This window comes from Lactococcus formosensis, from assembly GCF_037892375.1.
GTDB classification, from domain to species: Bacteria; Bacillota; Bacilli; order Lactobacillales; family Streptococcaceae; genus Lactococcus; species Lactococcus formosensis.
Map to the genome: position 1 here is coordinate 115,344 of NZ_CP141721.1, position 57,671 is coordinate 173,014.

Sequence of the window (57,671 nt, forward strand, 5' to 3'; positions counted from 1 at the left end):
TGGGGACCGTGTAAAATTTTTGTGATAAGAGAACTATCTTAGTTTGACTTACTGCTTCTTTATTTTTTAAGATGTACTCTACTAGGTCTTCTTCTAACTCTGTCAACTTATTTTCTTTATTTTTTACGCGTTCCTGAAAATTCAGCATTTTACCCTCTTCTGTCTCTTTTTAAGGCTTTATCTTATCTTTTATTCTACCATAGTTTCTTTTTAAAATAAAAGCGCTTTAATAAATTAAGTTTATCAGAATAATTTTTCACAAAAAAAAGCCTATTTGATAGACTCTTTTCTTTCATTATCTTATTTGCTATTTTTTTCATTGATCCATTCAGTGGAAAGGGTCATCGCGGCACGTGTCGCATGAGTATCATTCATTGAATTCACCATAACAAAGTCATGGATAATGGCTTGGAAACGCACTTGAGTGACTTCCACTTCAGCTTCACGTAGCTTTCGTGCGTAGGCTTCTCCTTCATCTCGCAGAACATCCGCTTCGCCAGTAATTATCAGAGCAGCAGGCAAGTCTTCCAAATCTTCTTTTGTTGAACGAAGCGGCGAAGCTGTGATTTGTTTACGGTCTTCTTTACTGGTCGTATATTGATCCCAAAACCAAATCATTCCTTCTTTAGTTAAAAAGTAATTTTCTGAAAATTCATTATAAGAACTCGTATCAAACCTAGCATCTGTTACAGGATAATACAAAACTTGTTGTCCAATCTTTTGACCACCCCTTTGTTTAGTCATGATCGTCATCACAGTGGCCATATTTCCACCAACAGAATCCCCAGCTACAGTAAGATGATTTACATCAAATTTCTTATCGTTAGAAAAATCTTTTAGTTGCTGTAGGACAGCATAGTTTTGTTCAATTGCTGTTGGGTATTTGGCTTCGGGTGACAGAGAGTATTCAGGAAAAACCACAACGGAGTTGGTCCGTACAGCGAGCTCACGAATTAGTTTATCATGTGTATGTGCATTACCAAAAACCCATCCGGCACCGTGGATATAAAATATAACTGGTAATTTTTTATCTTGTTTAAGAGGACGGATGAATCGTACATTAATTTTTCCCCATTCTCCTGTATCAACAACAACATCCTCAATATCAACGTCTTCCTTTGCGACTGGAGAATCCTGAACTTCATTTAATAAACTTCTTCCGTCTTCTACCGGAAGTTCATAAATACGAGGATGGGGTGCATTTGCTTCACTAAATTCTAGTGCAGCTGATTCTAAGGAAATTCTTTTTACCATTTTATACCTCCAAAAGTACTTTTTATTATCATTTATTAAAAAATTGCTTTTTTATTGTAAGGTTGAACGTACAGTAACCATGAGACTCCGTATTGATCTGTGAAATGTCCGGACATCCCACCCCAGAATTGTTTTTCAAAAGGTGAATGAACGATTACTTTATTTGAAGCTACAAGTTTATTCCAAAATTCTTTCGCGCGCTCTATCTCCCGACCATCTTCAGCAGGAAGATCGAGTAGAATAGGCAAATCAGTACAAGACGTATTCTTTTTTCGAAAATTATCAGCTGCCATAATCGTCTTACCTAAAATATTAAACTGCGAATGTACTGTCTTCTCTGAAAGTGTTGCTTCATCTATACCAAATGATTCCGCTAAATCACTGTGAAGTGGTACTCGCATAATGTTACAAGCACCGAAAACTTCTTCATAGTATTGGAGCGCTTCTTTCGTATTATCGAATGCTAAATAAGGGTTCAATCCCTCAAGTGATTTTCTTAATTTGTTATACAAAAGTCGGTTCTTTATCACTGTTAAAATCCCCATCATCATTAACTCCTTTCTGAATTTATTATCAAAGGATATAATTCTAGGACTACGTTAATTTTCTGAATATTATTTTAATAACATTTTATAATTTTAAGCTGGGCAAAACAAGAAATTGGTATCGGAAAATATTTTCATGCTTATTTGAGAAGTTTATGTTAGGGAAATAAAAAAGGAGGATGATCCCCCCCTTTTTTTATTTAACAGTAGTCTCACCAGTTACTTTAACTTGTTCTTCGCTAGGGAGTTTGTTATATGCATCCATCAATTCTTGATTTTTAAAGATAAGATTTCCATCAATCATTGCCTCTCCATCAACACCTTTTCCGGTTTGACCGTGGAAGCCTTCAGCATTCACTTCAACATCTCCTTTAACTGTACCATTTGAAATATAGAATTGTGGAGAATTAACTTCAAGTTTTTGTACAGTGAGGGTATAGCGATCGGTAACCTTGCGGTCTGCATCTTGTGTATAAAGTGCTAATTTACGTGCTTCTTCCCCTTCTTTATTTTTAAAGTCCCCTTCAACATTCAAGGTTTTATCCGATGCGTCTAAGTCCTTACTAATTGCAGCAATCCAAGCACCATCCTTAGAAAGTCCCTTAGAAAGGGTATCAAAGTTATCTGTACCTGCAGTTGCCCCAGCAAACACTTCAGCAGACTGTTCTGTTTTTGTTTCTTCTGATTTTTTTTTACCAGATCCACAAGCTGTCAAAACACCTAATGATAGGGTTGATACTGCTAACAATGAAAGAAGTTTCTTATTCATAATATACCTCGCTTTTCTTTTTCTTCATTGTAACATAGACAGGTATACCTTTCAAGAAAACGCTTCCTTTTTTCGATGAAAATATCACTGTATCCAATTAAGAATTTTTCTAGGACTTTTTTCAAAAGAAGAAAAATAAAAACTTCCCCTCTGGAACATCAGCCATAATCGTCCTTGCTTACTCTATCACTCTATTTAGTAAAAAAAAAATAGTTGACTAACATATTTTAGAATACTAAAAAAGCCCCCGATACAAAGTGAAGACTACTTTATATATTAGAAAGAGATGGGAGCTTGCTGACCTTGATCCCCTGTGATGAGGCCTAACTTCATTATAACACTTACTATCTTTATTTATTAGCAAAGCATGTATTTGTTTAAAATGTTAAAAATAACTGTTGTAAAAGCACTCTATCTTTATCAACATAATGATTCTATCTTTGATTCTTTAGGATATATACCTATCAAACCGATTTTTAAACCATGCTCAATCTACGATAGGACTGAGGAATAAACTTTCTTATCTCTTCTGGATTAAAACCTGTCATTAATTTATGATCATCAATGATGATAGGGGTTTTCAGAACTTCGGTATGCCCTAAAATAAAATTAATACTGTCATTGAATTTCATATTTTTAATTTCTTTCATCAGCTTTTCAGATTCAAAGCCAATTTTTCCATTTGATTTTAAAATATCTGCAAATCCATTGTTAGACAAAGCTAGCGCTAAGAGCAAATCGTCTCTTGATATATAGCGAATTCTTTTTGGCGAGCAACTGATTTGCTTGTTCTCGAACCATTCCAGTGCTTTTTTACTTGAAGAATTGCTATTCTCATAATAAAATCTTATCATTTTTAATATGTCACTTCTTAATACTAAATATTATATTATTTCCTGCAACACTATCTTTAATAATAAAAACCTTCAACCCTGATCTGGAGATAGAAAAGTTAAGGCATCACTATAACAACCATCAAACAAAATTATTATTTTCTGATACTGTTTTTTAGGACAGATATTAGTATAGCATGATAATGAATAATCAATATCAAAAAAATAAGCAGTTTTAAAATTCTAAACAAATTTTTAAATGATTTATATAGCACATTCCTAAAATTCTCCATAAAAATAAGGGCTGCTAAGCCCTTAAAATACGTTTGGATGTCTTCATTACCAATATATGTTCTATTTTAAAACAAATGGTATAGTCATGTATTTAAAATAAAATATATTCAGACAATAAAACTACTTAAACTGAACGGGGTAAGACGAGTGCCAAAATTAAACCTAGAAACCAAAAACCAAATAGAGTGGCCAAAAAAACACCGAATATTTGCCCACCAGATAATCCACGTGAACTGGCAATTTTGACAGGCAAAAAGAAGATGAGAATTGCAATGAGCAAAATAATTAAAGACAACCAAAAATTTTCTGGTGCACTGTTCCAAATTTCTTGTAGACGTGAGCTAATATTTTCCAAACTAATTTTTTCTCCAAAGTTTCTTAATTCTTTTATAGGTCATATTTATTACGAACCCAAAGAAATAAAGTATATGACCCCTTGTAGGAGTATCATAACATCCATTTTCATTATTTTCAAGCTTCTTTTACCACTGTTTAGAAAGTTAAAGATTAATGTAAAACTGTATAAAGTGCTGTTAAGGCTTGCACAGCAAGTATTACTACTATTGGCGACATAATAACTAGGACGACAAGTCCTGGGCCTGATAACCATTCTTTATCTTTATTTTTTCGCATACGCATCTCCTTTGTTATTCCTGCAGATAGTTTGATTCTTAATATCCTTAAATAGCTTCGTCTGCTTGCTTCTCATAAATATTAAGGCTTAATACCAATAGAGGCAATGCATATTATAGCATAAAATTCATTTTTTTTACTATTTTTAAAAAAGAAAAACCGCTCAACAGAGCGGTTAGACAAGTCAAAATTATTTACGACGTTCTGGGATACGAGCTGCTTTACCTTGCAATGCACGCAAGTAGTAAAGTTTAGCACGACGCACACGACCGTGACGGATAACTTCGATTTTTTCAACACGTGGAGTGTGAAGTGGGAAGATACGTTCTACACCAACACCGTTTGAGATTTTACGAACAGTGTAAGTTTCTGAGATACCAGAACCTTTACGTGCAATAACAACACCTTCGAACATTTGGATACGTTCGCGAGTTCCTTCGACAACTTTAGCGTGAACACGTACAGTGTCTCCAGCGCGGAATTCAGGGATATCTGAACGAAGTTGACCTGCATTGATAGAATCGATCAATGAAATAGACATTTTTTTCTCCTTTTGCTCATCAATAAAGCCATTGGCCCAGCGGATAAACAGTTTTATTTATGCCAAAGTGGCACTTATAACATTCTACCAAATTTATTCTGTCTTTTCAAGAGCTTTCTTTGGAGTTTTAGCAAAAGTCATTGTAAAAATAGTTTGCTGTTCATCACTTGTAACAGACACTTGCCCCTGATGTTGTTCAACTATCGTTTGGACAATCGCTAAACCAATTCCATGAACACCTCCAGCTCCTTTATAGAAACGCTCGAAGATATGTGGCAAAGTCTCTGGATCAATTCCACTCCCATCATTAGCAACCGAAATCACCACTGCACCATCTTTTTTTGTACAGGTAAGTACGATTTCTGTTTCCACGTACCGCATAGCATTGGAAACTAGATTACTTATTGCTCGTCGTAAAGCTTTATAATCACAAGTAAGCATCACTGCTTTTTTATCAAAAACTGTTGTAATTTTAATACCTTTTTGTTCAGCAAATATCTCTTGCTCCTTGGCAATATCTTTCATAATTAAACGAACATCTTGATAAACAAGTTCTTGATGCACACTTAGACTATCTAACCTTGAGAGAGTCAGTAAATCTTCCACTAGCTCACTCATCCGGTCTGTTTCATAAAGGATTGTCTCACTTGCCTTTTTAGGATCCATCACCTCGTAAGAAATCCCTTCTGCATAGCTTTTTATTGCCATTAAAGGTGTCCGAAGTTCATGCGATGCATTTTGAAAGAAAAGTTTTTGGTTTTTATCGTTATTATCCAGCTGTCTTGCAGCGACATTCATATTATGTGCTAGGGTAGCCAACTCACGGTCCTGAAATGTTCCTTGATATTCAGTAAAATCCCCTTGACCAATACGTGTCGCAAATTTCGCTAAAATGGATAATGGCTTAATCAAACGCTGAGTTACAAAAGTTACAGCTAAACTAAGAATAACAATGACAGCTAAAGCAACAGAAACTAGGAACAAATTAACTGAATTTGTAAAATTAATAATCCCAGTAATATCTACATATAGAACCTGATATAATCCAGAACTTTGGCGTATGGTTTCAATATAAAAAGTACTTCCTGAAGTATCCAGACGATAATTTTTTACCTTACTTAGTGAAACTTTTTGATTTTTTAAGGCTTGAGCGATATTATTCGCTGTATCTCTTTCAAAATTACCAACCTTTTCCAAATCCTGTACTTCATAATTATCATTGATATTAAAAGCAACAGGGTGTGTATTAAAGCTGCCACGGGGTGCATCTTCTAAGTCCGCAGAGGAACTTCCTGAGGGCGGAGTAACTTGTGCTTGATAAATCCTGACTTGGGATAACTGCCTAGAAGCTGAATTGCTAATATAGCTATTTATCAAGATATTAAAAATGAGGATAATCCACAGAAAAGCAAAGAAGACAAAACCAATATTTGTCAGAAGCAAGCGCGTCTTGATGCTGAGAGGTTTTCTCCTAATCATCATTGCTCCTTACTCTGCTTCTTCATTTTTTTGTTTTTCAAACTCGATCCGACGGAAAATAGCTTTAACTCGCATCACCAATTCCATTGGGCTGAACGGTTTAGTAAAGTAGTCATCACTGCCCAAATCCAATCCTGTCGCATAGTCTAAGTCACTGTCTCGAGCTGTCAACATAATAATGGGTACGATACTTTGTGCACGTAGGGCTTTCAAGATTGTAAATCCGTTAGAGCCAGGCATCATCACATCTAAAATAACAAAATCACTTGGCTCTTCATTAAAACGCTCTAAGAGCTCATCACCAGTAGGAAAATCCTCTACTTTAAAATCTTCTTTTTCCAAAAAAGCTTTGATGGCTAAACGAATATTATCATCATCATCCGCAATATATATTGTTTTACTCATTATATTTCCTCCTCATTAATCATATCTACAAGTTCATGAATCAAATACATCCGATTATCTAATGCGTGAATCTGCTCAGCACATACTTGCAATTCATTACTTAAGTGATCTGGCATTTCACCGCCGTATTTGTAGCGGACCTTATGTTCCAGTGTCGCCCAAAAGTCCATTGCAGAAGTGCGCAATTGTATCTCGACACGACGAGCTTCATTATTAAAAAGCGGGCCAAGATTAACTTCTAGTATCATATGATAAGAACGATAACCACTCGGCTTCGGATGATTAAGATAATCTTTTTCACTGATCACATTGAAAGCTTCTTGATTTTTAATGATTTCTACGATTTCATAAATATTTTTAGCATAAGCACATATAATTCTTACACCGGCTATATCTGAAAGATTTTTTTCAGCTGCTTCTGCCGTTACAGGTAAGGCTTTTTTCTTCAACTTGCCTGCAATACTTTCTGGCGATTTAATTCTTTGCTTGATATGTTCTATCGGGTTAACAGGTTCATAAGCATTATAATAAGCATTAAGATTAGAAAGCTCTGTCATGATGACTGCCAAAGCACATTCATATTTCACCAAATTTCGCTTGAGTTTCTCAAACTCTTCAACTTCAAAGCGGGTCGTTTTTATTTCTTTATTCATATTCATTTCCATTCTTGAAAGAGTTTTCACATATGTCTATTATACCAAAGGCTGCAAATTTTATCAGCTTTAGAAACTACTTCATTTTCTCCGCCCACTCGTAGTTACAAATAAATCAAAAGGAGGCCAACTCCTTTTTTAAAATAATTAAAATTATACAATTACAATCTTAAAATGTACTCAACTTAAATTGCGAACAAAAAAAGAGGAAATTCTTCCTCTTTTTATATATTAAAATAAATGACTAAAGCTAAGATAGACAAAAGTGCTGTGACACACCAAAAGACAATATCAATCTTCCACTCACTCCAACCTTTTCCTTTACCAGAGAATCCCCCAAGTTCAAAATGATGGTAAATCGGCGTCATACGGAAAATACGTTTACCATGTGTTACTTTAAAGTACGAAACCTGCATCATAACAGAAACGGTTTCTAAGATATAGATAAAGCCAATCAAAAGGAGCGTCCATTCGACATGTAAAAGAATCGAAACGATGGCGATAAAACCTCCTAAGCCAAGGCTTCCCACATCCCCCATAAAGATTTTTGCTGGTTTGTGATTGAAGAAAAAGAAAGCAATCAAACCACCAATGACAGATAGGATGATCAGTAGGACATCATATCGTCCTTGAGCAGCTGCAATTACAGCATATGCGCTGAGAGAGATAGCCACTGTGATACTGGCTAAGCCATCAATACCATCTGTAAGATTCACGGCATTTGACCAACCTACAAGCCAGAAGATAATGAAAACTGCAAAGAACCAGCCTAAATCAATTTTCCAACCCAAGATATTAAGTACATTTGTACTATCCACCTGCATCAGGATAAGATAAGAAACAATACCTGTGGCTATTTGGGCTAAGAGTTTATGACTGGCTTTAAGCCCGCCATGATTTTTTTGGCTAAAGATTTTCATGAAGTCATCTAAGAAACCAATCAGAGAGTACATCGCTAATACCCACCATGCTGTGATGAACATAGGAGTAAATTGTGCAAAAATCAGAGCAAATACCGCTGAAACTAGGAGGGCAGCAACTACAAATACGAGACCTCCCATGGTTGGTGTGCCTGACTTACTTGCATGTTGTTTTACTTCTTCAAGAGTGGGTTGTCCCCCAAGTTTTTTCTTATGAAAAAACATAATAAAGCGTGGTATTCCAATTGCGGTCAAAACCAACGCGACTAGAGCTGCTAAAAATGCAGTGATTAACATAGTGCCTCCGACTGTTACTTAGAAACTTTGTTTCCTTTATTTATAGAGCTTACTCAGCTCAAAATTGAAAGAGGCGAAAATTTTCGCCTAATTCATTGTGACTGTGATTGTTTGATTGTCTTTAAGCTTGGTTCCCATTCCCACACTTTGTGTGTTCACATGGTCGCCAGAACCTTGATATTCAATTTTCAGATTGTACCATTTTGCGAGTTGTTCAACTTGTTCTTTAGACCATTTAAACATATCTGGCATGATATGATCGCCATCAGTAAGAAGCATGACAGGGGTGTTTGCCCCCACTTCTTGCCCCTTTGGCACAGATTGTTTGGTTACCTTTGTACCTTGACCAATCACAATCGGTGCTAAAAGATTACGACGTAAACTATCTGAAACATTACCTGGAGCCTTACCTTCGTAATTTTCGAGAGTAACTTTTCCAGCTTTCAATCCTGACGTATCTTGCGGTGATGCTTCTTGGTTCTTGATTTGCTCTGCGCGTGTAATTAAAGGGTTAGCAACGTCTGAGATATAAGTCAGTGACCAAGTGCTTGCTGGAATTTTGATGTTCATATAGAAAATAAAATCTGGATTTTCTGGTGGATACATGGCTACTGCAGAATAAATATTATCCTGCATCCCCTTCATGTAGCCACCTGTATCTGCCGCAATCTGTGCTGTACCTGTTTTGACTGCCATTGTCTTTCCGTTAACCATGAAGAGCGGGCCTGGTTCATGCCCTTGCGATTCCACTGTCAGATAAGATGTTCCCCATGTTGGATCAGTATTAACACCTACCATCAGTTCCTTCGTTTTATTTATTGCATCTTCGGAAACTGGACGGCCAACAACTTCCGCCTGACTTTCAAGATAAGTATTTTTATCTTTATCTACAATCTTACTCACAACGTGAGGTTCAAGCATTTCACCCTTATTCGCAAAGCTTGTCCAACCACGTAGAAGTTGAATTTGTGTCGTACTGATACCTTGTCCAAATGAAGACTGGATTTGAGATACTGGGTTATCGTCAGGAAGAGCACCAAACTGTTCTCCCCCCATCCCAATACGGGTTGGAACACCGAACTTAAAGCGGCGTAAGTAGCTGTCCCAGAGATCACTCCCCATATTTTGAACAATCCGTGTCATTCCAGCATTACTGGACATCATGAATCCTTGAGCAAAAGTAACTGTTGATGGAAGTTTAAAAGTCCCATCTTCGCTTTCATTAGCATCCCAGTCATTAATGACGACATCATAGAGATTGACACGGCGGTAGTAAGAGGCATTCAAGTCTACTTTATTGCTATCCAAAGCTGAAGCCATCAGGAAAGTTTTCATAACAGATCCAGGCTCAAATTGTGACTGGTAAAGCATGCTGTTCTCTGTGAAATGTGGCTGTTCGCGTGCTGCTTTATCATTAAAGTTATCAGCAGTAATTGTTGGACGCTGCGTGGTAGCCAAGATGTTACCTGTGTGTGCATCCATCAGTGTGGCAGAAAGTTGCTGACCACCAGACTTTTCTACAGCTGTATTCATGAGTGATTCAAGATTCCCTTGTAAACGGGCATCTAAAGTTGTATAAAGATCTTGACCATTTTTTACTTGTTTACTTACAGTTGTTGTACCAGGTAACGGACGACCATAACGGTCTTTCTCATAAGTTTCCTCACCATTTGTACCGCTAAGTATATCATTAAATGATGCTTCTAGCCCATTGATTCCAACTAAACCTGAGGCAGAATCACCTGGTGTTTTCAAAGAGGCTATACCTACAAATTGTGAAGCATAATTTGGTTCTGGATAAGAACGTGTTAAGTTAGGTGTGAAGCCAATTCCTACTAAGCCAGCATTCTCTGCATCTTTTTTTATCTTTTCCATCTTAGCGAGAGGAATCTTAGTTCCTGCTGAGCCAAATTGGACTTGAGCTTTTCCAGAATTGAGTTGTTGCTCAATCAAATCCTTGTCAATTTTTAACTCTTTATTAAGAAATTCTGTGACCTTTGGAAAGTCAGCCTTATCAACATAAAGTTTATTGTTGTTATTATCAACTTGTGTCTTATCGAGTACAGCATAAATTGTGTAATCACTTGCATCAACTGCAAGTGGCACACCATTCCGGTCGAAAATTGTGCCTCGTTTAGCATACACAGTTGTTGTGTTTAAATAGTTTGTCTTAGCCATTTCGGAGATGTTCACACCACCGATTTGATTCACTGTAATAATCCAGACAAAGCGAAATATAAAAATCGCAAACAGAGCAATAGCTACTACAAATAGACTTTTACCTACACGTTTACGATTTTGTTCAGGTCTTTGATGACTTTTTTTCGCTTTTTTCGAAATACGTCTGAAAGGGAGAGTAATTATTCGAAAAATATTTTTCATTTTGTCGCTTTCAATACATTATCAGAATTATAAGAGATACCATACTTATCCGTAACTTTTTGTAATTTGTCTTGGGATGTTAACTCCTGAATTTTCTGGTCATACTCAGAATTTTTTTGCTCTTTAACAGTAATTTCACTGTTATGGTGCAATGTACTACTTTCAATTTCCTGTGTTTTAGTTTGAATGAAGAGTTGGGTAACCGCAAGCATCAACGCTACAACGACCATCGAAAGATAGAATACTTTTTCAACCCCAGAAAACTTTTTGAACTTTTTAGCCAAAACTTCTGGTGCTAATGAGTCTTTTGAAATTGCATAGCTATCTTTTTTGGCTGCTGTTTCAATATCAAAATATTCTTTAGGTTGTGCTGCCATATTTTTCTCCCTTCTCTCCTTTTTCATCAGTTTTAATCTTTTTGTTTTTCGGCCACACGAAGTTTGGCACTGTGCGCTCTGTTGTTAAAAGCAAGTTCTTCTTCACTCGCAAGAACAGGTTTACGATTGACTAACTTGAGCTTTGCTTCCATATCTTTTGGAATCATAGGAAGTCCTTTCGGCACATCAACTGTGCTGTATTCTTTAAAAATTGTTTTGGTTAAACGATCTTCTAAAGAGTGGAAAGTAATCACACTGATTCGTCCAGAAACATTTAGCAAATCAATTGCTTCTTCTATTGATTCTTCAGCTGCTCCAAGTTCGTCATTTACTTCGATTCGGATAGCTTGAAAAATACGCTTCGCAGGATGGCCTTTTTTCTTAAGCTCTTTTTGCGGAAGTGCTGACTTAATGATGTCTGCCAGCTCTGTTGTCTTTTCAATTGGTCCAAGCTTACGTGCTTGCTCAATTTTTCTAGCAATTTGCTTTGAAAATTTTTCTTCGCCATAGCGGTAAAAGATACGGACCAAATCCTCATAAGGATAGTCATTTACAACTTCATATGCAGAAAGTGCTTGAGATTGATCCATTCTCATGTCTAAACGTGCTTCTTTCTTATAGGAGAAACCACGTTGGCTGTCATCAAACTGTGGGCTCGACACACCTAAGTCATAAAGAATACCATCAATTTTTGTAACCCCTAAGTCTGCAAGACTTGAACGTAAGTAGCGGAAGTTACTCTTTATCAATGTCACCTTGTCTTCTGCCAAAGGTGCTTTAAGGCGAACCTTTGCATTCTCGTGGGCAGTATCATCTTGATCAAATGAGTAGAGATGACCTGTTGTCAACTTACTCAAGAGATATTCACTGTGTCCTGCACCACCAAGGGTTGCATCCACATAGATGCCATCAGGTTTTACCTCAAGCATATCAACAGTTTCGTGTAGCATTACAGTATCATGCTTGAATTCCATGTTTACAAGTTTACAGGCGAAAAACGCCATCCTTCCCTAATAGCTAATATTCATTATAACATTTTTCTCAAAAATGTATAGTGGTTTACAATATATTGTAAACTTTTTTTCTCTTGTTCTTAATGTTTAGTTTTTCGACGCATATACATGGCATTAGCCATTTTATAGAGAAGTTTACTTACAGCGAGATCAAATTCGCCTACATATTCTTCAATCCGTGGATTAAAGTGCTTTTTAAACTTCAATAATCCATCGTTCTCTGAAAGGGAATTTTCAAGCCCACCCATATTCAAGGTCTTTGCTCCATTTTCAAAAGCATGTTGAATCGTTTCAAGCCATACTAAATAAGAGGGATAGTATTTTTGGAATGCTGTATCTGTCCCAGCATAAAGGGTTTCAGCAGCGCCAAAAGCATTGATAGATAAAGTTCCTGCTACCGGAATAATCTCTCCTTTTTCTGCGATAAACTGCGTAATATCCGCAACGTTTTTCTCAGCAATAGCAAGTTCTTCAGTTAAAGTTTTTAAGCGTTTTTCATTTTTGGCTTTTGCTTGATTATCTTTAATCTTTTCAACATTAGCTTCCATATCTTTTTTTACTTTAGCCATATTAAATTTTACTAAGGTAATAAAAGCATCTGAGCCATAAGTGTCCAAAAGTTTTGTATAATAATCAGCATTACGAAGACTTACATTTTTACGTGCTTCTGTCTTCTTCATCAATTCAGCAAAAACAGGAACTAACTCCTTTCCACCAAAAGTTACTTCTGGGTAAGAATTACGTGCTTTACGAATAAATTGACGTGTTTTTTTATCTAGATTTTCTTCTGCAAAATCTTCTTTATAAATGACAGCATTGTAACGAGGCTGAATCGTATCATGCATTTCTGTAGTACGTCCAGTATACTCAACACCAGCACTTGTTAAATTTGTCAGAAGATCATATGCATCGTCAAATTTATAAGCAGGATCAAACTTGATAAAAAGTGCTTTTTGACTTTTACCAAATTTTTTCAATTCTAACAGAACAAACTTTAATAAAGCTTTATCTGTATAATCCATCAAAATTCCACGTGGAATATAAAGCATTGTGAATCCCAAGGGAAGTGGACGAATCAAGACCAAGCAACTTGCAACGAGCTTATCGTCTTGATAAAATCCGATGATTTCTGATTTCCAACTGCTTTTGATTGTCCCCCATTTTGAGGTTTGTAAAAGGTTTGGCATGCCAGAGGCAGCAACAAACTTGTCATGTAGATGAGGATCGAGTCCAATTTTTACTGTGTACATATCTCTATTCTATCAAAAATTATTAAAAAAAACAGGCTCAGTTTGAACCTGTTTGACCAACTGGGGTAGCTGGATTCGAACCAACGCATGAGGGAGTCAAAGTCCCTTGCCTTACCGCTTGGCTATACCCCACTGTCTATCTTTCGACAACAGTAAATATTTTATCAAAATCATGAAAAGATTTCAAGGATTAACTCTATCCTCCAAGATAAAATATAAAATTAAGCACCTAAGTTATAGGCTTTGATTGCTTCTTCCATAGCATCCGCAAAATTACGAGTAACAGCAAGTTCTTTACCAGAAGCAACCACAACAAAACTACCATTTTCTTCATTAATATCAGCGATGATTTTTTTGCCTGATTTGACTTGAACACCTGTTTTTGTGTCAATAACTTCAATTTCTGTATCTTTTTTCTTAGACATCATCAGTCTCCTTTATCCTTCATATCTAGAGATTTTCATCTCAACTTTTCAATGATACCATTTTGCCGAGTTTTTGTCACGCTGTTTTTCCTTGTATGTATATCCCTTTTCAAATGCAATGCATCTTATTGTCAAACTTCTCAAATAATTTGAAACAAAAAAAAGAAATACCCATACAGGCATTCTTTTTTTATTTCTTATGAAAGTTCCGCAACGATTGCCTTCAGTTGTGCTTTTGTTTGAACACCGACAACTTGTTTCACCATTTGACCATCTTTAAAGAAAATTAAAGTTGGAATACTCATAACACCAAACGCTTGTGGTGTTGCAGGATTTTCATCAACGTCTAACTTACAAATTTTGAGTTCAGACTCATCAAGCTCTTCTCCCAATTGTTCAAGAATTGGTGCTTGCATACGACAAGGGCCACACCAAGTTGCCCAAAAATCTACAAGTACAAGTCCCTCTTTAATTTCTTCTTTAAATGTAGCATCAGTAATGTTATATTCCATTTTTCGTTCCTCGTTCTTTATTATGAGTACATTCTAGCGAATTTTTAGCTACTTTACAAATATTATGATTGTTTTTATATTTTGAGTCATTTCAAGGTTGCAATTGTTGCACCACTGCCACCAGCATTCATAGGAGCATACTCATAACTCTTAATATGACGATGTTTCTGTAGCTTCTTTTGGACCATTTCACGAATCACGCCCGTTCCTATACCATGAACAATTGTGATTTGCAGTAAATTGGCAAGCAGAGCCTGATCAATATAGTTGTCCAGCTCTAACTCTGCTTCTTCGTATCTCATACCACGTAAATCAAGCTGTGCTTTAACTTTATTGCTGACTTTCCGAGTTACTGATTTAGTTTTTGCAGGTTGGTTTCTAGCAATTTCTTCCTCTGTTAACTCAAATTCATCTTCTTGCAGTTTGGTCATTATTGATCCCATCTGCACTTGCCAACGTCCATCTTTTTCCAGACGAATAAGTTTTCCGCGTTGCCCATATGCTGTTACCAAAACTTCAGCCCCCTGTTTCAATCCGCGCTGTGCCTTGGCTTTCTTTAAAACTTTGTTTTTACTGTAATCAACAGATGGAACTAGATTTTCAAGCTCACTACGGGCTGCAATGATTTCGTGAGGTTTAAGCTGTGCTTTATCATTCAATGTTTTGAGAATTTCTTGAGCTTCTTGACTTGCCTTTTTCACGACTACTTGGGCTTCTTGTTTTGCTTTTTCTAGTTCAATCTCGCGCTCTCGATTAATTTGATTATAAACCTTGGTTAAGTCTTTATGAAGATTTATATTTTCTCGCTCTAACTTCTTAATATTTGCAGCTGCTTCTGTTACTTCACGCGTTTTTTCTTCTAAGCTCGCAATCATATGATTGACATCATGTTCTTCATCAGAAACCATATTACTAGCCTCTTGAATGATTTGGTCTGACAAACCTAAGCGCCGTGAAATTTCTAAAGCATTTGAACGACCTGGTACACCCAGCTGCAGACGGAAAACAGGCTGCATTTTGTCAATATCAAACTCCATGCTCGCATTAAGGACTTCAGGTGTTTCGACACCATATGCTTTAAGTTCTGGATAGTGTGTGCTCGCCATAGTTTTCACGTTTTTACCACGCAAATATTCTAAAATAGCAATAGCTAATGCGGCCCCTTCCTTAGGGTCCGTACCTGCGCCAAGCTCGTCAAAGAGTACCAATGAATTTTGATCCGCCTTGTCTAGAATAGAAACAATATTTGTCATATGGCTGGAGAAAGTCGAGAGACTTTGCTCAATGGATTGTTCATCCCCAATATCCGCAAAAATCTCATGAAAAACATGTGCACGACTGCCTGCACTTGTGAGAATAGGCAAGCCAGATTGAGCCATAATAGTGAGTAAGCCTACAGTTTTTAAGGTAATTGTTTTACCTCCAGTATTTGGCCCCGTAATTACAATCGTGTTTAAACTATTATCAAATTTGATATCATTGGCCACAACTACTTTTGGATCAATCAAGGGATGGCGTGCATCATAAAAACAAATATCTTTGTTTTGGGTCAACTCAGGAATACTGGCCTTATGCTTCAATAAGTAGTTATACTTGGCTCTAATCAAGTCGAGGTGACCTTGTAACCACGCATTCTGCCGGATATCTAAACTATAGGGTTTAAGTTCTTCACTGACAGCCCGAAAAATTCGAATCATTTCATTTTTTTCTTCGATTTTCTTTTGATTTAAATGATTGTTAAGCGAAACAGCAGCATTGGGTTCAATATAGAGCGTTTGCCCTGAGGCAGACATATCGTGTACTACACCAGCTATTTTATTTTTACTGTCTGCACGCACAGGCAAGACTTGGCGATCATTACGCACCGTGATTAAATTTTCAGTGAGAGAAGCAGCATTTTTAGACAAAAGTTCCTGCATCACCTTTTTAATATCTGACTGATAGCGCTTAATGGCTGAACGAATGTGCATAAGTTCAGCAGATGCATTGTCATAAAGTGAACCAGAGTTATCAAAAATTTCAAGTGTTTTATGTACAGGAGAAAGGTCTGAGAATTTTTGGATGAGTTCCTCAAGTGTTGGTATTTCAACATTCTCTGCTTCATCAAAATAACGCAGAATATTAAGCCCCTGTTGGACAACTTTTTTTATTTCAACAAACTCTCGCCCACTCAATTGAGCATCTAACTCTAAGCGACGTAAAATTTCACTGATATCTGCTGTTTTCGTAAGATGAATTTGTCCATTTTCTTGGGCTAATTTTTCAAACTCTGCTAATTCATCAAATAAGTTTTGAATTTTGCCGGTATCTGAGAGCGGCTCTAGTTCTTCCAACTCTTTTTTACCTTGGGCGGTTGTTAAAAAGGCCAAGAATTGCTCTTTGACCTTGTCAAATTCTAAAATTTGGATAATTTTTTTATTCATAAATTCTAAATATTACCTATTATATTCTCAATAAATATATTTTTCAGCATTCCTGAAGAAATCGGAGTATGGCTAACCATTAAGCGCACCACGGCTGAAGCGTTTAAATGGTTTTGAACAGTGGGCATTGGTACAAGCGCAAGTAGCGTAACGGCCATTTGTATACCAAAATAAGTTGCTCCGACCGCAAGAATACCTGCAATAATCTTTCCAGTATTTCCGAAGGGGTGCAAACGTGTGATGTGGATAAAAAGTCCAATTAAACGTATCACCACATAAGAAACCATGAAAATAATCATAAAAGCAAGACCAGCGTAGAAAGCATCATCAATTTGGAAAAGCAAGTTATTATCAAAAAAAAGTAAACGTGAGTCTGCTGTAGCGCTAGAGAAAGGTACCCACATTGTTAATTTTGAAGCAAGCTCTTTATAATTTAAAAAAGCAATAACTGCAGATATAATTATTCCCAAGCTATATAGAGCCTGTAAGACTAATCCTCTTGAGTAGCCAACCAGAAAGGCCCATATAAGTAATATTAAGATAAGTAAGTTAATAAGCATAATGTTTTCCTAAATTTCTGTAAATCGTTCGTTTACTACCCATTATACCTTATTTTCTCCTCATTTACCAAACAGGCTTGAAGAATGTCCTTTTTGTAAGCTATGGCTAAATTCAAGCTTCTGTGTCATATCGTTGATTGCTAGTACAGCTTCTCCAAAACCTACTGACATCAAGGGAGCTTTGCCTTCGTAATCACTAGCATCACCTGCTACATAGAGTCCTGCAATGTTTGTCTCTTGTTGTCGATTTGCTGTTATTCTTCCTCTACGGCTCAGTTCGAGTTCTTCATTTAAGTCAACATGATTTGTCATCATTCCGTAGTTTACTAATATTTTATCTACTTCTAAATGGCGTAGCTCATCTGATTTTACCCGTTGCAGCTTAAGTCCTTCTGTTGATAACTCCTGAGGAAGATAAGGTGTATGTATTTCAACTGTTGATTGTTCCAGCTCTGCTACTGTTAAAGCATGGGCTCGGAAAGAAGGACGACGATGAATGAGATGAACTTTGCTGGCAACTTTTTCCAACATAAGAGCCCAATCCAAGGCACTGTCTCCCCCCCCAAGAACCGCAACTTCTTTTTCACGATATTCCTCTAAATTTTGAATAAAGTAATTTAATCTTCCTAATGCGTGAAGTTCTTCTTCTTGCTCGAGATTAAGCTTACGCGGACTGAGCAAGCCAGAGCCTGTTGTTAACAATACTGCTTTCGAATGATGTGTACTTTTACTTGTTTGCAGTACAAAATGCTTATTTTCCTCTTCTTGGCTAATATTTTCAACTTTTTCATCTAAATACAGTTCATGTGGTACACGTGCAAGTTGTGCTAAAAGATTAGCCGTTAGATCTGCTCCTGAAATCTCCGGTAAACCTGCTATATCATATATCATTTTATCTGGATAAAGCGTTTGAGGTTGACCACCAGCTTCTTCAAGAGCTTCGATTATCTTGACAGTCATTCCACGCATCCCAGCGTAAAACCCGGCGTACAACCCAACAGGGCCAGCACCGATAATTGTTAAATCGTATAAAGTTTCCATGCCTTCATTATAGCAAAATTGTCAAAAGTTTTTTACATTTTAAATTCCATCCATCTTTAACACAAAAAACCGACGAAACGATTTCGTCAGCTTTTTAAGTTAAACACGCCCTAATATTTTTTTCATACCTTGAATAAGTTTGTATTTTACAGGCTGTGGATAATAAGAGAATTCCCCTACTTTTTGTGTGATGTAACCACCGAAATTTTGCTTAAATTTTAACACGCCATCACTGCCATCAAAGTTTCCTGAGATACCATAAAAATTATAGGTTTTCATCTGACGTTCAATTGCATGGAGCATGGCTGTATGCTGCATAAGGAAAGGGCCACCTAACTTTCCATAAGCGCCGTCAGATCCACCATAAAGGTAAAGAAATTCTTGGTTGACTTCAATAAAGACACCAGCTGCAATTGCCACTCCATCTTTATAAGTAATCAAAAATTCGATTTTATTGCCAAAAGCCTTATAAAGCTCTTGATAATAGGCCAAATCTTTGGTTGCAAAATGACGCTTTTCACCTGTGTTACCAATCAAACGTTCCACTTCAAAGAGTTCTTCATAAGTCGCTACCTTAACTGTAACCTCATTTTTTATCGCTTTTTTAACGTTACGTTTTGCGTTAGAGTTGTAACTCTTGAGAAGTTCTTCTTCACTGTGTATTTCAGAAAGAGCTTTGATGTATTGCCATTCGGCAACGGCATCCTGCTCTTCATAACCCACATGTCGACCATTGTAAGTTAAGCCAAGCTTTTTCATTTCTGAAATGAAAGACTCATTAGCTTCTTGAAGTTCTTGACCTTTGCTGTCATAAACCATATAGTCAACAGCTGGACGTATCTTCACTTCTAGAGCTTGCTGATTTTTCGCATATTTTTTCAATTCTTGAATAAAGCAGTTAAAGACCATCTGATCGAAGTTACCAATGGGTCCAAAGTTAATTTCTAACTTTGCTCCACCTGAAACAGAAACAGAAGTCATAAGTGCTGCCATTTTAATCTGGTCATTGACTTTTACAGCTAGGAAAATCGGTTTATAACCACGTTTTTCTAACATTTCTGCCATTTGTGGGGTTTGTAAAAATGACTCGGTTTTTTCAGCTGCAAAAGCTGCAAATTGTTCTTGTGAGATTTCTAAGAATTCCATTATTTTCTACCTAATAGTGTTTTTACCATGCTCAAAACTTTATGTTTAAATGGTTTGGGATAATAATTGAAATAACCAACTTTACGTACAACATAACCTGCAAAATTCTGTTTGAAGTGCAGAACGCCATCTGTACCGTCAAAAGTTCCAGCCACTCCAAAGAAGTTATAGCTTTTCACACCTTTATCTAAGGTTTTTTTCATCACGTAATGCTGAATAGCAAAAGGTGCATATAATTTCTTAAAGGCTTCGTACGAACCACTAAACAGATAGATGGTTTCACTTGCACCGTAGATAAAGAGCGATCCCGCTAAGATAATATCTTCTCGGCCATGTTGAGCAATAAATTCACGCGCTTCTGCTAAACGAACTTTTTGAGTTTCTAGCTGGCTTTCTAACTCTTTGCGTTTACCTTCTTTTTTCGTTTTTTCAATCTGTCCAGAAAGTTTATCCATTTGAGCTAAAATTGCCGCTTCATAGTCTGCGAAGTTAATCTCAGCCACTAAAAACTCTGCTTTATCACCAAAAGTTTTATAAAGACTTTGATAATAAGGCAAATCATGATCATCGTACCCACGGCGTTCCGACGTTTCCGAAGTAATCTTTTTGAACTTATCCAGTTCCTCATAAGCTAAAGGACGCACTCGAATTCCAAACTGCTGTGTTTTTTTGACAGAATATTGCCCATCTTTCGTATAAGATTTTAAAAGTTTTTTATCATCTGCTATATCAGAAAGATCTTTCACATAGTGCCATGTAGACTCGCCACGTTTGTTGTAACCAACTTCTAAGCCCGTATGTTTGTAGTTTAACTCCTGCATTGATTGAATAAACTGCTTGTTTTCATCTGTCAGTGTATTGCCTGTACTGTCAAACTCCTGGTAGTTTGTATTGGGAATGACTAAAAGTTCCAAGCCACCATGGTCTTTAACAAACTGACGTAATTCTTTGTAGAAAAACTTTTCTACATCTTCTTGGTACTCTTGGTAAATTGGGCCATACTGGATTTCGTAATGTTTTCCTCCAGTCATATTTTTTGCGCCTAAAAGAGCGGCCATTTCGATTTTATCTGATTGGACAGCCAATAAAGTTACTTCCCAGCCATTTGCCATCATTAGCTCTGCCATTTCAGGAGTTTGTAAAAAACTACCTTGGCTTACATTTTCATTGAATTGAGCGAATTCTTCAGCTGAAATTTCTCTTAATTTATAATTCAAAACATATCCTTATTTCTTTAGTGATTTTATTTATTATAGCAAAAAAGACTGAATATTTCAGCCTTTCCTTCTAAATAGAAGTGTTTTTTCCTCTTGTAAAAGTTGGTCTTTGTCTTGAACCAAAACAAAGAGGAGGATAATAGCGAAGACAAAATCAGCAAGGAAGAGAAGATAGTTGAACAATGTAAAATCATGAATCCCAAAGCTCGCAGCATCTACAGCATGGCTTATATTGCTCAATAAGAACAAGGACAAAGATACAAAAAAGATTAATCCAATCCCATAATTGCTTAAACCAGCATCACGTAAGCGACGAGTAAATAATGCAAGTGTGGGCAGTAGGAAGCCAACTCCAACAAGAAAGAGAAAGGCCAGCATCATCCATGTCGCAATAAATGCACCACCGAAGAGGACATTTTCAAAGAAATGAATCCCGACAAACATCACTCCTAACACTGCAAATACTAGAGCAAATATGAGCTGAACAAACCAAAAACTCAGACGGCTTGTTCTTCCTCTGAAAGAAAGATAGCCGAGAAAATAGTTTTTGATCGCTTGCAAAAAGTTCTCCTGACCGTTTTCTTCTATCCGTGCTTGACCATAAGTTGGCTCTAAAAACTCTGGTAAGTCAGCTGCTACTTGAGCAGCAGGAAGAGCATTCAAAATAAGAATAGCGAAGAAACCACCAAAAGGCGCTAAAAGTACAAAAATCAATTCCCAAGGAAGTCCAACATCCCGTAAACGGCGTACCGCCATGGCCAAGAAAGGACAAAATGCTATTAACCCGTAACATACCCATAAAGCAATGAAAAAATATGAAAATACAGACCACAAATCTGGTAAAACGTCACTTGATAAAAAATGGAACAAAGTGGCAAAGGCAAGTAGGATAACTGACACTAAAATATGACCTAACATTGCGAGCCAATAGTCTTTTCGACTGGTTCTTTCTTTAAAAGAAATATAGCCTAACCAAAATTTTTGATAGGATTGTTTGAACTCTTTCAAATTAAACATAATTTCCTCATTTCGTTAATAATCGTTTTGCTTGTGCCAGTGCTTCTACCGTTATGTCATCTCCGGCTAACATTTTGGCAACTTCTTCGACACGTTCTTCCAATTTCAATTTTCTTACTGTTGAAGTTGTAACATCATCTGTGGACGCCTTTTCAATATAAAATTGTGTATCAGCAATAGCTACAACCTGTGGTAGATGTGAGATAGCTAAAACTTGGCCTGCCTGGGCGATTTTATATATTTTTTGAGCAATGGCTTGGGCCACGCGTCCAGATACACCTGTGTCCACCTCATCGAACACTATTGATGTTTTATTTTCACGTCTTGAGAAGCTGGATTTAATAGCAAGCATCAAGCGGGAAAGTTCGCCTCCTGAAGCAGTTTTAGCCAAGGGTTTGAAGCCCTCACCTGGATTAGTTTGAATATAAAACTCTACTTGTTCATTACCCTTGCTTGAGAATTTTCCACTCTCAAACTGTACAGAAAAATCAGCTTTCTCCATATAAAGATCGGCAAGTTCCTTTTTAATATCTGTTTCTAATTCTTTCGCTATTGCATGACGTGCTGTGTTAAGATGTTCACTTGCAATTAATAATTCTGCTTGTGCCTCTTTTAGTGCTTCTTCAAGACTTTCGCTGTTTTCAGTTCCTCCCATCAAATCTGAGAGTTCAAGTTGGATTTTTTCCAAAGTTTTCAATACATCAGAAAGTTCTGGACCATACTTTTTACGTAAAGTATTCAAGGTGAGAATTCTCTCTTCGATTTGCAAAAGCTCTGTGGGATTGAACTCAATGCTCTCAATTGCTGTTGATAACTTAGTTGAAACCTCCTCTAGTAAGTAATAGGCATCCATCGTTTTATCAGACAAATCTTGATAATCTTGGTCGAACTCTGCAACATTTTCGAGTTCTGCCATGGCTGTACGTATCCCGCTCAAACTTGAAAAGTCGCCTTCTTCATCATCTAAAGCCAAATAAGCTGTATTTAAAGCATCTGCTATATTTTTAGCGTTATTCAGCTTATCACGGCGGTGCTGCAATTGCTCATCTTCTTTTAGGTCAATCTCGGCTGCTTCAATTTCTTCAACTTGAAACTGCAAGATTTCAATACGTTGGGCAAACTCTTGTTCGTTTTTTTGACGTGTTTCAAGTGCTTGACGCATCTTTTTATAATGCTCAAACTTAACTTGGTATTCTGCTTTAATTTGTTCAAAATTTTCATCACCAAACTCATCAAGAAGACGAAGATGGTGTTTAGCATTCATTAATTCTTGATTATCATGTTGCCCATGAATATCCACCAAAAGCTCGCCGATTTCCCGTAAGGTTGTCAGATTCACCATCTGCCCATTCACCCGACAAACAGAGCGACCATTAGCAAAAATATCACGGCGTAAAATGAGCTCCGTACTTCTTTCAAGACCCAAGCTTTCTAACTTTTGATCCAACTCCGCATTTTCTCCTGCAAAAAATAGACCTTCAATTTCGGCCTTATCTTTACCTGTACGGACAAAATCACTAGAGCTACGCCCTCCGAGCAAAAGACCCATAGCATCAATAATGATTGATTTACCAGCACCGGTTTCCCCAGTTAAAATAGTCATCCCACTTTCAAAAGAAAGGTGAATCTCTTCAATAATCGCAAAGTTCTTGATAGAAATTTCTTGTAGCATACTTTATCCTTTTATAAACTTAATTCGTCATAAACGGTATTTGCTTGCCGTCTTGTTTCACAAATGATTAAAATGCTGTCATCATCCGTCATAATAGAAAAAATCTTCTTGTCATAGCGATTGATGAGGCTTTTTTTAATCACACTGGTAGTCCCTGGTTTAGCAATGATTGAAATCATATTATCGTGAATTTTTAATTCTAATATGGCCTCATTGGCTAACTCATTATGCAGAAGATCTTTCTGTTCTTCATCATGTTGCTGAGGTAATGCATAGCGATAACCTCCACGACTTCCAGGAATTTTAATCAGAGCAAGTGACTTAATATCACGGGAAACTGTGGCTTGTGTCACATCAATATCATTAGCCAAAAGCTCTTGGACAAGCTCATCTTGTGTTTGTACTTCTTTAGTTGTGATGAGGCTTGAAATAAAATCAAGGCGTTCTTCTCTTCTCATACTAATGTTTCCTTTTCTGTTTGGAGTACAGCTTCAATATCAACAAGAGGCGCCACTGTAGCTGTTTCTTCTTTTTTTAAGTGTACTAGAAATTCAACATTTCCTGCACCACCTTTAATTGGTGAAAAGGTAAGATTTTTGACTGAAAATCCAGTACTCAAAGCTTTTTGAATCACTTTGTCAATCGTTTGTTTATGAACCTTTGGATCTTTAATGATACCATTTTTCCCCACTTGCTCACGACCAGCTTCAAACTGAGGCTTGATCAAAGCGGCCACATCTCCCTCTTTAGCTAAAATATCAAACAAGGGAGGTAAAATCAAGTCAAGCGAGATAAAGCTCACATCAATCGAAGTAAACTCAGGTTGCCCTTGCGTAAAGTCATCTAAGACAGCCTTTCGGAAATTAAACTGCTCCATAACCACCACTCGCTCGTCTTTGCGAAGTTTCCATGCCAGTTGGTTTGTTCCGACATCGAGAGCATAGACACGTTTGGCGCCATTTTGTAGCATAACATCTGTAAATCCCCCTGTTGAAGCCCCAATATCCAAGCAGGTTTTATCTTCTACAGAAAGTCCGAACTCTAAGAGTGCTTTTTCTAACTTAAGTCCCCCACGACTCACATATTTTAGTTTTTCACCTTTGAGTCGAAGTTCAGTTGTTTCTTCTATCTTTTGTCCTGGTTTGTCAAAACGTTCTCCTGACTTAGCATCTACCACCAAACCAGCCATAACTCCTCGTTTCGCTTGTTCTCTTGTATCAAACAGGCCTTGATTTGCTGCTAAAACATCTACTCTTTCTTTCATTTTATTTCTAAACTTTCTATAATTTCGACAATTTCAGCACTTGAAGTTATCTGTGCCAAATCACTTTTCACGGCCGCCAATAATTCTTCTAAAGCTTCTTGAGCTCCTTTTAGTCCGAGCAAGGCCACATAGGTTGACTTTTCTTCTGCTTGGTCTTTTCCAGGTGTTTTTCCTATTTCTTCAAATGTTCCGGTAACATCAATAATATCGTCACGTATTTGGAAAGCCAAGCCAAGATTTTGACCAATTTCTCTTAGTTTTGCGATTACTGCTTCAGATTGCTCAGCGATAATTCCAGCAGCAACGAAAGGAAAGGTTAACATTCTTCCCGTTTTCAAATGATGAATTTCCTTTACTTGCTCTAGGGATAAGGTTTTTCCTTCACCATCCATATCTAAAATTTGCCCAGCAACCATGCCTAAAGCACCACTTGCAAAAGAAAGTTCTTTAACCAAGGAAACAACTATTGTCGCTGGTAAAGACGCATTGGCTAAAAGATAGTAGGGATCTAAAAAGAGCGCATCTCCCGCCAATATCGCTGTTGCTTCATCAAACTTTTTATGATTGGTGAGTTGCCCGCGGCGGTAATCATCATTATCCATCGCAGGTAAGTCATCATGAATCAAGCTCCCCGCATGAATCATCTCAACAGTTGATGCTACTTGATAATGTGCCGTTTCCAGTGTTACTCCTAGTGATTCTAACATCTTAAGGAACAAAAGCGGACGAATTCTTTTACCACCTGCTGCAAGTGAATAAATCACGGCATCTGCAAGATGTTGAGGAATATCAGCTTTTTTATAAAATTTTATCAGCTCTTGATTGAGCCTATTCATATCGGTAATCATTAGTTATATTATCCCATTTCACAGAAATAAAGTCCAATAGAAAATAGAGACTCTCTCTCATAAAGAAATTCTAAATATAAAAAAACGTTCTTTCAAATAAAGAACGTTTCTGTGCACTTCAGGATTACAAACCAAGCTGTCCTTTTAAGCCATCCACAAGCCCTTGAGCCTGTTCTTTCATATTTTCTGGAGCATATTTATCCACTTGCTCATCAATGACTTCTTCTGCTTTTTGTTTCATATCATCTGGCACATTTGAAGCCAGATCTTTTGCTTTATCTACAAGGTTATTTAGATCCATAATTTCTCCTTTTTTATAGTGTTATTATAACACAAGTGAAGTCAGGGTATTCAATGATTAGCTCCCCCTAATTTTACAAAAGACAGCTCGAAATTACGGTTCTTCAAACCTTATTCACAACCTCACTGTCCATAACACCACAGTTTAAGAACATTTTGAGCTAAAAGTTTAATATTTTTTAGAGCCACTTCTTTTTTCATTGCTTCTTCTAAAGGAAGCACTTTTCTCTGAATACTATAGCTTGCGAGCAGAACCCGATTCATCTCACCTAAATTCTCTGATAGACTACCACAGAAAGCGATTGTGGGGACATCATATTTCTCACCCAGCTTTGCTATCCCAAACGGAACTTTGCCTTTGGCTGTTTGAAAATCCATCTGTCCTTCGCCTGTAATAATCAGATCAGCCGTTTTGATCGTTTCCTCAATCTTTAAAAGCTCAGCTATTTTACCAAAGCCTGACTCAAGTTCCCCTCCTAGCAAGATAAGAGCACCACCTAAGCCCCCAGCTGCGCCTGTCCCTGGAATTTTTTGTAAATCAATCTTCCTCTCTTTTTTTATCTTTTCAACAAAAGCTTGTGCTGTCCTGTCCTGTTGTTCCAGAATTTCAGCGGTGCCACCTTTTTGCTTTCCAAAAACTTTGGCATATCCTTCGGCGCCAGCATAAACATTAGTAACATCTGCTAAACCTGTAATTTTTATCGACGAAAAATCTTCAGTTTCTACAGCTTCCAAAAGTCCCAGTCCACCATCAGAGGTTCCGCTCCCTCCCATGCTTAAAATAATCTCAGTCGCTCCTCTTTTTTTAGCATCAAGAAATAAAGCGCCAAGTCCGAAAGTAGTGGCTTCTTGGATTGTCTTTTCGTTTGGTTTAATTTTATTGATGCCAACAACTTCAGCTGCCTCAATCACAGCCAGACGCTCGTCGATGAGCAAATAGGAAGCACGCATGGGACGTTGCATTAAATCAACTGTTTTAACATTAATAAGATTCCCACCTAAACCAGATTGAAGAGCAGACACACTTCCTTCGCCCCCATCAGCAATTTCAAACGTCTCAATATTGATTTTGGGAAATGCAGCTAAAATTCCAGTTTTTACTGCCTGATTCAACTCAGCACTCGTGGCTGATCCCTTGAAAGAATCTATTGCTACTACAACTTTCATATTTTTCCTCACTTTTACTTACTAGTGTTATTATAGCACCAAACCATTGCGTAAAAAATAAATTCAGAAAGCCGTAACAAAAAAGATTGCTTAGGCAATCTTTTTATTCTCCTAAAAATTCACTCTCAGATCCGTCTTTTCCGACGATTTTTACCAGTGTTTTTTCGGCTTCATTTAATGTTGTTTTGAGTTTTTCAGAAAGGAGCATTCCTTTTTGAAATTCAGAGATGGCATCTTCTAGAGCCACATCTCCGCTTTCTAGTTTTTTTACAATTGTTTCGAGTTCTGCTAAATTTTCTTCAAATTTTGCTTCTTTTTTTGTTGCCATATGTATCCTTTACTTTATTTCTGCACGAACAGTGCCATCACTCAAATCGATATTTACTGTATCGCCAGCTTGAACATCCTTGACACTCTTTATAATTTTACCATCATTCGCAGTGACCACTGAAAAACCACGCGCCTTGATCTTACTAATATCCATCAACAGAAGGGCCTGTACCAAGTTATCGACTTGATTTTTCTTTTGCTCATAGCTTTTTGCAAAAGTGGGCACTAGTTTTCCTGATATTAGTTCGTAGCGGTGTTTCTCACGGCTCAGCTTGGTTTCAGTTAGATTTTGTAAACGACTCGTGAGGTGATCGATTTTCTGAATATGTCCATCGTAGAGACGTTCCGGCTGACGAAAAACAACCGAATTGGATAACTTTTCCACCCGTTCTCTTTGGACCTTGATGAGATGTGTTACACGATTTCTCATACGAAGTTCTTGGTCATTTGACCACGCCAGCAAATCTAGTTTGGTATTAGGAGTTGCAAGTTCGGCAGCAGCTGTTGGTGTAGCTGCTCTGCGGTCTGCAACAAAATCCGCCAAGGTCGTGTCAGTCTCGTGACCAACCGAAGAAATAACGGGAATACGTGACTCAAAGATAGCCCGAACGACAATCTCTTCGTTAAAACACCATAGGTCTTCGATAGATCCTCCACCACGTCCAACGATAAGGATATCGATATCGGATCGACCATTCACTGCTTCAATATTCGCGGCGATTTCTTCTGCAGCACCAACACCTTGAACTTTTGTCGGATAGAGTAAGATCTGACTCATCGGAAAGCGGCGATTTACGGTAGTAATAATGTCTCGAATAACAGCTCCAGAAGGACTGGTAATTACTGCAATTTTTTTGGAAAAAAGCGGCAACTCTTGCTTCCATTGTGGACTAAATAATCCCTCCGCTGTGAGCTTTTTCTTCAACTGTTCAAACTTAACTGCCAAAGCGCCGATACCATCAGGTACAATATTTTCAATGTTAATAGAATAAGAACCTGAAGGTGCATAGAGACTGATACGTCCTGTTACAAGTACTTTCATTCCATCTTCAAGTTTGAAGTCAAGCTTTTTAAATTGACCAGCCCACATCGTTGCTTGTATGACAGACTTTTCGTCTTTAATTGCAAAATATTGATGATTAGGTCGTTGGCGAAAGTTAGAAATTTCTCCGGTCAAATAAACGCGTTCCAAATATGGATCGCGGTCAAACTTTGCTTTTAAGTATTTTGTTAGAGTTGATACGGTTAAATACTCTGTCATGCCTTTAATCTTTCTAAATCCACTGTTTATCTCCATGTACTGACTTGTAAATAAATCTGGACGAAATTTTCTTTTTTATTTTACAGAAGCTTCTGCAGCACGTACAGTCTGTTCCATCAACATGGTGATTGTCATTGGCCCCACTCCTCCAGGAACTGGCGTGATTAGTCTAGCAATTTCTTTCACCTGTTCAAAGTCAACATCTCCATGAAGTTTGCCATTCTCATCACGGTTCATACCGACATCAATAACTGTTGCCCCTTCTTTTACATCTTCTGCTTTGATAAAGCGGTCTTGGCCAATGGCTACGACTAAAATATCTGCAGAACGTGTAAGCTCAGAAAGATTTTCTGTACGTGAATGTGCAATGGTAACAGTGGCATTAGCCATCATCATCAGTTGAGCCATCGGTTTTCCAACGATATTAGAACGCCCCACAACAACAGCTTTTTTTCCTGCAAGTTCAACATTATAGGCACGGAACATTTCCATGATTCCTGCTGGTGTTGAAGGAACCATTAATGGCGCTCCGCTCCACAATTTACCCATATTTATTGGATGGAAGCCGTCCACATCTTTTTCAGGAGAAATCGCAAGCAAGACTTTTTCTTCTGATATATGTGAAGGCAGTGGCAACTGCACAAGAATTCCGTGCCAAGAAGAATCCTCGTTAAAGCTTTCAATAAGCTCTAACAGCTCTGCTTCAGACGTTGTTTCAGGAAGACGAATCACTTCTGACTTAAAACCTAGCTTTGCAGCTACACGTTCTTTATTTCGAACATAAACTTGACTGGCGGGATTTTCTCCAATCAAAATGACAGCGAGTCCTGGCTGAATGCCTTGTTCTTTCAGTTTGATAACTCGATTTTTGAGTTCTTCTTGCATCTTTTCAGCAAGGGCTTTTCCATCAATAATTTTCATACTATTTATTATATCAGACTCCACAAATATGTGCCAACAGGTGTTTCTTGATTCGAAAAAATTTTTCTGTAATGTTCGTTTTCAGCTGATAGACCAAAGTAGGCTCTGTATTTTACCTCAATATGCTCAACAACTTCTCTAATATCCCACTGGATACATCGTCAATAAGTGTAACAAGCAAGACAATGACCGTATAGCTGAGTTAAATCAGAAAAGCTTCATTTTATTTTTCCATTACTTCAGTTTTTCGAAATAATAATCAAATTGTCAGCCAAACTCATAATTTAGTGATAGAATAAAGGTATAAATCAACCCGGAGTCCGAAGTAACTTACCTTGGACTCCTTTTTTATTTAAATTTATCTGTTTTTCTTCTATCCCTTTTTGTATTTCAATTAAGCTCTCATCTCAATCTTCTCTTAATATCTCGTAACTCTAGAACTTGACCTCAGAGGCTAAATGTGAAATAATGATAATATAATAAAGAAGGACTAAAGTATCACTCGCCGGAGCGATATTTATCAGAGTCATGCCAACTAACCTTAGGCCTTGTGGTTAGTTGACATGACTCTTTTTGTTTATCACTTGCTAGCCCTTTTCTGGTCCTTTCAAGCTAGCTCAATAATCTTTTTGAAAGAGGTGTAATATGTCGTGGATCTTTTTATTTCTCGCTGGAATCTTTGAAGTTGTTTGGGCTTCAACAATGAAATTAAGTCAAGGTTTTTCTATCATCAAGTATGATATTTTAACGATTATCGGAATGCTTGTCAGTTTTGGATTTTTGACTTTAGCTATGAAGAAGCTTCCCTTAGGAATTGCTTATCCCATATGGACAGGAATTGGTGCGGTTGGGGCTATCTTAGTTGGTGCCCTTATCTTCAAAGATAAAGTTCCTTCACTGACTTGGGTCTTTGTTCTTATGCTTGTTGTTGGACTAATCGGGATAAAAGTTACAAGTGGTCATTGATTTGTCTCGCTTTTCTAGAGGAAAACAAAAAACCTAGCTTTAAACTAGGCTTTTTTGTTTGCTCTTTTCCATACTGAAAAATATTTCCCATATAGGGCTGTAGCCAAGTAGAAGATGATGGTGAGAAGCATTGGTAATGCACTGGCAGAGTAGCCTTGTGCAAATGCTGTAGCCCATAATACAATGGTCACGATATTAGAAAGTAACCATAAAGAATAACTGTCGCCATATCCTTTGAAAACCAGTAATGAAGCTGTTGCACCAATGATAAGTGTGATAGAATCCCATAAAGGGTTCGTATCTCCCAGATGTGCGTAAATTTGCATCATTGGCCACCAAGCAATTAGCATTAAAGCTATTGCAATAAACCAACCTTTGACCGTCATAAACTTCACGCCGTTTTCAATACGATGTCCCCAGGTTTTCCAAGTCAGGATTAAAGGAATATCAATAAAGGCGATAAAGACGATTTGATCTAAAACAGAAGCATAGTGTCCTGCAGTCCAATTTATATAAATAAAGCCAAAAGCACTAATCAATCCAAGTAAACCATTAATCGGCCGTCCAATCATCATATAGACCGTACAAGCCGAGCCTACAAGAGTCGCAAAAAGTGTAATCACAGACAATAAAGTTATTGGCGCCGTAAGAAAAAAAGCAAGCTGTACGCCTATGATAAAAGCCAGCATTACGCTGCCAGCTGTATTGATAGATTTGAGTTCATGTTTCAACCAAATAATATAGTTTTTCATTGTTCCCTCTTTTTAATTTGATTATTAAATTATAACACGGACGGGAATGAAAAAAGAATTTTTTTTTTACGAAATATACAAAAAAATGAAACAATTTCTGTTCCATTTTTCTCTATGCTTGTTCTTCTAGTGCTCGTTCTATGTCTAACTGACGAATATTATGGGACGCCTCAAGCATTTCGACACGACGTACTGAACGTGGTAAAAACTTCCTAATGTCATCTTCATTGTAGCCCACTTGTAATCTTTTATCATCAAGGATCAAAGGTCGACGCAATAATGTACGATTTTCCTCGATTATCTTAACCAGCTCATGAAGGGAAAGGCGCTCAAAATCCAAAGATAAACGTTTGTAAGCACGACTTCTTGTGGAAATAATTTCCTCTGTTCCATTTTCAGTTAAAGAGAAAATCTTAAGAAAGTCTTCGGGATCTATTTTGTCAGTTATCAAGTTGATTTCTTCGAATTCTAGTTCGTGATTCGTTAGCCATTCTTTGGCTTTTTTGCAAGAACTGCAAGCCATGACAGTATATACTTTAATCATATCCCTTCCCTCACTTTTCTTAATTTTATCTCATATGTATTTAATATAATTATATCATTTTTAAAGTCATTGTCAAATTACTCAACTTAGGACTTCTTTTTAAATGAAAATGTAATGAAAAAAAAGCCGCACAAAAGCAGCTTTTATTCTTCATAGACACGGTAAATTCTATCTGATAAAAGACAGATAACTTCATAGCCAATCGTATGACGCCAGTTTGCGATATCTTGAACAGTAATCTCTTTATCGCCATTTTTACCAATCAGTGTGACCTGTGTACCCATCTCATAGTTTTTCGGCAAACGTATCGTCATCTGGTCCATCGAAATCCGACCAATAATTTCACAGTATTGCCCATCCACAATGACCTTAAAGCCTTGCATATCTCGTGTCCAACCATCGGCATAGCCAATAGACACAGTCCCTACATAAGTATCTTCTTCTGCACGGAAAGTTGCCCCATAACCCACAGTGTCTCCCTTGTGGATCTTTTTAACATGCGTCAACTCAGAATGTAAGCTTAAAGCAGGTTCCAACTCATAAGGGAGAGCAAGTTCATCACCACTTGGGTTTAAACCATACATCGCGAGACCAATACGTTCAATATCTTGCACTTCTTGATTTTGCCACAAGCCAGCCGCTGAATTTGTCGAATGCACATATTTTGGACGACGACTCAATTGACTGACTAAAGCATCAAATTTTGCCTTTTGTTCTTTAAACTGTGTTGTATCTTCTTCATCAGCAGTAGCATAATGTGTAAAGATTCCTCGCACGCTAATATTATATTGATCCGCTAGGTCAATAATTTGGTTGGCCTCCTCAGCTGTTGTCACACCAATCCGTCCCATACCTGTATCGACAGCGATATGGATACGCAAACGTGAAAAGTGTTTATTTTTATTTGAATCAATGACTTGTTGGAGCCACTTTAAACTTGGTGCTGTTAAGGTAATATGCTGACTGGCTGCAATTTCTGCATGGTCAGGTACAATACCAGACAGTACAAGTATTGGTTTAATAATCAACTGTTGACGCAACTCGATGGCTTCATCAAAGTTGGACACACAAAAACCATCCACAAGACCATCAATATGCTGTGCAACAGCAACTGCTCCGTGACCGTAAGCATTAGCTTTTACAACAGCCCAAAGTTCTGGCTTGTCACCGATATGTTCGCGCATTTTCTTGACATTATTTTCAATTGCGGATAATTTAATAATCGCTGGTGTGTGGCGATGTGGTGCTGCTTTCATAATATTTACCTTCTTTTTATACTCAATCTTTACTCTCAAGCACAACCATAGCAACTGCTTCTAGATTACTATGTGAAATACTCAAATGTGCTTGGCCAGAAAAGGGATGTTCTAGAAAATATGGTTTTCCTTTTTCATTTTTAGAAATTTCTATATGATGAAAGGAAAGCTGGCTGTCAAAACCTGTTCCTAAGGCTTTTGAAAAGGCTTCTTTTGCCGCCCAACGTCCCGCTAAAAATTCAGCTTGACGTTTTTTTGAAGTAAAACTTGAAAAATGAGCAAACTCATTTATTGTCAAAACGCGCTGTGCAAATTTATCATTGCGTTCCAATGCCTGGACAATGCGCGATATCTCGACATTATCTGTTCCTATACCGTAGATCATTTTTCTATTATACCAAATTTTCAGATACTTTATTTAAAATCATTCTTCGGATCCTAAGATTAAAAAGCTTAAAAATAGGCTGGGCTTACACCCAACCTATTTTTTTTATTCTGCAATGATAACTTGCTCGCCAGGAGCTACTTCTTCAGGAGCTTCAACATAGATATGTTTAAATTCATCAGAATTCGTAATAACAACTAAAGTTACTGGTGACAAGTGAGCGTTCTCAATCATCTTCAAGTCTGCTTCTAAGAGCAAATCGCCCTTAGTAACCTTGCTGCCATCTGTTACTTTAGCAGTGAAGGGTTTACCCTCTAAAGACACAGTATCTAAGCCCACATGAATCAGTACTTCTACGCCAGAGTCACTAAGCAAACCAATCGCATGTTTGGTAGGGAAAACCGTCGTCACTGTACCATCAAATGGTGCAAAAACTTTTCCATCACGAGGTTGGATACCAAAACCTTGCCCAAGCATACCTTTAGAAAAAACTTCATCTTCTACTTTCGCTAAAGGAATAATTTTCCCTGACATTGGTAAAGCAACTGTTTTTTCAAGATTTACAACAGCAGGTTGCGGTACTGTTGCTGCGTCTACATAGTTATCTGCTTTATCTTTTTCAGATTGAGGAATACCAAAGAAGTATGTTGCGATAAAGCCACCAACGTAACCACCAATTAAGCCAAAGACGTAAATCAACCAACGGTTATCCGCAATCAATGGTATTAAAGCAATCCCACTTGGGCCAATAGCAATAGCACCAACATGTCCTAGAGATCCGATAATGGCACCACCAATACCTCCACCAATACAAGCTGTAATAAATGGACGTCCCATCGGAAGAGTCACACCATAAATAAGAGGTTCACCAATGCCTAAGAAACCTACAGGTAAAGCACCTTTGACAATTTCGGCGAACTCTTTATTTTTGCGTAAACGTACCCAGAGTGCTAAAGCTGCACCGACTTGACCAGCACCAGCCATGGCAAGGATTGGTAGCAAAGTTGTTGACCCAGTCTTATCAATCATTTCAATATGAATCGGTGTAAGAATTTGATGCAAGCCAAACATAACCATTGGGAGGAAGAGGGCCCCTAAGAGGAAGCCAGCAAATCCACCACCAACATTAAGTACAGCGTTAATCCCGCCTACTAAAGATGTCGAAATTGTTCCCGCAACAGGCATGATGAAGAAAATCGTTAAAAGTCCGATAGCAAGGAGAGAAAGTGTGGGCGTCACGATAATGTCAATCGAATCTGGAATAACTTTACGTAAATTCTTTTCGACAAGAGACAAAAGCCATACAGCAAAGATAACGCCAATGATTCCCCCTTGTTGTGCGGTTAATGGCTGCCCCGTAAAGATATTGTTAATTGGTGCTTCTGGAGTAATCCCAGTCAACATAGTCACAGCACCAATAACACCACCAAGTGAAGGCGTAGCCCCAAATTCAGTTGCTGCATTAATCCCTACATAGATTACCAAGTAGGCGAAAATACCTTTTTGAATCACACCTAGGACAGCAACAATCTGTGCAAAAGTCGCACCATCAATCGTACCTGCAGTTATCAGATTTGCAAGGATAGAGGCAATACCACCAATAAGTCCAGCACCTACAAAGGCAGGAATCAATGGTGTAAAAATACGAGAAATCGAGTTCAGTATTTCTTTTATTTTTGAAGGCTTATTATATTTTTCTTTGGCTTCCTTTTTTGTTTGAGCTGCACGTTCTTCAAGGCTAAGACCTGCTGTATTAGGAAACTGTTCGCCTAGTTTAACTCCTACTGTATCAACCATTTTTTGGGCTACCTTGTTTACTGTACCCGGACCAACGATAACTTGGAGTGTTTCACCCTCAACAACCCCCATAACACCATCAATAGCTTTGAGGTCTTCAAGGTCTACTTTTGTTTCGTCAATCATTGAAAGTCGAACGCGCGTCATACAATGAACTAAACTTTGAACGTTTTCTGGTCCGCCAATTTCTTCGTAAATTTGCCGTGCAATACGTGTTACTTTATCTTCTGCCATCTTCATCTCCTAATTTTTATTTATTAGCTCAATGTGTGTTTAATAAATCCTTTTGCCTGTGCGAGTTTTTCTTGTGCCTCATCTTTTTCACTGTTGGTTAAAATCATAACAATCGCTAACTTGACATCTTCTTCTGCTTGGATAAATGTCTTTTCCGCTGTCTGATAGTCACACTCTGTAGCTTGCATAATGATACGTTTACTGCGCTCCACTAATTTCTCATTTGTCGGACGCACATCAACCATTAAGTTGTTGTATACTTTTCCAATACCAATCATCGATATTGTCGAAATCATATTCAATATTAATTTTTGTGCCGTACCTGATTTGAGGCGAGTTGATCCTGTCAAAAATTCGGCGCCACAGTCCACTTCAATTGGGAATTCAGCATGCTGGCTAATCTCGGCATTCATATTACATGCGAGAGAACCTGTGTGTGCACCAATGCTCTTCGCATAATCAAGGGCACCAATCACGTAAGGGGTACGTCCACTTGCAGCAATCCCAATCACCATGTCATTTTTTGTTAAACGAAGATCAATCAAGTCTTGTTTGCCAAGCTCAAGGTCATCTTCTGCGCCTTCCACAGCAAGAGTCATCGCTTTTTCACCTCCAGCGATGAGTCCGACAACCATGCTTGCTTCAACACCAAAAGTTGGTACACACTCTGCTGCATCAAGTACACCTAAACGTCCACTTGTTCCTGCACCCAGATAAATGAGTCGACCGCCTTGATTAAAACTTTCAATCGTTTTTTCAATAACAGGTTCAATCATTGGCAGTGCTTTTTCCACAGCTTCTGCAACTTTTTTATCTTCCTTATTCATCTTTTCTAGAGCAGTTGAGATGGACATTTCGTCCAATCCAAAAGTTTCTTCATTGCGTCGTTCTGTTGTCAATTTTTCTAAATTCATTTTCTTTCCTTTTCTTTTAATTCAAACTTTTGCTTCGAATAAATTACATCGAGTAAATCTCTATCTTTTTCGATAACATATGCTACAACGTTAATATTAGGATGAGCTGGGAGTGCTTTTTTGCATACTTGTATTTCGCCCATATAGCGTCCATACAGCTCATTATCAAGCGTTACCGCCCCTTTGTTGCGCTCTTCTGCATGTTCTTTTTGGATTTGTTCAACCTTCTTAAAGCGGGCATTTGCACTTCTAATCAAGTCAGGAGACTGATCATTCCTATTGTCATGCTCTCCCAGGACCGAATCATAATAAGCTGAATTATTATTTTCTACATGTAGAACTATTTTATCCCACTGCATATAATTTTCAAACTGCTCAATCGTCGTTGCTGCTAAATCACCATCTCCAATATAAACTTCATCCGTCTCATACTTAAATAAATCAAGAGCAGCTGCCAGAGGATGCATATCTCGATGCTTTTCAAGAGTGGGAAGTCCGAGTCTTAAGGGTAAGCGCTTCTTAGCATCACCAGCAACAAAAGCTACTCTTTTAAAACCATATGTCTCTAACCATTGATTTTGCTCGAGGAAATAAGGCGTAGCCAAGCCAGTTTCAGGACGAGGATAGTAGTTGTGCCAAGCTTCTAAATTAGAGAAGTTAGCTCCTAATCTTCTTAGTTCCTCTACCTCATCTTCTACCAACGTGCTAGCATTTAAACTAATCTTCATTTTATGGCTGGCTTTGGAAATTTGTTCATTGTCAATATGATAATCCATCCGTAAACCCGTAACACCATGTTGAGTAAGTTCTTCTAAATGCTCAAATGAGTAACCTGCACGCTCCAGGGCTTCACCTGAAATATCTACCATCAATTCCAGTTGGTTTGCTTTAGCACAAGCCCCTAATTTTTCTAAGCGCATTTTATACGCTTGAGCATCATCTTCAGGAATATGCATCGAAGTAAATATTCCCTTGAATCCTGCTTGTTTCATTCTTTTTATATAATGAATATCTTCTGTTGAAAGATCTTCATTCATAAAAATGGAAAAGCCAAACATAAACACCTCTCTATCTCTGAAACTTTATTTCTTTTGTTAACGCATTCATTTTAACATAACTAAAATTTTATTTCAAGTGTTTACTCAATTTTTTTGGCAAATAAAAAGATAAATCCTGTAACATCACGTTTTAGTTGCCTTTGTCTTTTTCTCGTTCAAAAGAAATGAAATGAAATTTCATTTAAAAAAACAAAAAAACCCCAATAATGGGGATTTTTTTCGTCTTATTTTATTTGGCCAATTCGTAAATTGCTTCAGCATAGATAACTGCTGATTTGAAGAGTGCATCCAATGGTTTGTATTCATTTGCTTGGTGCATTGTATCTTCTTCACCTTCAAACATTGCGCCATAAGCAACACCACGTTTAAGGAGACGACCAAATGTACCACCGCCGATTACTGTTTCGTAACCTTTAAGACCAGTGTGTTTTTCGTAAACGCTGATCAATGTAGAAACGAGTTCATCTTCCATTGGTACGTAGTGAGGTTCCATCACGTGATCGTTCATAGTCACTTCTTTTACGCCTTCAAGAGCTTCAAGAACTGCTTTGATTTTATGTTGGTCAGTACCTTGTGGGAAACGGAAGTTCAATGCAATTGTACCTTCACCGTTTTCGTCAAAGTTCCAAACACCAGCGTTCATTGAAGTTGCACCCATAAGGTCATCATTGTAGGCTGTGCCTAATTTTTCACCTTCGTGGTCGTCAATCAATGTTTCCGCAGCAAGTTTGATGTAGGCAGCTGCACCAGCTTCAAAGTCAAATTGGTTAAGGAATTTAGCAAGGTAAGTTGCACCGTTAATACCTTTAAATGGCATTGCTCCGTGTGCAGATTTACCATAAACTGTTACTGTTGCTTTACCGTCAGATTCTTCAAGGTCAAAGCGTAAGTTTTTGTCTGCATTTTCAGCAACAAATGCTTCCAATTTTGCTTGGAGGTCTGTCGCACCTGAAATTACTGCAGTTGCAGATTCAGGAACCATGTTTTCAGCCAAACCAGCTTTGAAAGAGTGGAGTACTACAGCACCAGCATTTTTTCCGTCAAAGTGAAGGTATTCTGTAACATTACCTTTTTCACCATTGATGATTGGGAACTCAGCATCTGGTGAGAATCCGAAATCTGGCAATGGCAATTCACAGTGTTCAAAGTAGTAATCCATATCTTTCCAACCTGTTTCTTCGTTTGTACCAACGATGAAGCGGATTTTTTTAGATAATGGAACACCAAGATCTTTCAAAATTTTCAAACCATAGTAACAAGCCATAGTTGGGCCTTTATCGTCTGAAGCACCACGCGCATAAAGGTTACCGTTACGGATTTCAGGTTCAAATGGGTTTGAATCCCAACCAGAACCAGCAGGAACAACGTCCAAGTGACCGAAGATACCTAAAACTTCGTCGCCTTCTCCATATTCGAAGTGACCAACGTAGTTATCATAGTTTTTAGTTTGGTAGCCATCACGCTCAGCCAATTCCAAGAATTTGTCAAGGGCTTTACGAGGTCCAGGGCCAAATGGGTTTTCTTTGTCCGCATTGTCCATGTCCATTGCTGAATCGATACGAAGAAGTTCAAACAAATCTTCGAGCATTGCGTCTTTGCGCTTTTCTACTTCTGCAGTAAAATCAATAGTTGTCATGATTGCCTCCATTATTTTGACTTCTTGATAATATATTCACAAAAAGTCGGTTTTCTAAACTCCTATAATTATACCAAAAAAGTAAAACGTTTGCATTTATAAAGTGAAAACTAGTCATTGAAAAACTTAAACATTTTGACTTGTGGCGTAGGTAGAGCGACTTTTGAAAGATCCGTCAATTTTACCCAAAGTTGATTTTCATTCAGTTTTTCTTCTTGAACAATAAAGTTTTCCTCAGGGATACATTCAATAATTTGAACAAACCACTTCAAGTGAGAAAAAACATGTGTGATTTCTCCAACTTTTGTCATGCGTGAGATGCTGTCTGGCACATTTGTTGGTGGCACTAAGGCTTCATTATTGAATTCTTCTTTAGATATCTCCTGCATAGGGAAAGTCCACATATTAGCAAGTAAACCTGTGCTAGGACGTCTTTGCAGATAGTATTCGCCTTGCGAATTTTTTAATGCATAAGCATTGTAGTAAATGTGTTGCTGCTTAATCTTTTTACTTTTGACAGGATACTTCAGTTGCGTACCTTTAGGTCTGGATTGGCAATACGCAGCTAAGGGGCAAATCTCACACTTGGCAATTTTAGGCGTACAAACCATGGAACCTATGTCCATGAGTGCTTGGTTAAAATCTCCTGGATTTTCTTCCGAGATTAGCTCTCTCAGCTTTTCATCAAATATTTTCCGCGAAGCAGCCTTCGAAATATCTGATTCAATCTCAAATAATCGACTCGTCACGCGCATCAAATTACCATCAATTGCCGGTTCAGGTAAGCCAAAAGAAATCGAAGCAATAGCCGCTGCTGTGTAAGGACCAATCCCCTGCAAACTTTGAATGTCTTTTAGTTGGTTAGGAAATCGCCCATCAAATTCTGTCATTACTTGCTGTGCGGCAATTTTTAAATTACGAGCGCGCGAGTAATAACCTAAACCTTCCCAAAGCTTCAGAAGCTCATCGTCATCTGCTGCTGCCAAATCCTCAATCTGAGGGTACTTTTCCATAAAGCGTAGATAGTAGGGCATCACTGTTTCAACCTGTGTTTGTTGAGACATAATTTCAGAAATCCAAACAGAATAAGCCTCAGTATTTTTACGCCATGGCAAAGGCTTTTTATGGATGTTGTACCAACCTAATAAATCCTGCTGGAACTTTTCTATTTCGGTTTTATTCATAAGCTCTATTATTAAATTTATATAAAACAAAGTCAAATAGTAAGCTCTTAAAAGGCAGTTTAATCAGATCTTGTAAAAATTAAATTAAAATTAACCGAAATAAAATACGATCACATGGCAGTCAAAAATAAATCTTTGTCAGGCGAATCGCTTTGATTTTTTGAGATCTTTTCTATACAAAAATATCCCCGCCGAAGCGGAGACCTGACTCTAAGATATACCCTTGTTATAATTTCTTTGTATTTTTCCAATTATGATTGTATAATCTGAGCTTTAATCCCTATAAAGGTACATGTCTGCAGGGAAGTTTGCACTATTTTGAGTTATAACCAACCTTGATTTTGAAGTATCCGACTGATCACCAAATTTATTTTGTTCACCAATTTTGAACATTCCTATTGCTGCTCCTCCAACAGCACCTTTGCTATTAGCACGCATAGACAAGTATGGCTCATAGTTTGGATCGATTTTAGGGATATCTACTACATAAGGGTTCCCATTTAAAGTAGCACTTTTATCAGAATTAATGACTAACACATCACCTCTACCATTCTTCCACGTGCCAACTAACGTAGAAAAATCACCAGCTAAAATAGCCTCTTTGTTTAAATCTTGCGCAGGAGCTTGGTCCGGGAAAGTATCTACTTGATATTTTTCTTTAATTAGCTCATTTAATTGTTCTACAGATATGATCTTCGAGGCTAATTCATTTGTCGCTTGCTGCGCTTGATCATTATTATAAAATTCATTAAAAAGTTCTTCTTTAGTAAACTGCTTCTGCTGAACCATACCATTTCCAGCTTCAATAGTTATCACATTATTTTGAGTAGAAATTCGATAGGGATCATTGCTAGCTACTGTAGGAATAAGTATTGATCCTTTATCTATAGTTCCATTCATTGCCCATTCATGAGATAAATTTTGCTGCTCTATCTCCTCTTTTGTCAAAGAAGAGAAGTTGAATTCTTTACTCGCTTTTTGAATTAAAATAGATATTTTCTGATTTAATGTCAGAACATCCCAACTTTGAGAAAATGAACTAGACTCCCGAGTTACTGCACTCGAAGCTGTCATATCTTTTTCTTTTGTGGATGCTTTACTTTTTTCCTCAGTTTTTGGTTCGGTCTTTTTCTCACCACCTTGCTTGTTAGACGAACAAGATGCAAGTGAAAAAGAGGCTAAAGCCAGTATAGATAATAGTGTTATTTTCTTCATAAACCCCTCCGTTTTTATTTTATTACAAAATCAAATAAATTGGAACTCCCACTTGTTCTTATCATAAGAGTGTCCCTTTCATATTCGCTTTCAACAATAAAAAAAACACCCCAGAAAATGCTGGAGATGCTTAAAGGTATAACTTATTATACACCATCAATACAAAAATGTCAACGCTTTCAAACTAATTATTCAAATACTTTTATTTAGTCCAAATACCACTTAAGAGATTTGGGAAGTTTGTATTTTAGAGATACTAAAGTAAAAATCACTATATAGATAATAATAAATATAAGATAATTCTTCAATTTTTTCTCTAAATTCAAGCTTCCCAGTAAAACTGTTATTACACATGTCCCTAGATATAATAATCCCTTAAACCATTTTCTTTTCTTATCATTTGCTAAACACCTCTCTATCAAATAATTAATTGGTGCAACAATCAATGCAACATGATAAAACATAAATGGAATGACCAATTCATTGTTATTCGTTGGTAGAGTAACCATTACAGAAGATAGGCAAACTACAAAATAATCTAAAATAAAAATAAAAATTATCAGAGCGCTATACGAATAAATAAACATTGGCCAAGTCAGAATTTTCTTCTTCATTTCCCTCTCCTAAACAGACTAATTATAACAAAAAATCCCCCTAAAAATTATGGCTAGGGGACTTTTTTATTTTTCTTAGTTATCAAAAATCTGCTCGAGACAGGCTCACTTATTAAATATTGTCTAATGCTTTTTTAGGAACATCTTTTCTTTGAACTTCTTCCCATTTGATTACACCATTTTTGTTATTATAAGTGACTTTCAAATAAGCTTCATGTTTGAGATTATGAATTGAAGTAAATTCCAGATCTTTTTCTTTACCAGAATCTGCATAGCCTTTCTGTTTGTAGTTAAACCCTTGCCAAGTTCCACCATCAGTAGTTTTACTCGAAATTTTATCTCCATCTGTGTGTATCTGTACATAATATTCTTGACCACCATATTCGGAATTATACCAAGCATAGCCACCACCAATAATCAGCAATGCTCCAGCAATAAGTCCCACCAATAATTTTTTCATTTTTTTATACCTCTATTTTTATTTTCAAGACTATTTTACTCTTAATTTGAAGTATAATTCTTACACTTTCGTAATAAAAAAACTCATTGAGAGTTTTTTATGAAATAATTAGTAATTTTCTTTTTTCAAGACTTCCTTTACCCTTTCAGCGACCTCATAAGGTACGCCTGCTTCAGCGACTTGAGCAACATCAGCCTCAGATATTGCTTTAAGTGACTTGAAGGTCGTCATTAATTTTTGCTTACGTTTTGGTCCAAGCCCTGTAATACCATCCAGTTTTGAAGAAAAGGTATTTTTCCCACGCACTTGCCGATGAAAAGTAATCGCAAATCGGTGGACTTCATCTTGAATGCGTTGAAGGAGAAAGAATTCTTGTGATTGGCGACTCAATGGCACAACTTCCAAAGGATCGCCAAAAAGTAACTCACTGGTTTGGTGTTTATCATTTTTAGCCATACCTGCAACCGGAATGTCTAACCCTATCTCTTGCAGAATAGCCTTGGCTGCATTGACTTGACCTGCACCACCATCCATTGCAATCAAGTCAGGTAAAGCAGTCCCTTCACGCATGGCTCGGCTATAACGGCGCGTAATCACTTCACGCATTGATGCATAATCATCTGCACCTTCGACAGTTTTAATCTTATATTTCCGATAATCTTTTTTGGAAGGCTTACCATTGATAAAGACAACCATTGCCGAAACAGGTGAGGTCCCCATTATGTTAGAGTTATCGAACGATTCAATTCTCACTGGTGTAGGAATGTTGAGAATTTTACCGAGATTTTCGATGGCACCTTGAGTTTTAATCAGGTCTTTTTCGAGGAGGTCAAATTTTAATTGTAACTGTGTACGTGCATTCTTAGTCGCCATTGCTACAAGTTGCTTCTTCTCTCCACGACTTGGTTTGAGAACTTTAGTTTGAGTTACCGCCTCGACAGCCTCTGCATCAATTTCTGAAGGAACTAAAATTTCTTTAGGCACCATGTGTTCAGCTTCTTGATAAAACTGTCCAACATAAGTTAAAAAATCCTCTTCTGCTTCATTGTAATAAGGGAACATATTGACATCACGTTGAATCATTTTACCTTGTCGTACAAAGAAAACCTGCACACACATCCAACCTTTATCTACATAGTAACCAAAAACATCGCGGTCTTTTAAATCGTGGTTCATGACCCGTTGTTTTGTTCTCAAAGTCCCGATAGAATTAATCACATCACGGTATTCTGCCGCTTGCTCGAATTCCATTTTTTCTGAAGCGGCAAACATCCTTGTCTTCAGTTCATTGATGATTTCTTTATCATCACCCGTTAAAAAATGTTTCACTTCTTGAGCCATATCTTTATAAACTTGAGGATCTACATGATTAACGACTGGACAAAGACACTGATGGATATGATAGTAGAAACAAACTTTCTTTTCATGTAAGCCACATTTTCTAAAAGGAAAGATGCGATCTAAGAGACGTTTGACTTCATTGGCTGCTTTGACATCGGGATAAGGTCCAAAATACATTGCCCCATCTTTTTTAACACGCCGTGTAATCATCAAACGCGGATATTTTTCATTTGTAATCATGAGAAAAGGATAATATTTATCATCCTTAAGCATAATATTATATTTGGGCTTATAACGTTGAATTAAGTTAATTTCAAGGACCAGAGACTCAATGTTTGATTCAACAACAATCCATTCTAAATCTTCAATCTCACTGACTAAAAGCTCAGTTTTTGTATTGTGGGAGCCATGAAAATAGGAACGTACGCGGTTTTTCAGATTTTTCGCCTTCCCTACATAGATAACTGTCCCATTTTTATCTTTATGTAAATAGCAGCCTGGGCTATCCGGTAAGAGCTCCAGCTTTGCTTTAATCGTGTTATTCATGGTTTTATTATAGCATATTCTGGAGGGGCTAATCATAAATCGGAACTGTCTGTCGTGCAAGGAATTGTTTCTTTTTGTGATTGCGGCATTGTGCAATGTTTTATAAATCTTCCTACTTAAACAAAAAAGACAAGTTTTACCTTGTCTTTTTTATTAACTTATTTTCTCGATGACTGCTTTAATTTGAGATTAACGACTAAAACAATACTGACAATGACCAGTAAAAACCATGAAGACATTTTCCCAAATCCTACGAGATGCCAGGTTTCTGCTTGATTAGGATACCGGTAAGCATTGAAAAATGAAGCAATATTTTCAGCTATGTAGATAAAGAAGCCAATCAGAGCAAAAGAGAAGAGTGCCTTCATTTTATATCTTTTTCTTCCATTAATACAAAAAGTGAACTGAGTGCGCCAAAAGATTAAGACAATAGCCAGAATAATAAAATACCGTAAATCATGGAAGAAATAATTGGTAAAAAAGTTCAGATACAAAACTGTGGATAAGCCAAAACTAAGCCCTAATGGCGGCCAATATTCCACATTTAGCTGCAACTTTTTCCACGATTGAACAACATAACTCCCGACACTGGCATACATAAACCCCGAGTAAAAAGGGACATTCCAAATTTTTAAGTAAGCCGGCTCAGGGTAGGTCCAACTATGACTGATATTGACTTTAAAAATCTCTAAAATTAACCCTAAGATATGAAACAAGCAAATAATTTTTAACTCTTCAAGTGTTTCAAATTTTAATTTAACCATCAAAACTTGAAACACAAGTAAAGTCACAAAAATTAAATCATAACGTGGGATATTGGGAAAAGTCAATCCACGTGTTATCGCTAAGGTAGCAAAAACGGCAAGTGGAAAGAGACAACAAGCGGCTTGGATTTTTGCAAAGTTGAAAAGCAAAATCACACCGTTTTTTAAACCATTCATGTCCTTATTTTAGCATATTTTCATCTGATAAAAGCAAGCGCAAAAAAACTCCCATCTTGGGAGTTTCATCTTATTTTAAGAGTCTTAAAACATTCAAGATAGCTATGAGTGTTACTCCAACATCTGCGATAACTGCTTCCCACATCGTGGCAATACCAAAGACCGCAAGGACGAGGAAAACGGCTTTTACACCAAGAGCTAAAACGATATTTTGGACCACAAGTCGTTTAGTTTTCTTGGCAATTTTAACAGACTGCGCGATACTTGATGGTTTATCTGTCATTAAGACCACGTCAGCTGTTTCAATCGCAGCATCAGAGCCTAATCCCCCCATCGCAAAACCGATGTCAGCACGCGCAATAACTGGTGCGTCGTTAATTCCATCACCAACGAAAGCAGTAAGACCATCACCTTTTGCAATTACTTGCTCTAACAAAGCAACTTTATCCTCAGGCAAAAGATTAGCGTGATAATCCGTGATGTTCAGTTTTCCAGCAACCTGAGCGGCAACTTTTTCACCATCTCCTGTCAGCATCGTTTGGGAAATGTGAAGCTGGTTCAAAGCCGCAATGGCTTCTTCAGCATCTTCTTTAAGGACATCCGCTACAAGGATAACGCCTTGATATATACCATTTTTAGCAACATAAATCAAAGAACCTAAGGCGTCGCTTTCGGTAAAGTTAACGTTGTACATTTTCATCAGTTTTGCATTTCCGACAAGAATCTCATCACCCTCATAGATTGTACGTGTACCATGACCTGAAATTTCTTCCGACTCTGTTACATTTACTGTATCTAAGTTTTGATTTTCTTTAAGCGCAAGTCCCAAGGGATGGGTGGACTTAAGTTTACCGATAGCTCCCAGATAGAGTAAATCTTCTCGTGCAACCTCTTCTGCTGGAAAAACTTGAGTAACTTTAAAGTTCCCTTGTGTCAACGTTCCTGTTTTATCAAAGAGCACGTGTTTTATCTTGGTCATAGCTTCAAGGTGATTCCCTCCTTTAACTAAAATACCGTTTTTGGATGCAGCGCCAATCCCAGCAAAGAACCCAAGGGGAATGGAAACTACCATCGCACAAGGACACGAAATAATTAAAAACGTAAAGGCGCGTGTTAACCAGTCTGACCAATCTTGCTGGAAGAATAGTGGAGGTACTAGAGCGATTATCGCTGCTGCAAATACCACAACTGGAGTATAGTAGCGTGCAAATTTTGAAATGAATTGTTCAGTCGGTGCTTTATTTTCTTGAGCATTCTCAACGAGATTTAAAATTTTAGATACTGATGATTCCCCAAACGTTTTTTCAACCTTGATCTCCAGCAGACTATTGATATTCAAAAAACCTGAAAGAACTTCTTCTCCTTTGCTTACCTCACGTGGCAGTGATTTACCAGTCAAAGCTGCTGTATTAACGCTTGATTTCCCCGATAATACAAGACCATCAAGTGGTACTTTTTCTCCCGGCTTCACTTGTATAACTTCACCGATATTGACTTCTTCTGGAGACACATCAATAAGTTTTCCTTGGCGCTTAACAGTCGCAACCTCTGGTCGAAGGTCCATCAAAGCTGCAATTGACTTTTTGCTGTTCCCAATCGCACGATCTTGGAAATATTCTCCGACTTGATAAAAAAGCATAACAGCGACTGCTTCAGCGTATTCTCCTAAAGCAAATGCCCCGACAGTCGCAATGCTCATGAGGAAGAATTCATTAAAAATATCTCCTTTAAGCAATTGTTTTATCGCTTTGAGCAAAACACTATGCCCGATTAACAAATACGTTAAGATGAAGAGCGGTGTTTTAAACTGTGGCGCAAAATCTAAAAAGCTTAAAGCTGCCAATAGTAGAGCCGTGACGATAATAATCAACAGCTCATATTTACCTTCTTCTTCACTCTCATCTAAACTCGTATTTAGATTCATTTTCGTGTTGCAACAGGCAGGGTCTGAATCGTCAGAACTCCCTGTGACTTCTGAGCTACTTGAGCCCTCACTCTCCTCAGCAGTCGTAAGAGCTGCTTTGGCTTTGTGATTGAGGCAATTACATGTGTCTTTTACACAGTGTGCATCATGTGTTGCCTTGTTTTGAGTAGATTTAAACATATGAAACTCCTTTTTATTTTATATATGTATCACAATGGATATCTTCTGTTGGGGACCAGTGCATTGACTCAACTGTAGCATCAATGACTTCTAGTAAATGGTTAAGTTCAGGGGTTGTCAAAGAATAATAAATGTATTTTCCTTCTTTACGACTTGTGATTAATCCACAATCACGCAGACATGATAAATGTTGCGAGAGATTCGATTGTCCTGACTTAGTTTCCTGAAGTAACTCTGTTACAGTCATCTCCTTTTCGCGTAATGCTTCAAGGACGATGAGCCTTGTCGTATTGGATAAGGCATGAATTACTTTTTGACGTTTTTCAGTTAAATTCATTATTCATCTCTTTATATTAGTTTATACTAATATGTTATCAAACTCCCTCATATTAGTCAATACTGAATTGTTTAAATCTATTCAAATCTAAATTTTTTGTACAAAAAAATCCTGAACTAAAAAGTTAGGATTTCATTATTTTTACAACCCAAGACGTTCAAAGATGACATCTACACGTGACAAATGATAATTATAATCAAAAGCTGCATCAATATCTGCATCTGTCAGTTTTTCACGGATTTTTTCATTGCTTTCTACCAGTGGGCGGAACATGATTTGTTCGTCCCAAGCTTTTGCTGTCAATGGTTGAACCAAATCGTAAGCTTCTTCACGTGTCATACCTTTTTCAATAAGCATAAGCATAACATGTTGACTATAGATCAATCCAAAAGTTGCATCCATATTACGCTTCATGTTTTCTGGAAATACAGTCAGATTTTTAACAATATTACCAAAACGGTTTAACATATAGTTGATTAATTCAGTTGTATCTGGGGTAATGATACGCTCTGCCGAGCTGTGTGAAATGTCACGTTCATGCCACAAAACAACATCTTCCATGGCTGTCACGACATGTCCACGAATAACACGCGCCAAGCCAGTCATATTTTCAGAACCGATGGGATTACGTTTGTGTGGCATTGCTGAGCTACCTTTTTGACCTTTAGCGAAGAACTCTTCTACTTCACGTTGTTCTGATTTTTGAAGACCACGAATCTCTGTCGCCATACGCTCAATCGAAGTCGCAATCAGTGCCAGTGTACTAAAGTATTCTGCATGCAAATCACGGGGTAATACTTGTGTCGAAATCTCTTGTGGACGAATTCCAAGTTTGCCACATACGTATTCTTCAACAAAAGGTGGGATATTGGCAAATGTACCTACAGCACCAGAAATTTTACCCGCTTCAACTCCTTTAGCTGCATGTTCGAAACGCTCGATATTACGCTTCATTTCAGAATACCAAGTTGCTAATTTAAGGCCAAAAGTTGTTGGTTCTGCATGGACACCGTGCGTACGTCCCATACATACAGTGTATTTGTGCTCACGCGCTTTATCAGCAATAATTTCCAAAAAGTTAGCCAAATCACGGCGGATAATATCATTCGCCTGCTTGTAGAGATAGCCATAAGCTGTATCTACAACATCGGTTGAGGTAAGTCCATAGTGGACCCACTTACTTTCCTGACCAAGTGTTTCAGAAACAGCACGCGTAAAGGCAACCACATCGTGGCGCGTTTCTTTTTCAATCTCCAAGATACGATCAACATCAAAACTTGCTTTTTCACGAATTTTTTTTACATCTTCTGCTGGAATTTCTCCGAGCTCAGCCCACGCTTCATCCGCAAGAATCTCAACTTCAAGCCACGCCTTATATTTGTTTTCATCCGACCAGATTGCCGCCATTTCCGGGCGACTGTAACGATTGATAACCATAGTTCCTCCAAATTTCTAACTTACTATAAATTATACCATTTTGGAGAAATTTTTTCGGGAATTTCTCTAATATTATCAATTTATTGATGAAATATGTGGAAAAGACGAATATTAATTTTCTAAGGCATCAAGGACATCTAGCATCTGAGACAAAGTCAATTGTCCTGGAGCACTTCCTTCATCCTCATCGAGTGCTGCAAAAGTCCATACAGATCCGGTCAATCCTCCGGCAACGCGGGAAATTTTACCCAATTCTCCCATTGCGATTCCGATAAATTTAGGTCCATATTCCATCGTAAAATCACGTGTAATCTGTAGCAAATCCAAAACATCACACTCGCGTTGTGCCGTAATCGCCACTTTTACAAAGCCCGTTTCTTCTTTTTGCATTTTCATCATTCGAGCAGTTAAATCTGTAGGTAACTCAAAAAAGTTATGATAGGACAAGACAATTTTTTCTTTAAATTCAAGCAGCTGTGGTAGGGCTTTTCGATAGGAAAAATATTCGATATCTATATAATCTGGGTCAAATTTGACTACTTTTTTTAAAAGAGTGACATAATCTTTTTTAGAAATTGAGATATTGCCACCTTCATTGGCTGTACGTACAGTGAAAAGCAGAGAAAAATCTTTAAATTTCTCAAAGATAAAAGGCGCAGCCTGAAGAATACTTTCTATATCTCCCAAAAAATCCGCCCGCCATTCAATAATGTCAGCCTTTCTGTACTTTTCTACGTTTAATGCCTGTACTTCCGCCACTGTTGTCGGAAGAACGGGTACTACAATTTTCGTTTTCCTCATATTTTAAGTTTAGCACACATTTGCATGCGTACCAAACATAATCCTGAACGTCACTGAAGATATTTTTTCAATTGAACTAAATAAAAAATTCCTGAAAAACAGGAATCTATATCTCAATTGCGGGAGCAGGATTTGAACCTACGACCTTCGGGTTATGAGCCCGACGAGCTACCTAGCTGCTCCATCCCGCGCTAATAAAAATGGAAGAAATTTGAACTATCCCAAAGTCACGCTATAACTGAGTGGACGAGATCTTCCATTATGGATGTATCCAAATGGTACACCTATTGTAACACACTTTTAGCTAAAGTCCTAATCTTGCACTTTTTAATGAAAAAAGCACTCCCAAGAGTGCTTTAAATTTATGCTTTAGTAATGTTTGATGCTTGAGGGCCACGTTGACCTTGTTCAATATCAAATGTAACTTTTTCGCCTTCTTCAAGTTTACGGAAGCCATCGCTTTGAATTTGAGTGAAGTGTGCAAACACGTCAGTACCATCTTCAGCAGTGATGAAACCAAAACCTTTAGAGTCGTTAAACCATTTTACAGTTCCTTTTGTCATAGTATATATTTTCCTTTCGTCATATTTGTAAATCATTATGTGAAAGAAAACATTAAAAATATATAACTTAGACTAAATTTACCTCTTAATAGTATCATGCTTTATCCTGAAAGTCAAATCGCTTCTCCTCTTCATGGTTAAAACCAAGCTATAACTTACTCTTAGAGACCATAAAAAAAGATACATCACTGTATCTTTTGCTTTTTATTTTGTTGAACCACGATTAATAATTTGGTAAGCGAGGATCAATTGGTTTTCCTCAACCTCTTCCTTGTGCATAAGTTTTGTCAACAAACGCATTGAAACTGCTCCCAAGTCATAAAGTGGTTGATTGACAGAAGTCAAACCTGGATAAGTGTACGCTGTAATTGGGCTGTTTGAACCTGCGATAATTTCGAAATCTTCAGGTACTTTGATACCTTTTGAGAGCAAAGCATTGAGTAAGCCAACTGCTACAGTATCATAAGACACGATGGCAGCATTAATTTTCTTGGCAAGCATTTGTTCTGCTAAAGCTTGTCCATTTTCAAAAGTGTAATTACCTTCAAAGACAAGTGACTCATCAAAATCAATGCCTGCTTCATTCAAAGCTTCTTGATAGCCAACCATACGTTCTGTATTTTCAACTTCTTCCAAGGAACCTGATACGAAAGCAATACGTTTATTGTTTTTTGCCAGTTCAGCAGTTGTTTGGTGTGCTGCAAGATGATAATCGATATTTACAGATGACATTTGTTTGTCAACATCGATCATTCCAGCAAGAACAATCGGTGTACGTGTTGATTTAAGCTGGTTACGGACTTTTTCTGTCATGAAACTGCCCATATAAACAATACCATCAACTTGCTTAGAAAAGAGACTTTCAATAACTTTAAGTTCTTTTTCTTCATCACCATCACTATTTGCGAGAATGACATTGTACTTGTACATTGATGCAATATCATCAATGCCTCGTGCGATTTCAGCAAAATACGGCGACGTGATTGTTGGGAGAACAACCCCAACTGTCGTTGTACGTTTGCTTGCCAGTCCACGTGCAACCGCATTTGGACGGTAGTCCAATTCTTCAATTGCATCAAGGACTTTTTGACGTGTTTTCTCTTTGACGTTGGCGTTACCATTGACTACACGGCTTACAGTAGCCATTGACACGCCCGCAACTCGAGCAACGTCATAAATTGTTGTTGTTGATTCTTCCATTCTTTTTAAACCTCAATTATAATAATCTTTGTCTGTTTTTTATATCTTTTAATATTTATGAAAAGTTTTTCCAAATTTAATTATATCACTTTTTGAAAACCGTTTCAATAATTTTTGGTAGTATATTGTAGATATTGTCGCACATGATTTTTTTCAGAATTTAGCGTACAATAGAGATAATAATTATAGAAAGGTGGATACTATGAGCAAACTCGAACGTATCTCTAATTTTCTGAACGAAAATGAAGTCGACATGACTTTCATCACCAATCCTACGACCTTGAATTATTTGACAGGTCTTGCCATTGACCCGCATGAACGTATTGCTGGTTTGATGGTTTTCCCGGATAAAGCGCCATCTCTCTTCACTCCAGCGTTGGAGGTAGAAAAAGCCAAAGAAAACACTACTGGCTTTGATATTTTTGGCTATGAAGATTCACAAAACCCGTGGGCTGTTGTAAAAGAACATTTGGGATCAAAAAATATCCAAAAAATTGCAGTCGAATTTTCTGACATTCCTTTGTCAAAAACTGAAGGACTTAAATCTCAATTTTCTGGTGTTGAATTTGTCAACTTGACACCATTGGTAGAACGTATGCGTTTGATCAAATCTGCCGATGAAATCGAAAAAATGAAAATTTCTGGGGATTACGCAGATAAATGTTTCGAAATTGGTTTTGAATATGCAAATTCCGATCGTACAGAAACAGATGTTGTTGCCAAAATCGAATACGAAATGAAACGCATGGGCGTACCCCAAATGAGTTTTGAAACTATCGTACTCTCAGGCGCTCGTGCAGCTAATCCTCACGGTATGCCAGAAGATGTCAAAATTCAAGATAATAAACTCTTGCTCTTTGACCTCGGTGTGATGAAAAATGGCTACGCTTCTGATGCTACACGTACTATCTCAATCGGTAAACCTTCTGATTTTGATGCCGATATCCACAAAATCGTACTTGAAGCACAAATGGCTGCTATGGACTTCGTAAAACCTGGTGTATCTGCACTTGAAATTGATAAAGTAGCTCGCGATGTGATTACTAAAGCTGGTTATGGCGAATACTTTGTCCACCGCCTTGGACACGGTATCGGTATGGATGTCCATGAATTCCCATCTATTGGTGGTTCTGAGGACATCATCATCGAAGAAGGCATGTGCTTCTCTGATGAACCTGGAATTTATATCCCAGGCAAAGTTGGCGTACGTATCGAGGACTGTCTCTATGTTACTGAAACAGGATGTGAGCCTTTAACTAAAACAAATAAAGAATTGATGATTTTCTAAAATCATCGAAAAGGAAAAAGCACTGAATCAGTGCTTTTTTTATTAACCAAAGTCCCTTTTTCTTAAAGCAAGTACTTTCGTTTCAATTTGCTGGATAATATCCTTAAAGACTGCGTCACTTTGACCTGTTGGATCTTCTAAGCCCCAGTCTTCCCTATATTGACAAGGAAGATAAGGACATTCAACGTTACATCCCATCGTAATCACAATATCCACAGGTGGAATATCTTGTAAGAGCTTTGATGTTTGTGTTTTTTCCATGTCTATGTCATAGATTTCTTTCATCAAACGGACAGCATCTTGATTAATCTGTGGCTTTGTCTCAGTACCCGCAGAATAAAAGTCAAACTTATCCCCAGCCAATTTTTTCCCCAAAGCTTCTGCTATTTGTGAACGGCAAGAATTATGCACACAGATAAATGCAATTTTGAGCATAGTAACTCTCCTAAACTATTTTTACATATTATACATTATTTTTCAATGGTCTTCACTCAAACTGTACGGAGCTCATGAAAATTCTTGCTGGTATTTAGCTATTTCGGCATAGCTTTTCGCAAACTCTTGTGTTAAATTTTTGAAGAGAGGGTATAAAGCACGGTAGTATTTAAAATTTTCTGGCCTAAAATTGTAAGTTTCCCTCAGGATCAAGAAATGAGAATAATTTAATAATGTGTTTACTACGCGGTTACTGAAAACTTTACATAATTTTTATATGTGTTATATAAAAAAGTCGAGAAAAATAAATTTCTCAACTTTTTTAACTTCTCTGTTATCCACAAAGAAGTTTTTATTTTATCCAAAATCGGTAGGCAAACCTTTCCCATTTCCGAAGAAGTAACCTGTTTTATTGTTTATTGTTAATAAGTAGCTACCATCCGGACGATACAAGTTGAAATAACCTGCGACTTGTCCAGACATATAACCTGAAGTCATTGTGTGAATAGCTACCGGTAAAAGAATAAAATCATTACCTGAGATATAGCCACGTTGACGTGCAATATTTAAGACTTTATCTCTGATACCTGGATTCCAAGTGAATGCTGGATCTTGAGGATTGAGATTTGCTTGGGGTTGAACACGCGCATTCGAATTATCCGGTGTGGCACCTGTTGGATTTTGAGCACCATCAGCTGTTACTGCTGCTGTAGATGAAGCTGCGCCACCTTGAGCAGTATTTTTATCTGCTTGTTGTGCTGGCGTTCCTGCTGTTCCACTTGGTATTTCAGCAGAAGCAGATGTTCCTCCAGCTTGATCCGTGGTTTGATTCGCAGGTTGAGTAGCAGCATTATCATTACTTTGTGCAGCCTTCGCAGCTTGTTCTTCCTTAGCTTTAGCCTCTGATTGCTGTGTTTTCGCTAAGTTGATCGCTTGAGCCAATACTTTATTTAGCTTCTCATTTTCAGTCTTTGGCACTGCAGGTATGCTTACTGCCGCTTTTACTTGAGCTTCCTTATTAAGTTCGCCATCTACAATGGCTGATTTATTAAAAAGGGCGTTAACTTTTTCAACTGCTTTTATTTGTCCTTCGAGCGCATTTACTTTTGTTTCTGCAGTATCAAAATCGCTTCCTTTTAATGTTTTTAGCTTATTTTTCAAAGCTGACAATTGATCAAAGTTAGAATTCTTCAGTACTTGATGATCAGAGTCAGTAAAAAATTCATCGTAAGCCTTATTAAAAGCATTTAAGTTAGCTTTATTTTCCACAGCTGCTTGATTGGCCGCTTTTTCATTATTATTATGATTATAGAGAGCATAGCCTGCACCTCCTGCAGCCAAAAGGATCAGTGCACAAAGTCCAATAATCAAGGGTTTCTTATTTTTCTTTTTCTCTGGTTGCTCTTCTTGCGCAGATGCTTCAGACTCAACTACTGGTGTAACAGGTAAGGGTGTTGGCACTGTTTCACCGGCCACTGGTGTTTTTTCTAGAGGAACAACGATTTCTTCTTGTGGAAGCTTGCCTTCATCAGTAGACGCAGCTTCTTGTTCCACACCATTGATATCTTCTTCTGTTTCTAGTGAATTTTCCAGCTCCTCGTCAACAGTCGACACTGACTCTTCTGTAGGGCTTGTTTCCGCAACTTCTTCCTTTGAGGCAGGAACTTGATTGGAAAGCTCTGGGAAATCTTCTACTTGACTCTCTGTTTCTTCCGCTTGATCAGCCGCACTTTCCTTCTCGGAAAGATTTACTGGAACAGGTATCACAGGAGGCACATCATCAGCAATTTCCACTTCATCAAACTCTGACTTATTCTTTTCTTTGAAGTTTGACTCCTTAGATGGAGCAACTGTTTCTGCTTCCTTACTATCAGTGCTATCAGTTTCCGAAGCCTGTGTCTCTGAAGCCTCAGCTGACTTTTCTTCAACTGAAGTCACTTCTTCTTCAGATTCACCATCCTCTTCTTGATCCATTTTCTTACGCTCAGTTTGGATATATTTTTCTAAAGCCTGATTTTTAACAGCTTCAATCTCTCCACGATGTTGACGAATGTATTTGTCAAGTACGCTTTCGCTTTCACTATTTTCTTTATCTACTCTTTGTGCTTTTTTTACAATTTCGCCTACAGTGAAATCTGAGACGTCGCCTAGTTTTAAGACTTTTTCGCCAGAATTTTTGATATTTTTATCTTTTTCTTCTGTCATTTAGATCTCCATAGCATTTGCTTATTTTTTTATTCTTTTTCCAAAATATTGATACAAGTCCGTACGCAGTGTTCCATTATAGAGTTTACGTTTTTTTGTTGCTTTCGCTCCGTAATGTGTTTCAAAAGCAATATCACTTGTCAGAATATATTTACTCCAAGTTTCGAGTGGTGCAAAAGTAGCACCCATCTCTTTATAGAGCCCTGCAACTGAATCTTCATCTCCCAAACGTTTACCGTATGGAGGGTTTGATACAATAACCCCATCAAGGGCATCTGTATGAAAATCTTGCAGGCGCATCTGTTTATATTTTATCACATGGTCAAGTCCAGCTGCAAGTGCATTTCCTTTTGCAATTTCAATCATTCGACCATCGATATCGAAACCTTGAATATCAAGCTCTAAATCTTTGCGTACTGCTTGTTTTGCTGCTTGCCGTACATCTTCAAAAACTTCTGGCTTCATCCATGACCATGCTTCACAGGCAAACTTACGATTAAGACCGGGTGCCATATTAAGTGCCAACATCGCAGCTTCAATCGTAAATGTTCCTGAACCACATGTAGGGTCAACAAACATACGTTTTGGATTTGCTAGCCAGTTTGTCAACATAATGATCGCTGCTGCCATGTTTTCCTTTAATGGAGCATCGCCTTTTTCAACACGATAACCTCGTTTAAAGAGTGAATCGCCGGTGGTATCAATCATTACTGTTGCATTATCTTTGTGAATCGCAATTTCAATGGAGAAACTTGCACCATTTTCTGGGATGGGTACACCTTCTGGACGATGATAAGCCTTTTGCAATTTCTTCACGATGGCTTTTTTTGTAATTCCTTGGACGCTCGGCTCATTATGTAGAGTTGATTTCACAGACTTTGCTTTACTTACAGGAAAAGCTGAGCCAAAGGGAATATAGTCTTCCCAATCCAGTGCATATACATTTTCAAAAAGCTCGTCAAAAGTACGCGCCTTAAACTCACCCACAACAATCTTTACACGATCTGCTGTACGTAGCCAGGTATTTGCTTGAGCAATCGTTTTTGTATTCCCTGTAAAAAAGACACGAGAGCGATCGTCAATCGTAACATTCTCGACTTCCATATTGCGTAATTCACGAGCCACTAAACTCTCAAGACCTGCTGCAGCAGTCGCCATCAGCTTAAAATTATTTTTCATTTATTCCTTTGTTTCTTTCTAAAAAAAGCTGGGACTAGCCCAGCGTGTCATACAGTTTTCTATAAGCCATGTTTTGTTCAGGTCTTACGACCGTCGATAACCATCTGTCTGGAGAAGAAAAACTTCCCCCTCGACCACGCCTTCATTTCGGCTAGTCAAGTGCCCCGACCATAAGTTTGGGTTGCTCGCTTGAGGGGTTTACCACGTTCCAATCTTACCGTTTCCAGTAAGCCTCGTCTCTTTGGCACTTTTACAGAATACTCATGCATATCAAAGACTTAGCATTTTCTTCAGCCGTTAGGCATGACACTCCTACCTTGGTTTATTGTTTCACCAAGCACAAACACTACGGGCATCGCAGCCCGTGCGAGCATGGACTTTCCTCATGATACCAAAGGTATCACGCAGTTATCCAAAAACTGTTTTTATTTTTCATTAAAATATGAAGGCAGCTTTAAGCTTCTTCACTTGAAGTACTTCCTGGACCAAAAACAGCTTGCTCCAAACGGTTGATACGTTTAAGAAGTTCA

Annotated in this window: 59 protein-coding genes, 2 tRNA genes and 1 other RNA gene (2 of these 62 cut by a window edge); 2 read left to right on the plus strand and 60 right to left on the minus strand. The window is 37.6% G+C overall.

The window, feature by feature from the left end; all coding sequences use genetic code 11:
* The 34 genes from VNN39_RS00550 to VNN39_RS00715 all read right to left on the minus strand — a co-directional run.
* On the minus strand, positions 1–148 hold the 5' portion of the coding sequence (locus VNN39_RS00550; protein ID WP_165711310.1) for a MurR/RpiR family transcriptional regulator. Its footprint begins 581 nt before the window's first position; the window shows 148 of its 729 coding nt (coding positions 1–148); its start codon is at positions 146–148; the stop codon falls past the left edge of the window.
* 152 nt (positions 149–300) lie between these two features.
* Positions 301–1,254 (minus strand): alpha/beta hydrolase, encoded by a 954-nt coding sequence (locus VNN39_RS00555; RefSeq protein WP_252175671.1) that lies wholly within the window; start codon positions 1,252–1,254, stop codon positions 301–303.
* A 35-nt stretch (positions 1,255–1,289) separates the two neighbouring features.
* On the minus strand, positions 1,290–1,802 hold the full coding sequence (locus VNN39_RS00560) for a VOC family protein (RefSeq protein ID WP_185767509.1): 513 nt from the start codon (positions 1,800–1,802) through the stop codon (positions 1,290–1,292).
* Positions 1,803–1,995: 193 nt separating this feature from the next.
* Positions 1,996–2,568 (minus strand): hypothetical protein, encoded by a 573-nt coding sequence (locus tag VNN39_RS00565; RefSeq protein ID WP_339007120.1) that lies wholly within the window; start codon positions 2,566–2,568, stop codon positions 1,996–1,998.
* Positions 2,569–3,044: 476 nt separating this feature from the next.
* The gene (locus VNN39_RS00570) at positions 3,045–3,422 is read right to left on the minus strand and encodes an ArsC/Spx/MgsR family protein (protein WP_096368511.1); all 378 of its coding nucleotides are present in this window, start codon (positions 3,420–3,422) and stop codon (positions 3,045–3,047) included.
* A 397-nt stretch (positions 3,423–3,819) separates the two neighbouring features.
* Positions 3,820–4,056: a hypothetical protein gene (locus tag VNN39_RS00575; protein WP_026063781.1), complete on the minus strand. Its 237-nt coding sequence runs from the start codon at positions 4,054–4,056 to the stop codon at positions 3,820–3,822.
* Between the two features lie 146 nt (positions 4,057–4,202).
* On the minus strand, positions 4,203–4,328 hold the full coding sequence (locus VNN39_RS00580) for a hypothetical protein (protein ID WP_270741070.1): 126 nt from the start codon (positions 4,326–4,328) through the stop codon (positions 4,203–4,205).
* A 190-nt stretch (positions 4,329–4,518) separates the two neighbouring features.
* Complete coding sequence (rplS, locus tag VNN39_RS00585) at positions 4,519–4,869, minus strand: 50S ribosomal protein L19 (protein ID WP_004258564.1); 351 nt, start codon at positions 4,867–4,869, stop codon at positions 4,519–4,521.
* Positions 4,870–4,962: 93 nt separating this feature from the next.
* Positions 4,963–6,348, minus strand: a complete 1,386-nt coding sequence (locus VNN39_RS00590; RefSeq protein WP_165713249.1) for a sensor histidine kinase — start codon at positions 6,346–6,348, stop codon at positions 4,963–4,965.
* A 9-nt stretch (positions 6,349–6,357) separates the two neighbouring features.
* On the minus strand, positions 6,358–6,753 hold the full coding sequence (locus tag VNN39_RS00595; protein ID WP_017369024.1) for a response regulator transcription factor: 396 nt from the start codon (positions 6,751–6,753) through the stop codon (positions 6,358–6,360).
* Positions 6,753–7,406: a GTP pyrophosphokinase gene (locus VNN39_RS00600; protein WP_017369023.1), complete on the minus strand. Its 654-nt coding sequence runs from the start codon at positions 7,404–7,406 to the stop codon at positions 6,753–6,755. The genes VNN39_RS00595 and VNN39_RS00600 overlap by 1 nt, the downstream gene beginning before the upstream one ends.
* A 224-nt stretch (positions 7,407–7,630) precedes the next feature.
* Complete coding sequence (gene mraY, locus VNN39_RS00605) at positions 7,631–8,623, minus strand: phospho-N-acetylmuramoyl-pentapeptide-transferase (RefSeq protein ID WP_338997677.1); 993 nt, start codon at positions 8,621–8,623, stop codon at positions 7,631–7,633.
* Between the two features lie 87 nt (positions 8,624–8,710).
* Entirely contained in the window at positions 8,711–11,005 is a 2,295-nt protein-coding gene (locus VNN39_RS00610) for a penicillin-binding transpeptidase domain-containing protein (RefSeq protein ID WP_338997678.1), read from the minus strand.
* A complete protein-coding gene (locus VNN39_RS00615; protein WP_017369020.1) occupies positions 11,002–11,382 on the minus strand; it encodes a cell division protein FtsL in 381 nt (126 codons plus the stop codon). The genes VNN39_RS00610 and VNN39_RS00615 overlap by 4 nt, the downstream gene beginning before the upstream one ends.
* A 32-nt stretch (positions 11,383–11,414) precedes the next feature.
* Positions 11,415–12,356 carry a 16S rRNA (cytosine(1402)-N(4))-methyltransferase RsmH gene (rsmH, locus tag VNN39_RS00620; protein WP_338997679.1) on the minus strand — a complete coding sequence of 314 codons (942 nt, stop codon included), beginning with the start codon at positions 12,354–12,356 and terminating at the stop codon, positions 11,415–11,417.
* Between the two features lie 119 nt (positions 12,357–12,475).
* Positions 12,476–13,645 carry a peptidoglycan bridge formation glycyltransferase FemA/FemB family protein gene (locus VNN39_RS00625; protein ID WP_213495364.1) on the minus strand — a complete coding sequence of 390 codons (1,170 nt, stop codon included), beginning with the start codon at positions 13,643–13,645 and terminating at the stop codon, positions 12,476–12,478.
* Between the two features lie 60 nt (positions 13,646–13,705).
* Positions 13,706–13,777 (minus strand) — tRNA-Gln (locus tag VNN39_RS00630).
* 89 nt (positions 13,778–13,866) lie between these two features.
* Positions 13,867–14,070 (minus strand): DUF2969 domain-containing protein, encoded by a 204-nt coding sequence (locus tag VNN39_RS00635; protein ID WP_004258597.1) that lies wholly within the window; start codon positions 14,068–14,070, stop codon positions 13,867–13,869.
* A gap of 197 nt (positions 14,071–14,267) precedes the next feature.
* Positions 14,268–14,582, minus strand: a complete 315-nt coding sequence (trxA, locus tag VNN39_RS00640) for a thioredoxin (protein ID WP_017369017.1) — start codon at positions 14,580–14,582, stop codon at positions 14,268–14,270.
* A gap of 86 nt (positions 14,583–14,668) precedes the next feature.
* On the minus strand, positions 14,669–17,005 hold the full coding sequence (locus tag VNN39_RS00645) for an endonuclease MutS2 (RefSeq protein WP_338997680.1): 2,337 nt from the start codon (positions 17,003–17,005) through the stop codon (positions 14,669–14,671).
* Positions 17,006–17,010: 5 nt separating this feature from the next.
* Positions 17,011–17,565: a CvpA family protein gene (locus VNN39_RS00650; RefSeq protein WP_017369015.1), complete on the minus strand. Its 555-nt coding sequence runs from the start codon at positions 17,563–17,565 to the stop codon at positions 17,011–17,013.
* Between the two features lie 60 nt (positions 17,566–17,625).
* Complete coding sequence (locus VNN39_RS00655) at positions 17,626–18,606, minus strand: NAD(P)/FAD-dependent oxidoreductase (RefSeq protein ID WP_017369014.1); 981 nt, start codon at positions 18,604–18,606, stop codon at positions 17,626–17,628.
* Between the two features lie 99 nt (positions 18,607–18,705).
* Entirely contained in the window at positions 18,706–19,752 is a 1,047-nt protein-coding gene (locus VNN39_RS00660) for a peptidoglycan bridge formation glycyltransferase FemA/FemB family protein (RefSeq protein WP_338997681.1), read from the minus strand.
* Entirely contained in the window at positions 19,752–20,969 is a 1,218-nt protein-coding gene (locus tag VNN39_RS00665) for an aminoacyltransferase (RefSeq protein WP_338997682.1), read from the minus strand. Before VNN39_RS00665 ends, VNN39_RS00660 begins: the two co-directional genes overlap by 1 nt.
* 57 nt (positions 20,970–21,026) lie before the next feature.
* Positions 21,027–21,986 carry a DUF805 domain-containing protein gene (locus VNN39_RS00670; RefSeq protein ID WP_338997683.1) on the minus strand — a complete coding sequence of 320 codons (960 nt, stop codon included), beginning with the start codon at positions 21,984–21,986 and terminating at the stop codon, positions 21,027–21,029.
* A gap of 7 nt (positions 21,987–21,993) precedes the next feature.
* On the minus strand, positions 21,994–23,658 hold the full coding sequence (gene recN, locus VNN39_RS00675; RefSeq protein ID WP_017369010.1) for a DNA repair protein RecN: 1,665 nt from the start codon (positions 23,656–23,658) through the stop codon (positions 21,994–21,996).
* 11 nt (positions 23,659–23,669) lie between these two features.
* Positions 23,670–24,116, minus strand: coding sequence for an arginine repressor (locus VNN39_RS00680; protein ID WP_017369009.1), 447 nt, complete (start codon positions 24,114–24,116; stop codon positions 23,670–23,672).
* Positions 24,113–24,922 carry a TlyA family RNA methyltransferase gene (locus tag VNN39_RS00685; protein WP_017369008.1) on the minus strand — a complete coding sequence of 270 codons (810 nt, stop codon included), beginning with the start codon at positions 24,920–24,922 and terminating at the stop codon, positions 24,113–24,115. Before VNN39_RS00685 ends, VNN39_RS00680 begins: the two co-directional genes overlap by 4 nt.
* Positions 24,919–25,770, minus strand: coding sequence for a polyprenyl synthetase family protein (locus VNN39_RS00690; RefSeq protein ID WP_338997684.1), 852 nt, complete (start codon positions 25,768–25,770; stop codon positions 24,919–24,921). Before VNN39_RS00690 ends, VNN39_RS00685 begins: the two co-directional genes overlap by 4 nt.
* 124 nt (positions 25,771–25,894) lie before the next feature.
* The gene (locus VNN39_RS00695) at positions 25,895–26,071 is read right to left on the minus strand and encodes a hypothetical protein (protein ID WP_165711324.1); all 177 of its coding nucleotides are present in this window, start codon (positions 26,069–26,071) and stop codon (positions 25,895–25,897) included.
* 122 nt (positions 26,072–26,193) lie between these two features.
* A complete protein-coding gene (locus VNN39_RS00700; protein WP_339007123.1) occupies positions 26,194–27,237 on the minus strand; it encodes a glycerate kinase in 1,044 nt (347 codons plus the stop codon).
* 103 nt (positions 27,238–27,340) lie between these two features.
* On the minus strand, positions 27,341–27,565 hold the full coding sequence (locus VNN39_RS00705) for an exodeoxyribonuclease VII small subunit (RefSeq protein WP_014024456.1): 225 nt from the start codon (positions 27,563–27,565) through the stop codon (positions 27,341–27,343).
* Between the two features lie 9 nt (positions 27,566–27,574).
* Complete coding sequence (gene xseA, locus VNN39_RS00710; RefSeq protein WP_338997686.1) at positions 27,575–28,828, minus strand: exodeoxyribonuclease VII large subunit; 1,254 nt, start codon at positions 28,826–28,828, stop codon at positions 27,575–27,577.
* 75 nt (positions 28,829–28,903) lie between these two features.
* Positions 28,904–29,749, minus strand: a complete 846-nt coding sequence (locus tag VNN39_RS00715) for a bifunctional methylenetetrahydrofolate dehydrogenase/methenyltetrahydrofolate cyclohydrolase (protein WP_338997687.1) — start codon at positions 29,747–29,749, stop codon at positions 28,904–28,906.
* Between the two features lie 645 nt (positions 29,750–30,394).
* Here VNN39_RS00715 and VNN39_RS00720 point away from each other — a divergent pair.
* The gene (locus tag VNN39_RS00720) at positions 30,395–30,715 is read left to right on the plus strand and encodes a DMT family transporter (RefSeq protein ID WP_019291995.1); all 321 of its coding nucleotides are present in this window, start codon (positions 30,395–30,397) and stop codon (positions 30,713–30,715) included.
* A 44-nt stretch (positions 30,716–30,759) separates the two neighbouring features.
* Here VNN39_RS00720 and pnuC read toward each other — a convergent pair whose 3' ends face one another.
* From pnuC to ccpA, 21 genes are all read right to left on the minus strand, one after another.
* Positions 30,760–31,467, minus strand: a complete 708-nt coding sequence (gene pnuC / locus VNN39_RS00725; protein ID WP_096368525.1) for a nicotinamide riboside transporter PnuC — start codon at positions 31,465–31,467, stop codon at positions 30,760–30,762.
* A gap of 112 nt (positions 31,468–31,579) precedes the next feature.
* The gene (locus VNN39_RS00730; protein ID WP_019291994.1) at positions 31,580–32,011 is read right to left on the minus strand and encodes a Spx/MgsR family RNA polymerase-binding regulatory protein; all 432 of its coding nucleotides are present in this window, start codon (positions 32,009–32,011) and stop codon (positions 31,580–31,582) included.
* Between the two features lie 143 nt (positions 32,012–32,154).
* On the minus strand, positions 32,155–33,267 hold the full coding sequence (gene alr / locus VNN39_RS00735) for an alanine racemase (RefSeq protein ID WP_096368526.1): 1,113 nt from the start codon (positions 33,265–33,267) through the stop codon (positions 32,155–32,157).
* Positions 33,268–33,289: 22 nt separating this feature from the next.
* Positions 33,290–33,652 (minus strand): holo-ACP synthase, encoded by a 363-nt coding sequence (gene acpS / locus VNN39_RS00740; RefSeq protein ID WP_338997688.1) that lies wholly within the window; start codon positions 33,650–33,652, stop codon positions 33,290–33,292.
* Positions 33,653–33,757: 105 nt separating this feature from the next.
* Entirely contained in the window at positions 33,758–35,683 is a 1,926-nt protein-coding gene (locus VNN39_RS00745; RefSeq protein ID WP_339007125.1) for a glucose PTS transporter subunit IIA, read from the minus strand.
* A 23-nt stretch (positions 35,684–35,706) separates the two neighbouring features.
* Complete coding sequence (gene murQ / locus VNN39_RS00750; RefSeq protein WP_213495384.1) at positions 35,707–36,597, minus strand: N-acetylmuramic acid 6-phosphate etherase; 891 nt, start codon at positions 36,595–36,597, stop codon at positions 35,707–35,709.
* A complete protein-coding gene (locus VNN39_RS00755) occupies positions 36,594–37,655 on the minus strand; it encodes a DUF871 domain-containing protein (RefSeq protein WP_338997690.1) in 1,062 nt (353 codons plus the stop codon). The genes murQ and VNN39_RS00755 overlap by 4 nt, the downstream gene beginning before the upstream one ends.
* 229 nt (positions 37,656–37,884) lie before the next feature.
* On the minus strand, positions 37,885–39,291 hold the full coding sequence (gene pepV, locus VNN39_RS00760) for a dipeptidase PepV (protein WP_017368994.1): 1,407 nt from the start codon (positions 39,289–39,291) through the stop codon (positions 37,885–37,887).
* 110 nt (positions 39,292–39,401) lie between these two features.
* The gene (mutY, locus tag VNN39_RS00765) at positions 39,402–40,475 is read right to left on the minus strand and encodes an A/G-specific adenine glycosylase (protein WP_165713231.1); all 1,074 of its coding nucleotides are present in this window, start codon (positions 40,473–40,475) and stop codon (positions 39,402–39,404) included.
* Positions 40,476–40,748: 273 nt separating this feature from the next.
* The gene (locus VNN39_RS00770) at positions 40,749–41,690 is read right to left on the minus strand and encodes a DUF6287 domain-containing protein (RefSeq protein ID WP_252175654.1); all 942 of its coding nucleotides are present in this window, start codon (positions 41,688–41,690) and stop codon (positions 40,749–40,751) included.
* A 206-nt stretch (positions 41,691–41,896) separates the two neighbouring features.
* Entirely contained in the window at positions 41,897–42,304 is a 408-nt protein-coding gene (locus VNN39_RS00775) for a hypothetical protein (RefSeq protein ID WP_270264710.1), read from the minus strand.
* A 112-nt stretch (positions 42,305–42,416) separates the two neighbouring features.
* Positions 42,417–42,764, minus strand: a complete 348-nt coding sequence (locus VNN39_RS00780) for a YxeA family protein (RefSeq protein WP_096368534.1) — start codon at positions 42,762–42,764, stop codon at positions 42,417–42,419.
* Positions 42,765–42,872: 108 nt separating this feature from the next.
* Positions 42,873–44,651 (minus strand): excinuclease ABC subunit UvrC, encoded by a 1,779-nt coding sequence (uvrC, locus tag VNN39_RS00785; RefSeq protein WP_213495388.1) that lies wholly within the window; start codon positions 44,649–44,651, stop codon positions 42,873–42,875.
* 158 nt (positions 44,652–44,809) lie between these two features.
* Positions 44,810–45,592, minus strand: a complete 783-nt coding sequence (locus VNN39_RS00790) for a DUF817 domain-containing protein (protein ID WP_165711337.1) — start codon at positions 45,590–45,592, stop codon at positions 44,810–44,812.
* 70 nt (positions 45,593–45,662) lie between these two features.
* Positions 45,663–47,696, minus strand: coding sequence for a heavy metal translocating P-type ATPase (locus VNN39_RS00795; RefSeq protein ID WP_338997691.1), 2,034 nt, complete (start codon positions 47,694–47,696; stop codon positions 45,663–45,665).
* Positions 47,697–47,709: 13 nt separating this feature from the next.
* Positions 47,710–48,033 (minus strand): ArsR/SmtB family transcription factor, encoded by a 324-nt coding sequence (locus VNN39_RS00800; protein WP_017368977.1) that lies wholly within the window; start codon positions 48,031–48,033, stop codon positions 47,710–47,712.
* Between the two features lie 141 nt (positions 48,034–48,174).
* Positions 48,175–49,470 carry an adenylosuccinate lyase gene (gene purB / locus VNN39_RS00805; RefSeq protein ID WP_339007127.1) on the minus strand — a complete coding sequence of 432 codons (1,296 nt, stop codon included), beginning with the start codon at positions 49,468–49,470 and terminating at the stop codon, positions 48,175–48,177.
* Between the two features lie 111 nt (positions 49,471–49,581).
* Positions 49,582–50,271: a type I 3-dehydroquinate dehydratase gene (gene aroD, locus VNN39_RS00810; RefSeq protein ID WP_338997692.1), complete on the minus strand. Its 690-nt coding sequence runs from the start codon at positions 50,269–50,271 to the stop codon at positions 49,582–49,584.
* A gap of 117 nt (positions 50,272–50,388) precedes the next feature.
* Positions 50,389–50,462, minus strand: a tRNA-Met gene (locus tag VNN39_RS00815).
* A 171-nt stretch (positions 50,463–50,633) separates the two neighbouring features.
* A complete protein-coding gene (locus tag VNN39_RS00820) occupies positions 50,634–50,834 on the minus strand; it encodes a cold-shock protein (RefSeq protein ID WP_003135419.1) in 201 nt (66 codons plus the stop codon).
* Positions 50,835–51,038: 204 nt separating this feature from the next.
* Positions 51,039–52,034, minus strand: coding sequence for a catabolite control protein A (gene ccpA, locus VNN39_RS00825; RefSeq protein ID WP_339007129.1), 996 nt, complete (start codon positions 52,032–52,034; stop codon positions 51,039–51,041).
* 202 nt (positions 52,035–52,236) lie between these two features.
* On the opposite strand from ccpA, the gene VNN39_RS00830 reads away from it, so the two are divergent.
* On the plus strand, positions 52,237–53,322 hold the full coding sequence (locus VNN39_RS00830; RefSeq protein ID WP_017368973.1) for a M24 family metallopeptidase: 1,086 nt from the start codon (positions 52,237–52,239) through the stop codon (positions 53,320–53,322).
* A 42-nt stretch (positions 53,323–53,364) separates the two neighbouring features.
* On the opposite strand, the gene VNN39_RS00835 is transcribed toward VNN39_RS00830, so the two are convergent.
* The 5 genes from VNN39_RS00835 to VNN39_RS00855 all read right to left on the minus strand — a co-directional run.
* Positions 53,365–53,757 (minus strand): arsenate reductase ArsC, encoded by a 393-nt coding sequence (locus tag VNN39_RS00835; RefSeq protein ID WP_096368541.1) that lies wholly within the window; start codon positions 53,755–53,757, stop codon positions 53,365–53,367.
* A 357-nt stretch (positions 53,758–54,114) separates the two neighbouring features.
* Entirely contained in the window at positions 54,115–55,962 is a 1,848-nt protein-coding gene (locus tag VNN39_RS00840; protein ID WP_339007131.1) for a cell division site-positioning protein MapZ family protein, read from the minus strand.
* A 21-nt stretch (positions 55,963–55,983) separates the two neighbouring features.
* Entirely contained in the window at positions 55,984–57,141 is a 1,158-nt protein-coding gene (locus VNN39_RS00845) for a class I SAM-dependent RNA methyltransferase (protein WP_338997694.1), read from the minus strand.
* A gap of 57 nt (positions 57,142–57,198) precedes the next feature.
* Positions 57,199–57,561, minus strand: an RNA gene (gene rnpB, locus VNN39_RS00850) — RNase P RNA component class B.
* A 34-nt stretch (positions 57,562–57,595) separates the two neighbouring features.
* Positions 57,596–57,671, minus strand: the final stretch of a protein-coding gene (locus VNN39_RS00855) for a cell division regulator GpsB (RefSeq protein WP_019293775.1). It continues 314 nt past the right edge of the window; only the last 76 of its 390 coding nucleotides appear in the window; its start codon lies beyond the right edge, outside the window — the gene reads right to left on this strand; its stop codon occupies positions 57,596–57,598.

Coding starts and splice junctions, on each gene's coding strand:
- VNN39_RS00555 (WP_252175671.1), bottom strand. CDS start 1,254: ATGGTAAAAAGAATTTCCTTAGAATCAGCTGCACTAGAATTTAGTGAA.
- VNN39_RS00560 (WP_185767509.1), bottom strand. CDS start 1,802: ATGATGGGGATTTTAACAGTGATAAAGAACCGACTTTTGTATAACAAA.
- VNN39_RS00565 (WP_339007120.1), bottom strand. CDS start 2,568: ATGAATAAGAAACTTCTTTCATTGTTAGCAGTATCAACCCTATCATTA.
- VNN39_RS00570 (WP_096368511.1), bottom strand. CDS start 3,422: ATGATAAGATTTTATTATGAGAATAGCAATTCTTCAAGTAAAAAAGCA.
- VNN39_RS00580 (WP_270741070.1), bottom strand. CDS start 4,328: ATGCGAAAAAATAAAGATAAAGAATGGTTATCAGGCCCAGGACTTGTC.
- rplS (WP_004258564.1), bottom strand. CDS start 4,869: ATGTCTATTTCATTGATCGATTCTATCAATGCAGGTCAACTTCGTTCA.
- VNN39_RS00590 (WP_165713249.1), bottom strand. CDS start 6,348: ATGATTAGGAGAAAACCTCTCAGCATCAAGACGCGCTTGCTTCTGACA.
- VNN39_RS00595 (WP_017369024.1), bottom strand. CDS start 6,753: ATGAGTAAAACAATATATATTGCGGATGATGATGATAATATTCGTTTA.
- VNN39_RS00600 (WP_017369023.1), bottom strand. CDS start 7,406: ATGAATAAAGAAATAAAAACGACCCGCTTTGAAGTTGAAGAGTTTGAG.
- mraY (WP_338997677.1), bottom strand. CDS start 8,623: ATGTTAATCACTGCATTTTTAGCAGCTCTAGTCGCGTTGGTTTTGACC.
- VNN39_RS00610 (WP_338997678.1), bottom strand. CDS start 11,005: ATGAAAAATATTTTTCGAATAATTACTCTCCCTTTCAGACGTATTTCG.
- VNN39_RS00615 (WP_017369020.1), bottom strand. CDS start 11,382: ATGGCAGCACAACCTAAAGAATATTTTGATATTGAAACAGCAGCCAAA.
- rsmH (WP_338997679.1), bottom strand. CDS start 12,356: ATGGAATTCAAGCATGATACTGTAATGCTACACGAAACTGTTGATATG.
- VNN39_RS00625 (WP_213495364.1), bottom strand. CDS start 13,645: ATGTACACAGTAAAAATTGGACTCGATCCTCATCTACATGACAAGTTT.
- VNN39_RS00635 (WP_004258597.1), bottom strand. CDS start 14,070: ATGTCTAAGAAAAAAGATACAGAAATTGAAGTTATTGACACAAAAACA.
- trxA (WP_017369017.1), bottom strand. CDS start 14,582: ATGGAATATAACATTACTGATGCTACATTTAAAGAAGAAATTAAAGAG.
- VNN39_RS00645 (WP_338997680.1), bottom strand. CDS start 17,005: ATGAATAAAAAAATTATCCAAATTTTAGAATTTGACAAGGTCAAAGAG.
- VNN39_RS00650 (WP_017369015.1), bottom strand. CDS start 17,565: ATGCTTATTAACTTACTTATCTTAATATTACTTATATGGGCCTTTCTG.
- VNN39_RS00655 (WP_017369014.1), bottom strand. CDS start 18,606: ATGGAAACTTTATACGATTTAACAATTATCGGTGCTGGCCCTGTTGGG.
- VNN39_RS00660 (WP_338997681.1), bottom strand. CDS start 19,752: ATGGAATTCTTAGAAATCTCACAAGAACAATTTGCAGCTTTTGCAGCT.
- VNN39_RS00670 (WP_338997683.1), bottom strand. CDS start 21,986: ATGTTTAATTTGAAAGAGTTCAAACAATCCTATCAAAAATTTTGGTTA.
- recN (WP_017369010.1), bottom strand. CDS start 23,658: ATGCTACAAGAAATTTCTATCAAGAACTTTGCGATTATTGAAGAGATT.
- VNN39_RS00680 (WP_017369009.1), bottom strand. CDS start 24,116: ATGAGAAGAGAAGAACGCCTTGATTTTATTTCAAGCCTCATCACAACT.
- VNN39_RS00685 (WP_017369008.1), bottom strand. CDS start 24,922: ATGAAAGAAAGAGTAGATGTTTTAGCAGCAAATCAAGGCCTGTTTGAT.
- VNN39_RS00690 (WP_338997684.1), bottom strand. CDS start 25,770: ATGATTACCGATATGAATAGGCTCAATCAAGAGCTGATAAAATTTTAT.
- VNN39_RS00695 (WP_165711324.1), bottom strand. CDS start 26,071: ATGGATCTAAATAACCTTGTAGATAAAGCAAAAGATCTGGCTTCAAAT.
- VNN39_RS00700 (WP_339007123.1), bottom strand. CDS start 27,237: ATGAAAGTTGTAGTAGCAATAGATTCTTTCAAGGGATCAGCCACGAGT.
- VNN39_RS00705 (WP_014024456.1), bottom strand. CDS start 27,565: ATGGCAACAAAAAAAGAAGCAAAATTTGAAGAAAATTTAGCAGAACTC.
- xseA (WP_338997686.1), bottom strand. CDS start 28,828: ATGACAGAGTATTTAACCGTATCAACTCTAACAAAATACTTAAAAGCA.
- VNN39_RS00715 (WP_338997687.1), bottom strand. CDS start 29,749: ATGAAAATTATTGATGGAAAAGCCCTTGCTGAAAAGATGCAAGAAGAA.
- VNN39_RS00720 (WP_019291995.1), top strand. CDS start 30,395: ATGTCGTGGATCTTTTTATTTCTCGCTGGAATCTTTGAAGTTGTTTGG.
- pnuC (WP_096368525.1), bottom strand. CDS start 31,467: ATGAAAAACTATATTATTTGGTTGAAACATGAACTCAAATCTATCAAT.
- VNN39_RS00730 (WP_019291994.1), bottom strand. CDS start 32,011: ATGATTAAAGTATATACTGTCATGGCTTGCAGTTCTTGCAAAAAAGCC.
- alr (WP_096368526.1), bottom strand. CDS start 33,267: ATGAAAGCAGCACCACATCGCCACACACCAGCGATTATTAAATTATCC.
- acpS (WP_338997688.1), bottom strand. CDS start 33,652: ATGATCTACGGTATAGGAACAGATAATGTCGAGATATCGCGCATTGTC.
- VNN39_RS00745 (WP_339007125.1), bottom strand. CDS start 35,683: ATGGCAGAAGATAAAGTAACACGTATTGCACGGCAAATTTACGAAGAA.
- murQ (WP_213495384.1), bottom strand. CDS start 36,597: ATGAATTTAGAAAAATTGACAACAGAACGACGCAATGAAGAAACTTTT.
- VNN39_RS00755 (WP_338997690.1), bottom strand. CDS start 37,655: ATGTTTGGCTTTTCCATTTTTATGAATGAAGATCTTTCAACAGAAGAT.
- pepV (WP_017368994.1), bottom strand. CDS start 39,291: ATGACAACTATTGATTTTACTGCAGAAGTAGAAAAGCGCAAAGACGCA.
- mutY (WP_165713231.1), bottom strand. CDS start 40,475: ATGAATAAAACCGAAATAGAAAAGTTCCAGCAGGATTTATTAGGTTGG.
- VNN39_RS00770 (WP_252175654.1), bottom strand. CDS start 41,690: ATGAAGAAAATAACACTATTATCTATACTGGCTTTAGCCTCTTTTTCA.
- VNN39_RS00775 (WP_270264710.1), bottom strand. CDS start 42,304: ATGAAGAAGAAAATTCTGACTTGGCCAATGTTTATTTATTCGTATAGC.
- VNN39_RS00780 (WP_096368534.1), bottom strand. CDS start 42,764: ATGAAAAAATTATTGGTGGGACTTATTGCTGGAGCATTGCTGATTATT.
- uvrC (WP_213495388.1), bottom strand. CDS start 44,651: ATGAATAACACGATTAAAGCAAAGCTGGAGCTCTTACCGGATAGCCCA.
- VNN39_RS00790 (WP_165711337.1), bottom strand. CDS start 45,592: ATGAATGGTTTAAAAAACGGTGTGATTTTGCTTTTCAACTTTGCAAAA.
- VNN39_RS00795 (WP_338997691.1), bottom strand. CDS start 47,696: ATGTTTAAATCTACTCAAAACAAGGCAACACATGATGCACACTGTGTA.
- VNN39_RS00800 (WP_017368977.1), bottom strand. CDS start 48,033: ATGAATTTAACTGAAAAACGTCAAAAAGTAATTCATGCCTTATCCAAT.
- purB (WP_339007127.1), bottom strand. CDS start 49,470: ATGGTTATCAATCGTTACAGTCGCCCGGAAATGGCGGCAATCTGGTCG.
- aroD (WP_338997692.1), bottom strand. CDS start 50,271: ATGAGGAAAACGAAAATTGTAGTACCCGTTCTTCCGACAACAGTGGCG.
- VNN39_RS00820 (WP_003135419.1), bottom strand. CDS start 50,834: ATGACAAAAGGAACTGTAAAATGGTTTAACGACTCTAAAGGTTTTGGT.
- ccpA (WP_339007129.1), bottom strand. CDS start 52,034: ATGGAAGAATCAACAACAACAATTTATGACGTTGCTCGAGTTGCGGGC.
- VNN39_RS00830 (WP_017368973.1), top strand. CDS start 52,237: ATGAGCAAACTCGAACGTATCTCTAATTTTCTGAACGAAAATGAAGTC.
- VNN39_RS00835 (WP_096368541.1), bottom strand. CDS start 53,757: ATGCTCAAAATTGCATTTATCTGTGTGCATAATTCTTGCCGTTCACAA.
- VNN39_RS00840 (WP_339007131.1), bottom strand. CDS start 55,962: ATGACAGAAGAAAAAGATAAAAATATCAAAAATTCTGGCGAAAAAGTC.
- VNN39_RS00845 (WP_338997694.1), bottom strand. CDS start 57,141: ATGAAAAATAATTTTAAGCTGATGGCGACTGCTGCAGCAGGTCTTGAG.